Source organism: Sphingobium sp. DC-2, from assembly GCF_000722555.1.
GTDB classification, from domain to species: domain Bacteria; phylum Pseudomonadota; class Alphaproteobacteria; order Sphingomonadales; family Sphingomonadaceae; genus Sphingobium; species Sphingobium quisquiliarum.
Window position 1 is genome coordinate 1 of the sequence record NZ_JNAC01000075.1, and the last position, 55,728, is coordinate 55,728.

Sequence of the window (55,728 nt, forward strand, 5' to 3'; positions counted from 1 at the left end):
GGCCTGATGATCAACCGCCCGGCCGCACACGGAAATCCTGACAGTCCCCTTATATGGGGACCTCCCGCTGAGTGCGGTCGCGGGGAAGGTCGTTCTGCGGCTGGATGAACAGGGCAGGCATCTGTTCCCGGCGGGCTTCTGACCCGCCTCCGTTCGTTTCGAGCGAAGTCGGGAAACGCTCCTCAAAGCGCATCCCTTGTCTTCCGTCATTCCGACGAGCGGGGAACCCATCCCTCCTGAAACAACCCTATCAAAAGGTCGGGAGATACATTCCAACCTGCGGAATGATGGTAACGGGTGGATAGCAGACGCCACCTGTTCAGTATCCCGTCGTCCCCGCGCAGGCGGGGACCTATCTCTCCGTACGCGACTGGATCGCCGAAGGCCACATGGGTCCCCGCCTGCGTGGTGACGACGAAGATGGGTCGAAAGCAACTAGCGCGCGCTCTCCATCCGCACGACCTTCCCTCCCTTCACCCAATAATCGAACCCGCCCCACCTGATCCGCTTCGACCCTACCGCCGCCAACTGCATCCCCCAATGCGCCCAGCACACCGCGAAGGGCGCCAGCACATCCCACCAGAGCGACCTCCTCGCCGCCACGCCCTGTCGCGGTTCCACCACTGCCGCAATGATCCGCCGCCGCGCCAGCGCTCGCGCCATGGCTGCCGCGTAACCTACGGCCACGGCGCTCCAGCCGCCCCACGCCAATGCCCAGGCCCAGCCCAGAGCCTGCAACCCCACCACGAGCGCAGCAACCGCCCACATGCCCACGCTGTTGGTCACGATATGCCGATATTGCCGCACCCCGAACGCAAAGGCCCCTCGCCCCTCCAGCGGCGTTGCGACGAGCAGATCCCGCACGGGCCGCAACCGCAGCTTCGCCCGCCATCCGGCGAGGCCGATCGCCATGTCATCCGACAAGCGTCCGGCCATGGCCGCATCCAGATCGAGCCGCTCCGCCACCTCTCGCGTCAGCGCCATCGCGCCGCCCCAGGGCATGGTCGCGCTGGCAGCGCGCGGCAGCGTCGCCAACTGCATCTCCACCGCGCCGACCAGCGCCGCACCGGCCTGCGCTTCCGGCAGCAACAGCCGGTATCCGGTAACGATGTCAGCCTTCCCCCGCACCAGCGGAAAGAGCAGCCGCCCGGCCAGCCGCACAGGCGGCAGGATATCCGCATCCACAAACACCAGATAGCGATCCGCGTCCCCCAAGGATCGCAAGGCCGCGCGCAGCTTGTGAACCTTCTGCCCCTCATCGCTCGCCACGCCCGCGCGAACGACCTGCACCCAGTCCCCCTCACGCGCCGCCAGAGCCTCCGCCGCCGGGCAAGCCCCCGATGTCGCAATCACCAGCCGGAACCGCGCCGTCTGCGCCTTCAACCGCGCGATCAGTTCCGCGCCGCCATCCCAGTCATCCCGCACCGACAGCAGCACCACGACGCCCTCCGGCGCTTCTTCCTGCCGGTCCAAGGGCAGATGCCGCCAATAATTCAGCACCCCCAGCAGGGAGAGCCCCTGCAACATCGCCCAAAGCCCCAAGGCCCAATTCATCGCTTAACCCAAGCCCTTTACCGCCCCGACCGCTGCTGTATGACGGCAGGCGCGATGCTCTCCAACCCCTTTCTCTTCACCCTCCTCCGCATCCTGCCCGCCTCGCTGGCCTCATGGCTGGGCGGCTGGCTGTCGGCAAACATCGCGCGCAGGAACATGAAGCTGCGCGACCAGCGCGCCCGCACCAACCTCGCCATCCTGCGCCCCGGCCTCGACAAGGCGGCCAGCGAAGCCATCCTCACCCGCCGCTGGTTCAATCTCGGCCGCACCATGGCCGAACTCACCAACATCGACCGGCTGATCGAAAATAACCATATCACGGTCGAGGATGCGGAAGGCTATCAACAAGTCCTCGACGGCCCCGGTCCGATGATCGCGCTCGCCGTCCATCTCGGCAATTGGGACCTGCTTGCCGCCCACATCAAGGCGTCTACCGATCGCCCCGGCCTCGGCGTCTACGACCCGCCGCAAGACCCCGGCCAGGCCGCCATGCTGAAACGCGCCCGATCAAGCTATATGGGCGAGGCGATCACCGGAGAGGGCGCGGCGCGCGGCATCCTCAAGCATCTGACCACGAAGGATCGCGCCACCCTTTACATCCTGCTGGACGAGCGCCGCGACCGTCAGGTCTGGTTCCCCCGCTTCGGCCGCGACCTGCCGCCGTCAGGCAACCTTTCCGTAGCGCTGCGCCTCGCGCGGAAAGTGGGCGCGAAATTCCTGCCCTTCTACATGATCCGCACCGAAGGCCCCAACTTCCGCGTCCACTGGCACCCGCCGCTCGATCCCGCGCAGCTTGCCGACGATCAGATCATGGATCAGGTGGATGCCTTCCTCGGCAAGGCCTGCATCGACCATGCCGACCAATGGCTGGCGCTTCACGATATGGATTTGACGCTATCCTGAGCGCCACCGCGCTCCTGCGGAGGCAGGAGCACGGAGCACATGGTTTCAACTCACCGCAACTAAGTCTAAAGCCCTCCAATGTCCCGACTCGCCATAAAAATCTGCGGCCTCTCGACGCCAGACACTGTTGGCGCGGCGATCAAGGCTGGCGCGTCGCATCTCGGCTTCGTCCACTTCCCCAGAAGCCCCCGCCATGTCGAAGCCGGCCAGATCCGCGCCCTCGCCGCGCAGGTGCCTGCGCACATCGATCGGGTAGCCGTCCTGGTCGACCCTGCCGACGACATCCTCACCCAACTCATCGCCACCAACAGCCTCACCGCCCTCCAGCTTCACGGCAGGGAAAGCCCGGAGCGCGCCGCCGCCATCCGCCAGCGCTTCAACCTTCCGGTCTGGAAGGCCATCTCCGTCAAGACCCGCGCCGACATCGACGCCGCCAAGGCCTATAGCGGGGCGGCCGACCTCCTCCTCTTCGACGCGAAAACCCCGGAGGGCGCGGCGCTGCCCGGCGGCATGGGGCTGCGCTTCGACTGGACGCTGCTGCGCGGCGTTCCCATATCGCTGCCCTGGGGCCTTTCCGGCGGCCTTGGCATCGATAACGTCGCCGAAGCGATCCGCATCACCGGCGCGCCGATGATCGACGTTTCTTCCGGCGTGGAAAGCGCGCCGGGCATCAAGAGTGTGGACAAGATCATGGCCTTCTGCAAAGCGGCACAGCCATCATGACCATCAAGAACTCCCTCCGCTCCCAGCCCGACGCGTCCGGCCATTTCGGTTCCTTCGGCGGCCGCTATGTCGCCGAAACGCTGATGCCGCTCATCCTGGAGCTGGAGAAGGTCTATAAGGCCGCCAGGCAGGACCCGGAATTCGACGCCGAATTCACCGAACTGCTCCGCACCTATGTCGGCCGCCCCAACCCGCTTTACTATGCGCAGCGGCTGACCGAAGCCCTCCGCGCCGGAGCGCCGGAAGGCCCGAATGGTCAAAAGAGGGGCGCGAAAATCTACCTGAAGCGCGAGGAACTGAACCACACCGGCGCTCACAAGATCAACAACTGCATCGGCCAGGCCCTGCTCGCCCGCCGCATGGGCAAGAAGAAGGTCATTGCCGAAACCGGCGCTGGCCAGCACGGCGTCGCCACCGCCACCGTCGCCGCCCTGTTCGGCATGGAATGCAAGATCTTCATGGGCGCGAAGGATGTCGAGCGGCAGAAGCCCAACGTCTTCCGCATGAAGCTGCTCGGTGCGGAGGTCGTCCCGGTCGTGTCCGGCTCGCAGACGCTCAAGGACGCGATGAACGACGCGCTGCGCCATTGGGTTTCCAACGTCCACGACACTTTCTACATCATCGGCACGGCGGCAGGCCCGCACCCCTATCCCGAACTGGTCCGCGACTTCCAGTCGATCATCGGCCGCGAAGCGCGCGAGCAGATCCTGGAGATCGAAGGCCGCCTGCCCGACATGCTGATCGCCCCGGTCGGCGGCGGCTCCAACGCCATCGGCCTGTTCCATCCCTTCCTTGACGACGCAGAGGTCAAGATGATCGGCGTGGAAGCAGCGGGCGAAGGCCTGCAAGGCAAACATGCCGCCTCTCTGGCGGGCGGCGCATCGGGCATACTGCACGGCAACCGCACCTATCTGCTCCAGGACGAGGACGGCCAGATCACCGAGGCGCACAGCATCTCCGCTGGTCTCGACTATCCCGGCATCGGCCCTGAACATAGCTGGCTGCACGAAATCGGCCGGGTCGAATATATGCCCATCACCGACGATGAAGCGCTGGCCAGCTTCCAGAAGCTCGCCGCGCTCGAAGGCATCATCCCCGCGCTGGAGTCGGCCCACGCCATCGCCAGCGCGGAGAAGGTCGCGCCCGCGATGGACGCGGACCAGATCATCATCGTCAATCTCTCCGGCCGCGGTGACAAGGACATCTTCACCGTCGCCGACGCGCTGGGAGTGGAGATGTGACGCCCTCCGCCCCGCTCCGTGCTGCTGCGAAGGCACTCAAGCGAGGCAAGTGGCTCGCGAAAGCCCAGTCCCGCCGTCCGATCCCGGTTCCTGCCTGCGCAGGAACACGCCGCGCAGGAATGACCAATGACTGACCGCCTCGCCGCCCGCTTCGAAGCCTGCAAGTCAAAGGGCCGCGCCGCGCTCGTCACCTTCGTGACCGCAGGCGACCCGACCGTCGCCGCGACGCCCGCCATCCTCGACGCGCTCGTCGCGGGCGGCGCGGACATCATCGAACTGGGCATGCCCTTCACCGATCCGATGGCGGACGGCCCCGCGATCGAGCTGGCGAACCTGCGCAGCCTTGGTTCGGGCACGAAGACCAGGGACATTTTCCACCTCGCCACCACCTTCCGCGCCCGCCATCCGCACACGCCGCTGGTCCTCATGGGCTATGCCAACCCCATGCTGGTGCGCGGCTCCGAATGGTTCGCCGGTCAATGCCGCCAGGCAGGGGTGGACGGCGTGATCTGCGTCGATGTCCCGCCGGAGGAAGATGCCGAAATCGGCCCTGCCCTCCGCGCGGCGGGCATCCACCTCATCCGCCTCGCGACGCCCACGACCGATGCGGCCCGCCTTCCCGCCGTGCTCGATGGCGCCAGCGGCTTCCTCTACCATGTCGCGGTGGCTGGCATCACCGGCAAGCAGCAGGCCGCGCAAGCCGCCGTCGAGCAAGCCGTGGCAAGGCTGAAAGCCGCCACTGACCTGCCCATAGCGGTCGGCTTCGGCGTCCGCTCCGCCGAACAGGCCGCCGCGATCGGCCGCGTCGCCGACGGCGTGGTGGTCGGCTCCGCCATCGTCGACATCATCGGCTCGCATGGCGATGCCGCTGCCCCCTTTGTCCAGGAGTTCGTCGCCAGCCTGCGCGGCGCGCTCAACGCCAACAGCCCCCATTATCGGGAGACCACCGCATGAGCTGGATCAACCGCGTCCGCAACGCCCTGCCCTTCATGGCGAAGAAGGAAAGCACGGCCGAAACGCTGTGGCACAAATGCCCTTCCTGCGCGGAGATGATCTTCATCAAGGAATGGGAAGACAATCTGTCCGTCTGCCCGCGCTGCGACCATCATGGCCGCATCGGCCCGTCCGAGCGTTTCGAGCAGATCCTCGACCCCGGCTTCATCCTCCTGCCCACGCCGCCGGTGCAGGAAGACCCGCTCAAATTCCGCGACACCAAACGCTATCCTGACCGCATCAAGGCCGCCCGCGCATCAACCGGCGATCAGGACGCGCTGATCAACGCGCGCGGCGCGATCGACGATTTGCCGCTGGTCATGGGCGTTCAGAATTTCGCCTTCATGGGCGGCTCCATGGGCATGGGGGTCGGCGCGGCCTTCATTCAGGGCGTGAACGAGGCGATCGGCCATAAATGCCCCTATGTCATCTTCACCGCGGCCGGTGGCGCGCGCATGCAGGAGGGCATATTGTCCCTCATGCAGATGCCCCGTTCGACCGTCGCGATCCAGAAGCTGCACGCCGCTGGCCTGCCCTATATCGTCGTCCTCACCGATCCGACCACCGGCGGCGTCACGGCGAGCTACGCCATGCTGGGCGACGTTCAGATCGCCGAACCCAATGCCCTGATCGGCTTTGCGGGCCAGCGCGTCATTGAAAGCACCATTCGCGAAAAGCTGCCGGACGGGTTCCAGCGCGCGGAATATCTGCTGGAACATGGGATGCTCGACATGGTTGTTCACCGTAGCGAATTGCGCGACACGCTGGCGCGGGTGATCGGCTATCTGACCCCTCGCGCCGCCGCCTGACGCCTTCGCGCGAAGGACGAAGGGCCATGCCCGACCACGCCATTTCCGATGATCCGGCGGTTCAGGCCCAGCTGGACCGCCTCGCGACCCTGTCGGCCGGCGCCGATATATTGGGTCTCGAAAGAATCACCAGCCTGCTCGGCCGGCTCGGCAACCCCCACCGCGCGCTGCCGCCCGCCTTCCATGTCGCTGGCACCAATGGCAAGGGGTCGACCTGCGCCTTCCTTCGCGCCGCGCTGGAGGCGGATGGGCGGAGCGTCCATGTCTTCACCTCGCCCCATCTCGTCCGTTTCAACGAACGCGTCCGCCTCAACGGCCAGCTCATCTCCGACGAAGCGCTCGCTCATTATCTCTCCCGCGTGCTGGACGTGGCGGAGGGCGTCGGCGCCAGCTTCTTCGAAGTCACGACCGCAGCCGCCTTCCTCGCCTTTGCCGAACATCCGGCCGACGCCTGCATTATCGAGGTGGGCCTTGGCGGGCGGCTGGACGCCACCAACGTCATCGAACGGCCCGCCATTTGCGGCATCGCCCAGCTCGGCATCGATCATCAGGCGTTCCTGGGCAACAGCCTGACCGCCATCGCTGCTGAAAAGGCGGGCATCGCCAAGCGCGGCGTCCCGCTCGTGACCCACCGCTATCCCGACCGCCTGACCCCGGTCATGCGCGGGGCCGCCGATCGCGCGGGCGCGCCGTGGCTGCCGATGGGCGGAAGCTGGGACGCGGCGGCCTATCGCGATCGGCTGCATTACCGCGACCAGCATGGCCGGATCGACGCGCCACTGCCCCGCCTTCCGGGCGCGCATCAGGTGCATAATGCCGCCCTCGCCTTCGCCATGCTGCGCCACCAGAGCGCCCTTCCCGTCAGCGAAGCCGCGCTCAAGGCCGCGCCGCTCTGGGCGCATTGGCCCGCGCGGCTCCAGCATCTGGATCATGGCCCGCTGCTCGCTCCCCTTCCGGCCGCCACCGAAGCCTGGCTCGACGGCGGTCACAATGCCGGGGCGGGTGAGGCGATCAGCGCCTTTTTCACCAGCGAAAGGCTGGGCGGGCGGCAACTTCACCTCGTCATCGGCATGCTCGCGAACAAGGATGTGGACGCTTACCTCGCGCCCTTCGCCGGCCGCATCGCCCATATCTACGCGCTGCCGGTTCCGGGGCATGACCATCACCCGGCCGAACGCTTCGCCGCCGTCGCCGCGCAATGGAACATCGGCTGCACCGCCCATGATTCGCCGCAGCAGGCGATCGCGGCCATCGCCGGACGCGGCGGACCTGTCGCGCCCCGGCTGCTGATCGCCGGGTCGCTCTATCTGGCCGGAGAGATTTTGCGGCTGAACGGACAAAATCCCGACTGATTATTCTTGCGATTCATTCTCAATAGCGTAAACCGGAGTCCGCCACATAACGGATGAAGGTTCACGATCATGGCTCATGGAGAGACTTCGCACCTCGACCTGCCCCGCCCCATTCCCGGCGGCTACGGCAATCGCCTCTTCCTCTATATCCTGCGCCGCATGGCGACGGCGGGGGTGAATGACGCCCATGCCGTGAATGCGATGATCGGCGCGTTCGGGCGCAGCTATCGCCGCCCGCTGGTGCTGATGCGCGCCATGATGCTGGAACTGGCCCGGTCGGCGACTCGCAAGATATTGGTCGCGCCCTGCTGCTGCGCGCGCATGACGGCCGACGAAGGCGTGTTGATGCAGGCGGTCGGCACGGCGGTGCAGGACCCGCGTCTCGCCTATGATCATGTCACGGCGCTGCTCGGCAATGACGATGCGCTGGGCGCGCTCACCTGTCTTCAGGCGGTCGCGCAGGCCCATAATGACCTTGGCCGCCCGCTAGATCTTTACGCGGCGGGCTGACGGCCTTCATCGGTGGCTGCGCTGCCGACGCTGCTGTCCACCAGCCCGGCGCGCATCATCAGCCAGAACAGGATGATGCCCGGCAGCGCCAGCGCCGTCGTCAGCAGGTAGAAATCGACATAGCCGAACCGCTCGATCAGCGCGCCAGCCGATGTCCCGGTCAGGAACCGTCCGACCACGCTGGCCGCCGCCGAAATCATCGCATATTGGGCGGCAGTGAAGCGAAGGTCGCATAGCGCGGAAAAATAGGCGACGACCGCGACGCCGCCGATCCCGCTGGCGAAATTCTCAAAGCCGATGGCGCCTGCCATGCCAAGGTTGCTCTTGCCCGCCGCCGCCAGCGCCGCGAAGCTGAAATTGGATACCGCCATCAGCACCAGGCTGATCAGCACCGACCGCTTCAACCCCAGCCGCGCGTAGAGCACGCCGCCTACGAAAATGCCCGCGAGCAGCGCCCAGAAACCTACGCCCACGTCATAAAGCGCAATCTCGTCATTGCTGTAGCCAAGGTCGTTGAACAGCAGGCGAAAGGTGAGGTTCGCCAGCGTATCGCCGATCTTGTGGACGATGATGAACAGCAGCACGAGCCACGCGCCCTGCCGCTTGAAAAAGTCGATGAAAGGGCCGGTGATCGCCTGAAACAGCTCGCCGCCGCTCTTGCGCGACGCGATCTCGCGATGCCGTTCGGGCTCTCCGACGATCAGTGCGGCCAGCATGGCGGGCAGGGCGAACAGGGAACAGACGAGATAGGCCGCGGTCCAGCTCCAATGCTGCGCCACGATCAAGCCCAGCGCGCCCGCCGCCGCCGCGCCGATGCGCCAGCCATATTGCGACATGCCCGCGCCGATCCCCAGCTGATCGGGCCGCAATATCTCGATGCGGTAGCCGTCGATGATGATGTCGAACGTCGCGCCCGCGATGCCCAGCAGGATCGCCGCCCGTACCGTCGCCATGATGTCGGACGCGGGATCGACCACCGCCAGGTTGACCACCGCCGCCATGACCAGCAGCCCCGCCAGCAGCATCCATGACACGCGCTGTCCCATATGGTGCAGCAGGGGCAGCTTCACCCCCTCGACCACCCAGGCCCACAGCCATTTCAGGTTATAGGCCAGCAGCACGAGGCTGAACGCCGTCACGCTTTTCTTGTCGATGCCGTCCTGCGCCAGCCGCGACGCCAGATTGGCGCCGATCATCGCAAAGGGAAAGCCGGACGATATGCCCAGGAACAGCGCGGCCAGCGGCGCTTTTTCGACATAGGGCCTGACCGCATCGACCCAGCTTTTCGTGCCCATGGCGATGTCGGTCATGAAGTTGCGCGCCCCCGGTAATGCATGTCGCGCCACCATATGGACAAATGCCGCCGAAACAAGCCGGTGGCGGTGCTATTCCTCCCGTGAACGGCTGCGCGCCTTGCGTCAGCACCCGGCGTCAGCCTCGCCCGCATGGCCGAACAGGCTGAGCCCGGCTGGCAGGCGCGCCGGTTCGACGCCCTGCAACTTCGCCTCGATCACGTCGATCGCCGCCAGCAGGTCGCGCGGCAGATAGGGCTTAGACAGGCATCCCACCGCCATGTCCGCCGCATCGACAGGGCATGCGCCGGTTACGAACAGCACCGGCAATCCCTTTTCATGCGCGTGGCGGGCGACGTCGATGCCTGTCTTGTCTCCATGCAGGGCGATGTCGGCGATCACCAGATCGACCTCGTCATCCTCGATAACCCGGACGGCATGGTCATAATCCTCGACCGTGGCGGCGACATGATAGCCCGCCTGTTCCAGCACATGCTCATTGTCGAAAGCGACCAGGGGCTCATCCTCGACGATCAGCACGCTGCGGATCGCCTTCCGCCGCGCCTGCCCTGCCTCTCCCTTTACCAGCCCGAAAAACATTTGCCGATCCGCCCCGTTTACGCCATTCAGCCGACCAACGCACGGCGGCTCGCGCCGGTTTCGCGACGGTCAGCCGCCACCCATCGCACTGGCGATGGGGCAGCACCATTCGTCATGTTCATGGCGTTTCCCGATATGGGAATGCCCATCTGCCGGTAAAAGGAAGTCAGCCGTGGAACCGCCGAAAAAATCTGGACCGCCCCGCCGGGCTGGACCCGGCGGCCCCAAGCGCCCCTCCGGCGGCAAAGCGGGGCTAGGCTCCCGCCCGGCGCGCCCTCCGTCCCGCAAGCCGCGCGGCCCGGCGGCGGCGTCGGCTCCCGCGAATCCCCACCCCGCGCGCGCGGCCGCCGCCGCCAGCGGCAAGGGCGAGCCCCAGCGCATCGCCAAGCTGCTCGCCCGCGCCGGTGTCGCGTCCCGCCGCGAGATCGAACGCATGATAGAGGACGGCCGGGTCACCCTGAATGGGGAGATAGTGACGACGCCAGCGACCCTGCTCGCCTCGCTGCACGGCGTCGCCGTCGACGGCAACCCCGTCGCGCAGCCCGCCCCAGCCCGCCTCTTCCTGTTCCACAAGCCATCGGGCTATCTGACGACGGAGCGCGACCCGCGCGGCCGCCCGACCATCTACGACCGCCTGCCCGCCGATCTGCCCCGCCTGATGCCGATCGGCCGCCTCGACATGACCACGGAAGGGCTGCTGCTGCTCACCACCGATGGCGAATTCAAGCGGCAGATGGAACTGCCCGCCACTGGCGTGCCCCGCACCTACCGCGCCCGCGCGTTCGGCGATATCAGCCAGGCGCAGCTTGAGGACCTGTTCGACGGAATAGAGATAGACGGCGTGCGCTACGGCCGGATCGAAGCCAATCTGGAACGACGCACCGGCCGCAACCAGTGGATCGAAATGACCCTGACAGAGGGCAAGAATCGCGAAGTGCGCCGCGTGCTCGAACATCTGGGGCTGCAAGTCAGCCGCCTCATCCGCACCAGTTACGGTCCCTTTCACCTGGGCGAACTGGCGTCCGGCGCGGTCGAGGAAGTGCGGCAGCACGACCTCATCCTCTTCCGCAAAAGCCTGAAACACGCCAGGGCTGACGTCTGACCCCATGTCTCCGCTGGCGCAGAAATAGCGAGCCCGATCATGAGAATCATCGCAGGCCAATGGCGCGGCCGCCCGCTTGTAGCGCCAAAGGGCGACGCCACCCGTCCGACAGCCGACCGCACCCGCGAAACGCTGTTTTCCATGCTGCTGAGCCGCATCGGCGCATTCGACGGGCTGGCGGCCGGCGATTTCTTCGCGGGTTCAGGCGCGCTCGGCTTCGAAGCCCTTTCGCGCGGCGCCGCCACCTGCCTCTTCGTCGAGCAGGACCGCGCGGCGCTGGACGCGATCCGCGCCAATGGCGACCGCCTTGGCGTCCGCCCGGACATTCGCCAGGGCAGCGTCATGTCGCTGGGTCCGGCACCCCGGCCGCTCGACCTCATCTTCATGGACCCGCCCTATCATAGCGGCGCGGGCGCGGTGGCGCTCGACAAGCTCAGCCGCCTCGGATGGACAGGCCCCGCGACCTGGGTCAGCATCGAAACCGATCGCCGCGAAGATGTCGAGGTGAAGGGCTTTACCGCCGATGCCGTGCGCGATGTCGGCAAGGCCAGGCTGACCCTGCTGCGCGCCTCCGGTTAGAGGCACATGCCCCGGCTCCAGGCAAAGCCCGCGCGGGACCGGACAGCTTTCACCCGCTCACGCGCGGCGCTGGCCGGTCCCGCTGCGAAGATCAGCGGCGCTTGCGCGTCTTGCGGGCCTCACTGGGATTGATGCAGCTGTCCTGAACGGTCCTGCTGCACACCGGATAATCCTTTCCTCCCGCAGGCGGCGGGGTCATGTTGCCGCCCACAGTCACCGGATTGGCGGAGCTTCCTACCGGAGCGGACGGGTCCTGCGGCACGCCTGCCGGAGCGGGCGCCATGCCGCTGCTCGGCGGCACCGCGCCAGTGGGCTGCGAAGCGTTGGGGTCCGCCCCTGTCGAAGGAGTCGCGGGCGTGGCCGGGCTGACGCCAGGGTCGGCCGGATCCGCAGGAGTTGCAGGCTCCGCCGGAGTCGCGCCAGCCTCTGGCGGCTGGGACATGGTTCCACTCGTATCCTGGGCAATGGCAACCGCGCCGGTCGTGAACGCCAGCATCGCCGCGCCTGCAAGCATGATCGATCTCATCGGGCTTCCTTTCCTTATTCTTCACCCTTACCCCGGTCGGGCTGGTGGAAAACCGGATGCCCAAGCCGCGCGTTCCTGACACGGCGACGAACCGTGGCGAACGCGCCGCCAGATGAATGTTCCTGCTGCTCAACCTTCAGGGTAGCGGTCGAACTTGGGCAGGCCGTGCGCCTGCGCCATCCACGGCGCGGCCTCGGCCCACTGGACATGGACCGAAGGTGGAAAGGCCGAAGGATCGTCCAGCGTCGCCGTCTGTATGTCTACCATGCCCGGAAAGGTCACCGCGTTGGAATAGAACAGGCCCGAACCGCAGGTCCCGCAAAAATGCCGGGTGACATTTTCTGACGAGGCATAGGTCGCGGGCGTGCCGTTCACGCGCAGCTTGTCCTCAGGGAACAGCGCCCAGCCCACCATCGGCGCTCCGGCGCTGCGGCGGCAATCTGCGCAATGGCACAGCGCGCTGTAAACCGGATCCCCTTCCACGTCATAGCTGATGCTGCCGCACTGGCATCGTCCTGCCGCCATGAGCTTTCTCCTTGCATGATTCGCCTTTTGTTCTCATAGATCGGGCATCGCCGCAAGGCTGCCTGGCCTTGCTCCCGTCCTTTGCGCTACCTAGTTGTCGTTCATGACCTTGCCCGCCCCCTCGCCTGACGACCCTCCCTATCTCCAGGGGCTGAACGCCCCTCAGCGGGAGGCCGTCCTGACGACCGAAGGCCCCGTGCTGGTCCTCGCGGGCGCGGGCACGGGAAAGACGGCGGCGCTGACGGCCCGGCTTGCCCACCTCGTCGCCACGCGGCGCGCCTATCCGTCCGAAATCCTGGCCGTGACCTTCACCAACAAGGCCGCGCGGGAAATGCGGGAGCGTGTCGGCCGCATGATCGGCCCGGCGGTGGAAGGCATGCCGTGGCTTGGCACCTTCCACGCGATCGCCGCCAGGATGCTGCGCCGCCATGCCGAACTGGTGGGGCTGCAATCCAACTTCACCATCCTCGACACCGATGATCAGCTACGGCTGATGAAGCAGCTTATCCAGGCGGAGGGGATTGACGAGAAGCGCTGGCCCGCGCGCCAGCTTGGCGGCCTGATCGACCAGTGGAAGAACAAGGGCCTCACGCCTGACGAGATCGGCGCGGCCGACAGCGAAGCCTATGCCAATGGGCGCGGGCAAAAGCTTTATGCCGCCTATCAGGCGCGGCTGCGCGACGTGAACGCCTGCGATTTCGGCGACCTGCTGCTGCATGTGCTGACCATCCTGAAACGTCATCGCGACGTGTTGGAAAGCTATCAGCAGCGCTTCCGCTACATCATGGTTGACGAATATCAGGACACGAACAGCAGCCAGTATCTCTGGCTCCGCCTGCTCGCGCAGCAGCGCAAGAATATCTGCTGCGTGGGCGACGACGACCAGTCCATCTATAGCTGGCGTGGAGCGGAGGTCGCCAACATCCTGCGCTTCGAAAAGGATTTCCCCGGCGCGAAGATCGTCCGCCTGGAACAGAATTACCGGTCCACCCCGCACATATTGGGCGCGGCGTCCGGCGTCATCGCAGAAAACGGCAATCGCCTTGGCAAGACGCTGTGGACCGACATCGACGCCGGGGAAAAGGTCCGCGTCATCGGCGTGTGGGACGGGCCGGAAGAAGCACGCCGCGTCGGCGACGAGATCGAATCGATCGAACGCGCGGGCCAGTCGCTGGACGAAGTCGCCATCCTCGTCCGCGCCCAGCACCAGACCCGCGAGTTCGAAGACCGCTTCATCCAGATCGGCCTGCCCTACCGCATCGTCGGCGGTTTCCGCTTCTACGAACGCGCTGAAATCCGCGACGCGCTTGCCTATCTCCGTCTTGTCAACCAGCCCGCCGACGATCTGGCCTTCGAACGCATCGTCAACGTGCCAAAGCGCGGGCTGGGCGACAAGGCCGTGGAAAAGCTGCACCGCCTCGCGCGGGCGGAGGGGGTGCCGCTGACCCTGGCGGCCGCGCGCATCCTCGACACGGACGAGTTGACCCCGCAGGCCCGCCGTTCGCTGGGCGCTTTCATCGGTGATCTCGCCCGCTGGCGCGATCGCGCGGCGCAGCTTCCCCATGCGGAACTGGCCCGTCAGATACTGGACGAAAGCGGCTATACCGCCATGCTCCAGGCCGAACGCACGGCGGAAAGCGCTGGCAGGCTGGAAAATCTGAGCGAACTTGCCCGCGCCATGGAAGAATATGAAACGCTGGGCGCGTTCCTTGAGCATGTTTCGCTGGTCATGGACAATGAAGCGCAGGCGGACGAGCGCAAGGTCACGATCATGACCATCCACGCCGCCAAGGGGCTGGAGTTCGACACCGTATTCCTCGCCGGATGGGAAGAAGGGCTCTTTCCGTCCCAGCGCGCGCTCGACGAAGGCGGCCTCAACAGCCTGGAGGAAGAACGCCGCCTCGCCTATGTGGCGCTCACCCGTGCCCGGCGGCGCTGCATCGTCCTGCATGCCGCAAACCGGCGGATTTACGGCCAGTGGACCAGTTCCATCCCCTCGCGTTTCGTCGGCGAATTGCCGCCTGAGCATGTGGAGGAAGAAAGCAGCATGGCGGGCGGCGCGTCCCTGTGGCGCGCCAACTGGTCCGAACGCGCCGACCCCTTCGCCAATGTTCAGCGCGGAAGCGGCCGTGGCCCCGGCTGGCAGCGCGCCCAGCAAAGCGGCCAGTTCGTCAGGGAGCCCGTCCGCATCGTGGAAGCCCGCGCGTCGGCCGTGTCCCTCGGCAACAAGGGCCGCGGCGACATGAGCGTCGGCCTGCGCGTCTTCCACCAGAAATTCGGCTATGGCACCGTCGCGGAAATCGAAGGCAACAAGCTGGAGATCGATTTCGAAACGGCGGGCCGCAAGCGCGTGATGGACAGTTTCGTCCAGCCTGCCTGAGGCGCTTCGATCCGCCTACGGCACCACGCGCACGACGCCCAGATAATCCCGCTTGCCGATCGCAACCCCGCTCATCCGCAGGATGTTGTAGGCGGTAGTGGCGTGGAAATAGAAGTTGGGCTGGGAAAAGCTCGTCAGGAAATCCTTGCCGGTAAATTCCATGCGGAGCTTGTCTCCTATGGTGAAGATAATCTGCTTGCCGCTCAGGGGCTCGATCTCATCGGCGTTCAACGCCCTGAGTGCATCCAGCGCTGCGGTGATCTTCGCGGTCAACCCCTCGAAACTGCTGGGCGGTTGCGTCATGTCGGGGGAGAAATGCCCGTTGCGCACGCCCTCGATCGCTCCGGCCGAATGCACCGCGCAACTCTTCACCTGATAGGCGAAACCGAACATATCGGGCGCAAGCCTCGCATCGATCAGCTTTTCGTGCGGGATCGACTGCTCATCGCAATGCGCCTTCGCCTTTTCGATCAGCCCCAGAACCGATCCCAAAATCTGGACACATCCCGGTACGAACGCGTCATACAGCGTCATCATGCTTCCTGCTCCTTTGTCGCGGTGGCGCGAAACATATTGCCGCAACATGGTGGCCCATCCAAAGCCCGCCCACAATCGCACAAAAAACCTCACCATCAAACAAGGGGAGGGCGACCGGCCAAAGGCGGGTGGAGGGGAAAAGCGCAGGTCCCGCCATACTAGCAGCCACGTCGGCGCTCTCACCCCCTATCAACGCGAAAAGGCGTCCCGAATTTTCCGCTGTCCTACAGCCCCATTATCAGGTTAGGCTCCACGCCGCTCTTTGAACCTTTAACATAATCTGTTGGAACCACCCGGCCAAAACCCAGCATTTCCGCGCCTGTGTCGTGTCACCTATGTCACCCAAATCCTACAGGCGGCAAACCGGCCGGGAACAGCAAAAGCCTCGATCCGGCAAGGACCAAGGCTCTCCGTTCAACGGCAGGCGTCAACCCAAGGCAAAGCCGGAACGGCCTCAGGCGCTGACACCGAAAATCATCTTTATCGGAAGATTTGGTGGAGCCTAGCGGGATCGAACCGCTGACCTCCTGCATGCCATGCAGGCGCTCTCCCAGCTGAGCTAAGGCCCCATCATAATGCGAACAATGCCGCACCTTAATGGATCAGGCCATGTCCGGCATAACGCCGTCGGCCGAATATCTGGACGCCCCTGGCTTGGCGGTCAGGACATGAAGCAAAGCCGTTTTCAGGCTCTCCACGCCCCTCGTCCGGGCCAGGACGTTTTCCGGGAAAATGCCCTCTGGACATTCTCAATCCGAAAAACTGGTGGAGCCTAGCGGGATCGAACCGCTGACCTCCTGCATGCCATGCAGGCGCTCTCCCAGCTGAGCTAAGGCCCCGTTTCCAGTCTCGGCGCCGTTTGGGTCCGGCGCTTTGGAGGCGCTGCCATTATGCCGCAGCACCCCCCATTGCAAGTGCTAAATTCGCTTAATTGTCGATGTCGTCGCCGTCATTGCCGCCAGCGTCGACGCCCAGATCGTCGTCGCCGCCCAGATCGACGTCATTGTCCGGCGAATCGCCATCGTCATCCACGTCCAGATCCAGGTCCAGATCGTCGTCAGCCGTCTCAAGCTCGCCATCGGCCGTCTCGATGACCTTCTTGGGCGCTTCCTCATAAGGCAGCGGCTGCTTGGACTTGAGGACGGGCTCTGGCTCCCATGCGGTGTTGCAATTGATGCAGCTCACCGGGTCGTCCTTGCCCAGGTCGTAGAAGCGCGTGGCGCATTTCGGGCAGGTACGCTTCGTACCCCATTCAGCCTTGACCATGTCCGGCCTTGTCCTTCTCGCGAGTGCTCAAACAGAAATCACGCGGCACGACAACGTCGTCCGCGAAGCGTGGCGCGCCTTGCCATAGCGGAACCGCGCTGTCAAAAGCCGGGCGCAATTTTTCAGCTTTCGCAACGGATTCCCGCGTGACCGCCTCTTCAGACCAGCCCGCCCCGATGACCTTCACCCCAGCGCCGCCCCTGTCGGGAAGCGTCACCGTGCCGGGCGACAAGAGCATTTCCCACCGATCGCTCATGCTGTCGGCCCTCGCGGTGGGCGAAAGCCGGGTGGAAGGCCTGCTGGAAGGGGAAGATGTGCTGGCGACCGCAGCCGCCATGCGGGCCATGGGCGCGGACATCAGGCGCGACGAGGATGGCATCTGGCACATCAACGGGGTGGGCGTGGGCGGCCTTCTTCAGCCGCAGACCGCGCTCGACATGGGGAATAGCGGAACCTCCACCCGCCTGCTCATGGGCCTGATCGCCAGCCACGGCATCACCGCGACCTTCACTGGCGACGCCTCTCTCAGCAAGCGCCCGATGGCGCGAGTCACCGAACCGCTTTCCCGCATGGGCGCCACCTTCATGACCAGCCCCGGGGGCCGGCTGCCGCTCACCATGCGGGGCGCCTGCCCGGCCGTGCCGCTCGATTACCGCCTTCCCGTCGCGTCGGCACAGGTCAAGTCGGCGATATTGCTCGCCGGCCTGAACGCGCCGGGAATCACCCGCGTAGTGGAACCCATCCCCACCCGCGACCATAGCGAACGGATGCTCAGGGGCTTTGGCGCGACGCTGGATGTGGAGGTCCAATCCGACGGCACGCGGATCATCAGCCTGACGGGAGAGGCTGAACTTCGTCCGCAGGCGATCACCGTGCCAGGCGACCCCTCCTCCGCCGCCTTCCCGATCGTCGCCGCGCTCATCACTCCCGGTTCGGAGGTCACCGTCACCAATGTCGGCATGAACCCGACAAGGGCGGGCCTGTTCGGCATTCTCCAGGCGATGGGCGCGGATCTCAGCCTGTCCAATCACCGCGAGGTGGGAGGAGAGCCCGTCGCCGACATCACCGCCCGGCACAGCCAGCTAACCGGCATCGACGTGCCGCCGGATGTTGCGCCCAGCATGATCGACGAATTCCCGATCTTCTTCGTCGCCGCGTCCTTCGCCCAAGGCACCACCCGAACCAGCGGCCTCGATGAGTTGAGGGTCAAGGAATCGGACCGGCTGGCGCTGATGGCGCGCGGTCTCGCCCAGATCGGCGCGCGGATCGAGGAAGTGGAAGACGGCCTGATCATCGAAGGGACCGGCGGCGCTCCCCTGCCCGGCGGCAAGTCTCCGCCAGTGATAGCGGCCTCGCTCGATCATCGCATAGCAATGAGCTTCGCCGTCGCTGGCCTCGCCACCACCGGCGGGCTGACCGTGGATGACATGCGTCCCGTCGCGACCAGCTTCCCCGGTTTCACCGCCCTGCTCCGGTCACTCGGAGCGATCGAGTGACATTCGACCTTGCCAATATCATCGGCCTGACCGGCAGCGGGTTGATGGTCGCGGCTTATGCTTACAGCAATATGGCGCGCACGCTGAATTTCGTGCTGTTCAACCTCTTGAACCTGGTGGGTGCATTGCTGCTGATCGGGTCGCTCACCGTCCACTTCAACATTGCGTCCATGGCGCTTGAGATCGTCTGGGCGCTGATCGCGCTGGTCAGCCTCGGCAAGGCGCTCATGAAAGGCAAAGCACAATGATCATCGCCGTCGACGGTCCGGCAGCGTCAGGCAAGGGCACGATCGCGCGCGCTCTGGCCGATCATTACGGCCTGCCCTGTCTGGATACCGGCCTTTTGTATCGCGCCGTGGGCCTTTCCGTGCTCAAGGCCAGCGGCGATCCCGATCGGGAAGCGGATGCGCTGGCGGCTTGCAACTTCGATGAGGCGATCCTTTCCGATCCTGCCCTGCGCACCGAAGCGGTAGGGTCGCTCGCATCGCGCGTCTCCGTCCACCCGAGCGTCCGCCAGGCCCTGGTTCAGCGGCAGCGGGATTTCGCCGCGCAGCCCGGCGGCGCGATCCTGGATGGGCGCGACATCGCGACGGTCATCGTCCCGGACGCCGACGCCAAGATCTTCGTCACGGCCAGCGTCCATGTGCGGGCGCAGCGCCGCTATGATGACGGCGTTGCCCATGGCGGGCATCCCGACATGGACAGCCTCATCGCCGATATCCAGGCACGCGACACGCGCGATATGAGCCGGGATCATGCGCCGTTGCGAATGGCCGATGGAGCGGACTTGCTCGACACCAGCAATTTGACTATAGACGCTGCCGTCCAGCAGGCCATTGCACTGGTGGACGCCCAGTTGGAACGTCGGCGAAACGCCTGACGCGATGACGGCGCTTGGGATTCCCAGGCGCCCTTTTCGCTTATCCGCGGGGCGTCGCTCGTCATAGCCGAACGGATGTTCGCGCGGTATCCGGCCGCGCGGGCGGTTTGGCCTGAAAGACCACCGGAGACAACCGGTAGGCCAGCAATGACGAGTGAAGGAAACTTACATGGCCTCTACGGCATTCCCCTCGCGCGACGATTTCGCCGCGCTTCTCAATGAATCTCTCGGTGGCGAGGATGGCGGCTTCGAAGGCCGCGTCGTCAAGGGCACCGTAACCGGCATCGAAAACGACATGGCGCTGATCGACGTCGGTCTGAAGTCGGAAGGCCGCGTGCCCCTGCGCGAATTCGCCGCTCCCGGTCAGAAGGCTGACCTCAAGGTCGGCGACGAAGTCGAAGTCTATGTCGACCGCGTCGAAAACGCCCATGGCGAAGCCATGCTGTCGCGCGACCGCGCGCGCCGCGAAGCCGCCTGGGACAAGCTGGAATCCGAATTTACCGAAAATGCCCGCGTCGAAGGCGTCATCTTCGGCCGCGTCAAGGGCGGCTTCACCGTCGATCTCGACGGTGCCGTGGCGTTCTTGCCCGGTTCGCAGGTTGATATTCGCCCAGTGCGCGACGTCACCCCGCTGATGGACATTCCGCAGCCCTTCCAGATTCTCAAGATGGATCGCCGCCGCGGCAACATCGTCGTGTCGCGCCGCGCCATCCTGGAAGAAACCCGCGCCGAACAGCGCTCGGGCCTCATCCAGACGCTGGCCGAAGGCCAGATCATCGAAGGCGTCGTCAAGAACATCACCGATTACGGTGCGTTCGTTGATCTGGGCGGCATCGACGGCCTGCTGCACGTCACCGACCTCAGCTACAAGCGCATCAACCACCCGAACGAGATGATCAACATCGGCGACACTGTCCGTGTCCAGATCATCCGCATCAACCGCGACACCCAGCGCATCAGCCTTGGCATGAAGCAGCTGGAAAGCGATCCGTGGGAAGGCGCCGCCGCCAAGTATCCGGTCGGCGCGAAGCTGTCGGGCCGCGTCACGAACATCACCGAATATGGTGCGTTCGTCGAGCTGGAGCCGGGCATCGAAGGCCTGGTCCACGTTTCGGAAATGTCCTGGACCAAGAAGAACGTCCACCCCGGCAAGATCGTTTCGACCAGCCAGGAAGTCGACGTCATCGTCCTGGAAGTCGATCCCGAAAAGCGTCGCATCTCGCTCGGCCTCAAGCAGGCCCAGAACAACCCCTGGGACAGCTTTGCCGAACGTCACCCGATCGGCTCGACCGTCGAGGGCGAAGTCAAGAATGCGACCGAGTTCGGCCTGTTCATCGGCCTGGACGGCGATGTGGACGGCATGGTCCATATGTCGGACATCGCCTGGGGCATTTCGGGCGAAGACGCGCTGGCTCTGCACCGCAAGGGCGAGACGGTTCAGGCCGTTGTTCTCGACATCGACGTCGAGAAGGAGCGCATCAGCCTTGGCATGAAGCAGCTTGAGCGTGGCGGCCCGGCCGCTGGCGGCACCGCTGCTGCGGCCGCTGGCCTGACCAAGAACTCGATCGTCACCGTGACGGTTCTGGAAGTGCGCGACGGCGGCCTGGAAGTCCAGGCTGGCGAAGACGGCGCTGCGGGCTTCATCAAGCGCAGCGACCTTGGCCGCGACCGCGACGAGCAGCGCCCGGAACGCTTCCAGGTTGGCCAGAAGTTCGATGCCATGGTCACCGGTTTCGACCGCGCCAAGAAGCCGACCTTCTCGGTCAAGGCGATGCAGATCGCCGAAGAGAAGCAGGCCGTGGCTCAGTACGGCTCGTCGGACAGCGGCGCGTCGCTGGGCGACATCCTTGGCGAAGCGCTGAAGGCCAAGAGCGAAGGTTAAAAGCCTCTCTCTATAACAAAAGTAATAGGCTCACCGGAACTCGGTTCCGGCGGGCCTTTTTTCTATCCCAAAATAAGAAATGACTACCGATAATGGCCAATTGTCATGGGTTTGCGTATTCTCTATGAGTCAAGTGGGAACCAGAAGGGGGAGCTGGAGGACCAATGATACGTTCAGAATTGATACAGACGCTGGCGGAAGAAAATCCAGATCTTGGCTTGCCTGAGGTCGAGAGGATCGTTGATCTTTTTTTCAAGGAAATCGTTGACCGGCTGTCGAGTGGCGGCCGGGTGGAATTGCGCGGTTTCGGAGCCTTTACCACGCGCGCGCGGGATGCGCGGACGGGGCGCAATCCGCGCACGGGGGAACAGGTGCCGGTTTCAGCCAAGCGCGTGCCCTATTTCAAGCCCGGCAAGGAAATGCGCGAGCGGCTGAATGGCAAGGCAGGTTCATCTTCGCCGCGTCCTTGACGTTCAGGCGCGCAGGCGTCAGGGGATAGGCCGACGCGGACGTGGCGAAATCGGTAGACGCAGCGGACTTAAAATCCGCCTCCCCCTGGGAATGCGGGTTCAAGTCCCGCCGTCCGCACCAGGGTTAAAGGCGGCATCAGCAGCGCCCGCCCTTCCATAAAGCTGGATATTCCGCTGCCTTCCCGCAATTATGCGGCATGGCCGGTGCAATCAATCCTCAAAGCTTCAGCGATTCCCTGGTCATCCTGGGCGCCGCTGGGCTGGTCATTCCCGGCTTTGCCCGATTTCGCATCAGCCCGGTCATCGGCTTCATCCTCGTCGGGCTGGCGGTGGGACCAGCGGGCCTTGGATCGCTCGTCAGCGAATATCCCTGGCTCTACCATGTCACGATCTCGAACCGGGCGGCGATAGAACCCTTTGCCGAACTTGGCGTCATATTGCTGCTGTTCTCCATCGGGCTGGAGCTGAGTTTCCGGCGCCTATGGACGATGCGGGCCCAGGTGTTCGGCGTTGGCGCGGCCGAGTTGATCGGCGGCGCCATGCTGATCGCGAGCGGCCTTTATCTGCTGGGGCAGCCGCCAGCGGGGGCATTTGGCCTGGGCCTCGCGCTGGCCTTGTCTTCGACCGCCGTGGTGCTTCCCATGGTGGGCACGCAGAGCGCGGTCGGGCGAGCGGCCTTTTCCATGCTGCTATTCGAAGATCTGGCGCTGGTTCCCATCATCTTCATGCTGGGCGCGCTTGCTCCTTCGGTCGCGGCAAGTCCCGATGGCGCATGGTCGCAGCTTGCGGGCACTTTGCTCAAGGGCGGCCTGACGATCGGCGTCATGCTCGTTCTTGGCCGCCTGTTCCTGCCGCACATCTTTCGTCAGGCGGCGCGGACCAAAAGCCCCGAAGTCTTCCTGGCGGCGAGTCTGCTGGTCGTCATCGTGTCCAGCCTGGCGACATCGCTTGCGGGCCTGTCGCCGATCGTCGGTGCTCTGCTGGCGGGCCTGTTGATCGCCGAGACCGATTATCATGGCGAGGTCGAGGTCATGACCGCGCCATTCAAGGGCCTCGCGCTGGGGGTCTTCCTGATCACCGTGGGGATGAGCCTGGACGTTCGCGTGATCCTGGCCAACTGGCCTGCGCTTGTCCTAGCCGTGCTGGGGGTCGTGCTTGCCAAGACGCTGGTGACGGCCGCATTGCTGTATCTTTCCGGGGCGCGCAGGGGCGTCGCGCTGGAAGTCGGCGTGCTGATGTCCAGCCCGTCCGAAACCACCCTGATCGTCCTGTCCGCGGCGGCTGCGGCGAAGCTGATCCTGCCATCGACGGCGGCTTTCTGGCAGATCGTGACCGCGATCGGCCTTACCATCACGCCCTTGCTCGCGCGGATCGGCCATGACATCGCCCGCCGCCTGGAGATGGCCTTGGGCGAAGAAAGGCCCGACTATGAAGAGGAAAGCACGGAGGCGGCGGCAGTCGTGATCGGCTTTGGCCGCGTCGGGCATATGGTGTGCGACCTGTTGCGCCTCCACAATCAGCGCTTCATCGTCGTGGAGTCGGACCCCGACGTGGTCGCGGAAGCGCGCCGCAACGGCTATCCCATCCTGTTCGGCGACGTTTCCCGGACGGAGATGCTGGACAGGCTGCGCCTGGGCCATGCGCGGGCGCTGATCCTGACCATGGACGACCCGGTGCTGTCGGTTCGCGTCACCAAGCGTGTTCGCGGCTGGGTGCCTGACCTGCCGATCATCGCGCGAGCCCGCGATACGGGGCATGCCGCTCAACTTTATCAGGCGGGGGCCAGCGACGCGGTGCCCGAAACGCTGGAAAGCTCCCTGCAACTGGCCGAGACCGCGCTGGTCGACCTGGGCGTCGCGATGGGGCCGGTGATCGCGTCGATCCACCAGACGCGGGAGGATCTGCGCATGGGCATCAAGGATGCGGCACAGATGGAAATAGCGCCCAAGCTGCGGCGGCTGCGGTCGGATGAAGTGCCCTGACTCCCCTTCCACCGATAGGATTTGGGTGACATAGGTTACACGACAGACGCGCGGAAAACCGCCATTTCCTTCCGATTTTCCTACAGGTCAAAGAGCGGGGTGTGGCTTAGCGTAAGGCGGTGCCTGTAGGACAGGGAAATTTTTTGGGAGGTTGCGTCTTTTCCCCTCCACCATCGGCTGTGCCGATGGTCCCCCTCCCCATCGTTGATGGGGAGGATTGGGGATAGGCGGGGCGCTGGATATCAAGGGAATTGGAGGATAGTTTGAAAATCGACCGGAGAGATGTGATCAAGGCCGTTATCGCGGCGGGCGCCTGTTCGGGGGCGATCGCTTCACCGGGCGGTGCTGAGACGGCCGCTGCTTCATTGGCAAAACCGTTCAGCCCTGCTGCGGGCCCACGATCGCGTCTGCTGTTCGTCAATGACCTTGCCGGTGATCTTGACGGACTTTACGCGCTGGTCCACGCCATCCTTACCCCCACATCCGAGTTGCGCGGGATTGTCGCCACCGGGACGGGCAACCCCAGCGAAAGCGCGGCAAAGGCCGTGGATATGGCGGAAGAAGTTCTGGAACTCATGAATCTGGCCGGGAAGGTCAAGGTCCATGCCGGAGCGGCCAGGAAGATGGCTGAGCCCACTGTGCCGGTTCGCTCGCCGGGCACGCAGGCGATCATTGATGAGGCCAAGCGCACCGACACGGACCTACCATTGTTCGTCGCCGTGGGCGGCGGATTGACGGAGGTCGCGAGCGCGCTGCTTCTTGAGCCGTCCATCGCCGACCGCTTCACGCTGGTATGGATTGGCGGCGATTCCTATCCCGAAGGCGGCACCGGCGAGTATAATTTCAACATCGATAAGCTTGCAGCGCAATATGTGTTCAATCAATCGGCCGTGCCTATCTGGCAGGTTCCGCGATCAGCCTATGCGACCTGCCTCGTGTCCGCCAGCGAGTTGCAGGCGTTCGTCGCCCCGCATGGCCGGATCGGAGCTTGGCTCTACCAGAAGGTCGTCGACGCACCTGCGCAGTATCGCAACATCCTCAACATGGGAGAGACCTGGACGATGGGGGACAATCCCCTGGTCCTGCTGACATCGCTGGCGGACTGGCCGCCGAGCGCCCAGGCGCGGCCCTTCCGTTATGAGCGGCATGGATCAAGCGCGTCGGAAGAGGTGATCGCGCCCGCGCTGAACAGCGACGGGACATTCACCGTCCGCAAGGAAGGACGGAAAATCCGCATCTTCAAGTCGATTGATAACCGCATGATGCTCAACGATCTTTTCGCCAAGCTGCGGATTCACTATCCGGCGGCGGGATAGGCATCATCCGGCTGGCGATGCCCTCCCCCAGCCCCTCCCGCGAGCGGGAGGGGAGGTTTCCAAATATCAGGCCGGGACGCTGGCGAGGGCGGCCTTGACCGCTTCGATCGCGGCGCCGGCCTTGCCGCCTTCGGGGCCGCCGCCCTGGGCCATGTCGGGACGGCCGCCGCCGCCCTTTCCACCCAGCGCTTCCACGCCCGCGCGGACGAGGTCGACAGCGCTGATCGCGCCAACCAGATCATCGGTCACGCCCACGGCGATGCTGGCGCGGCCATCCATGACAGCGAGCACGGCGGAAACGCCGCTGCCAAGCGCCGCCTTGTTCTGATCGACCAGGCCGCGCAGTTCCTTGGGGTCGAGCCCTTCGATCACCTGACCGATAAAATCGATATTGCCGACCTTTTCGGGACCGGCCGCCTGAGCGCCGCCCCCGCCGCCCAGCGCCAGCGCCTTTTTGGCTTCGGCCAGTTCGCGTTCGAGCTTGCGGCTCTGCTCCACCAGCGCGGCGATGCGCGCGGGGACTTCCTCCGGCGTCGTCTTGAGCGCGGCGGCGGACTGGCGCAGCCGGTCTTCGCGATCGGTGAGCCACAGGCGCGCGGCTTCGCCGGTCAGCGCCTCGATCCGGCGGACGCCGGACGAGACGGCGCTTTCGGAAATGATCTTGAAGATCGCGATGTCGCCGGTCGCGCGAACATGCGTGCCGCCGCACAGTTCGACCGAATAGCTGTTGGCGTCGCCCTTGCCCATGGACAGCACGCGCACTTCGTCGCCATATTTCTCGCCGAACAAGGCCATGGCCCCGGCGGCGATCGCGTCATCCGGGGTCATCAGCCGGGTCGTCACCTCTTCATTATGGCGGACCTGTTCATTGACCTGGCTTTCGATCGCGGCGATCTGGCTGTGGGTCAGCGCTTCGGGATGGGAGAAGTCGAAGCGCAGGCGATCCGGCGCGACCAGGCTGCCCTTTTGCGTGACATGCGCGCCCAGCGTGTTGCGCAGCGCCGCATGCAGCAGGTGGGTGGCGCTGTGGTTGGCGCGGATGCGGTCGCGGCGGTCGGTATCGACCGACAGATGCACGGTGTCGCCGACCTTGATGCTGCCCGTGCCGATCCGGGCCCGGTGGGCGTGGAGACGGCCGAGCGGCTTTGACGTATCCTCTACATCAGCGACCAGGCCGGATTGCGAGGTGATGGTGCCCGCATCCCCCATCTGCCCGCCGCTTTCGCCGTAGAAGGGCGTCTGGTTGGTGATGATGATGACTTCATCGCCCGCGCCCGCCGCATCGACGCGCGCGCCATTCCTGACGAGCGCGAGCACTTCGCCTTCGCCTTCGGTCCCGCTGTAGCCGATGAATTCCGTGCTGCCGGTGGTTTCGGCGATGTCGAACCAGATTTCGTCCGACGCCTTTTCGCCCGAACCCTTCCACGCGGCGCGCGCGGCGGCCTTCTGCTCCGCCATCGCCTGATCGAAGCCTTCGCGATCGACGCCAAGGCCGCGCGAGCGCAGCGCATCTTCGGTCAGGTCATAGGGGAAGCCATAAGTGTCGTAGAGCTTGAACGCCGTCTCGCCGGGCAGCGTGCCGCCTTCGGGAAGGTCCACCGTGGCTTCATCGAGCAGCTTCAAGCCCTTTTCCAGCGTCTGGCGGAAACGGGTTTCCTCGCGCAGCAGCGTTTCCTCGATCAGCGGCTGGGCGCGGACCAGTTCCTGATAGGCGCCGCCCATTTCGGAAACGAGGCTGCCGACCAGCCGGTGCATCAACGGCTCCTTCGCGCCGATGATGTGCGCGTGGCGCATGGCGCGGCGCATGATGCGGCGCAGGACATAGCCACGGCCTTCATTCGCGGGCAGAACGCCGTCCGCGATCAGGAAGCTGGTGGAGCGCAGGTGATCGGCGATGACGCGGTGGCTGGCCTTGAACTCGCCATCGGTGGCGGTTTTGGTCAGGGCGCCCGATTCCTCGATCAGCGCCTTGAAGGTGTCCGTATCATAATTGTCATGGACGCCTTGCAGCACGGCGGCGATGCGTTCCAGCCCCATGCCGGTGTCGATGCTGGGCTTGGGCAGTTCGCCGACGATCTCATTGGCTTCCTGCTCATATTGCATGAAGACGAGGTTCCAGATCTCGACGAAACGGTCGCCATCTTCTTCCGGGCTTCCCGGCGGGCCGCCCCAGATGTGATCGCCATGGTCGTAGAAGATTTCAGAGCAGGGACCGCAAGGGCCGCTGTCGCCCATCGCCCAGAAATTATCCTTCGTCGGAATGCGGATGATGCGTTGTTCGGGCAGGCCCGCGATCTTCTTCCACAGGTCGAACGCTTCATCGTCGGTGTGGTAGACCGTCGCCGTCAGCTTTTCAGGCGGCAGGCCCCATTCCTTCGTCAGCAGGGTCCAGGCATGGGTGATCGCCTGTTCCTTGAAATAGTCGCCGAAGCTGAAATTTCCCAGCATTTCGAAGAAGGTATGGTGGCGCGCGGTGTAGCCGACATTGTCGAGGTCGTTATGCTTGCCGCCCGCGCGGACCGACTTCTGGCTGCTGGTCGCGCGGCTGTAGGGGCGCTTTTCAAGGCCGGTGAAGACATTCTTGAACGGCACCATGCCCGCATTGACGAACATCAGCGTCGGGTCGTTATGCGGCACCAGCGGCGCTGAAGGAACGATGGTGTGGCCGTTCGCCCCGAAATAGTCGAGGAAGGAGCGGCGAATGTCGTTTGTCGATGTCATGGGGGCGATTTAGTTGGAAGCGCCCCGGCGCACAAGCGGGGCTTTTCATCGCAGGCGTCAGGCGGGTTCGCAATCGGGACAGGCGGGCGCGGCCTTTGATGATGCTTGCCATTGCCCCGGCGGTGAATGGGTTCTAATCCCCGGCCATGGATGAGAATACACGCCGCGCCGCCCTGGATTATCACCGCCTGCCTCAACCGGGCAAGCTGCGTATCGAGCCGACCAAGCGCATGGTCAACCAGCGCGACCTGGCGCTGGCCTATTCTCCGGGCGTGGCGGCGCCCTGCCTGGAAATCGCGCAAGACCCCGACAAGGCGATGGACTATACCGCGCGCGGCAATCTGGTCGCGGTGATTTCCAACGGCACGGCGGTGCTGGGGCTGGGTTCCATCGGGGCGCTGGCGTCCAAGCCGGTGATGGAGGGCAAGGCCGTCCTCTTCAAGAAATTCGCCGATATCGACGTTTTCGATATCGAGGTCGACACGACCGACCCGGAAAAATTCATCGAAGCGGTTTCGCTGCTGGAGCCGAGCTTTGGCGGCATCAACCTGGAGGATATCAAGGCGCCCGAATGCTTCGCCATAGAGGCGGAGTTGAAGAAGCGGATGAACATCCCCGTCTTCCACGACGACCAGCATGGCACCGCCATCGTCGTCGCGGCGGCGGTGCGCAACGCGCTGGTGCTGCAAGGAAAAAGCCTGGAGGAAGCGCGGCTGGTGACGTCAGGCGCCGGGGCGGCGGCGCTGGCCTGCGTGGACCTGCTGGTGTCGATGGGGCTGCGGGTCGAAAATGTGACGCTGACCGACAAGGACGGGGTGATCCATTCCGGGCGCACCGGCATGCTGCCCAACATGGCGCGCTATGCCCGGACGACCAATGCGCGGACCTTGCCGGACGTGCTGCCGGGCGCGAACATCTTCCTGGGGCTGTCGGCGCCGGGCGTGTTGAAGCCGGAATGGCTGCCGCTGCTGGCGGACAGCCCGCTGATCTTCGCGCTCGCCAACCCGGAGCCGGAAATCCGGCCGGAGGCGGCGCGGGGCGCGCGTCCCGATGCGATCATCGCCACGGGGCGGTCGGACTATCCCAATCAGGTGAACAACGTCCTGTGCTTCCCCTATATCTTCCGGGGCGCGCTGGACGCGCGGGCGACCGAGATCAACGAGGCGATGAAGGCCGCCGCCGCAGAGGCGATCGCTGGCCTGGCCCGCCTGCCCGCGCATGACAGCGTGGCGCAGGCCTATGGCGGGCGCAAGCTGGTGTTCGGGCCGGACTATATCATCCCCACCCCGTTCGACCCGCGCCTGATCGCGGAAATCGCGCCCGCCGTGGCGAAGGCGGCGATGGACAGCGGGGTCGCCAAGCGCACGCTGGATATCGAGGCATACCGGCGCTCGCTGGCGCAGCAGAATACGCGGTCGGCCCAGCTTATGCTGCCCGTGTTCGAAGCGGCGCGCGGCACCTGCCGCCGGATCGCCTATGGCGAGGGCGAGGATGAGCGCGTGCTGCGCGCGATCCAGGACGGGCTGGACGAAGGCATTGTGCGCCCGGTCATCGTGGCGCGGCGGCGCATCCTGAACGAAAAGCTGCCTGCGCTGGGCCTCAGGCTTGAGCTGGACCGCGATGTCGAGGTGATCGATCCCGAAACCGACCACCTCGTCATGGGCGAGCTGGTGGAGGCCTATCGCGCCATCGCGGCGCGCAAGGGGGTGCCCGCCGCCGAAGTCGTCCGCCACGTCTATCGCCGCCCGACCGTGACGGCGGCGATGCTGCTGCGGACCGGACGGGTCGATGCGGCGATCGTGGGCGGTAACAGCGAATATTGGGGCCAGGTGGAGCATGTGCTGCGCATCGTGGAGCGCAGGCCGGGGCTGAGCCGCGTCTATGCGCTGTCGGGCCTGATCCTCGATCCCGGCGCGCTGTTCATCACCGACACGCATATGGTGCCCGACCCGACGCCGGAGCAGATCGCGGAAATGGCGATATTGGGCGCGACGGAACTCAAGCATTTCGGCCTGACGCCGCGCGTCGCCCTGCTGTCGCATTCCAATTTCGGCGCGTCGCACAGCCCCAGCGCGCGCAAGATGCGATCCGCCTTGCAGATGGTGCGGGCGGCCGCGCCTGACCTCAGGGTCGATGGCGAAATGCATGCCGACGCGGCGCTGAGCCAGCCCTTGCGCGAGCGGCTGATCCCCGATTCCCGCTTCGAAGGGCCAGCGAACCTGCTGGTCATGCCCAATCTCGATTCGGCGAATATCACGCTGACGGCGCTGTCGGCATCGTCCAGTTCGCCCACGGTGGGGCCGATGCTGATGGGCCTGGCGCAACCCATCCATGTGCTGACGCCCGGCGTCACCGCCAGAGGCATATTGAACCTGACGGCGATCGCCGCGGCGGAGGTCGACCGGGAAGGCTGACCTTAACCTTTTTCCGGCAGAGCCTTGTGCCGGAAGACAGGTAACGGGACGAGCATAGTGCGATTGATCACGGCCCTGATGCGGCTTGCGGGCCCGAAGCTGGCTGTTGGACTGGCGGCGAGCGCGGTTTTGCTGCTCGTGACCACCTATATGGAGCGCGGCCGCGATCTGGAGCCGCGCCCGAAGGTGGAGCAGGCGAGCGCCGCGCCTTCAAAGCCCGCCGCAGCAGGGGCCGCTCCGGTCGAGCGTTCGCGCGCGCAGCCGCTGGCGGTCGACCCGCACGCCCTTGCGGTCAAGAGCATCTTGCCGATCGAGGGGCCGTTCCGCCACGGCGATTATGTCTGGGACGAAAGCCGCGCCCCTGCGGCCGGGCGGGTGATCATCACCGTCGACCTCAAGGCGCAGACCCTTTCGGTATTCCGTGCGGGGCATGAAATCGGCGCCGCCGTCATCCTTTACGGCGCGGACGACAAGCCCAGTCCGCTGGGCGCCTTCCCCATTACGGAGAAGGATGCGGACCATGTGTCCAACCTCTATGACGCGCCCATGCCCTATATGCTGCGGCTCACCAATGATGGCGTGGCGATTCATGGCAGCGACGTGCGCTGGGGCAGCGCCACCCATGGATGCATCGGCGTGCCGACGCCCTTTGCCCGCAAGCTGTTCAATGTCGCGAAGCTGGGCGATCTGGTCGTCATCACCAATGGCAAGATGCTGAACGTCAGCGGCGCTGCGGGCGCGCGCTGATTGCGGGCTGCGGCCCGGCAACTGCAATAATGTCATCCTCCCCCGCCCCTTGACCCGAGGGACGCGCGATAGCATCTGCACGCCTTCGATTTTGCGATGCAGCATGGAGTGAGTGATGGCAGAGGCGAGACCCGTTCACCCGGCGCTTGTCATCTTCGCGCTGGCGGTGGGAGCCTTTGCGATCGGCACGACCGAATTCGCGGCGATGAGCCTGCTGCCCTTCTTCTCGTCCGACCTGGGGATCAGCGCGCCAGCCGCTGGCCATGCGATCAGTGCCTATGCGCTGGGCGTGGTGACGGGCGCGCCGGTCATCGCCGTGCTGGGCGCGCGCCTGCCCCGGCGGACGCTGCTGATCGGGCTGATGGCCACTTTCGCGGTCGGCAATGGACTTAGCGCCCTTTCCTCCACCTACCCGCTGATGCTGCTGTTCCGTTTCTTGAGCGGCCTGCCCCATGGCGCCTATTTCGGAGTCGCGGCGCTGGTCGCGGCGGGGCTGGTCCCGCCCGGCCGCCGCGCTCAGGCCGTGGCGCAGGTGATGTCGGGGCTGACGATCGCCACGGTCATCGGCGTGCCTGCCGCCAACTGGATGGGGCAGGCGCTGGGATGGCGATGGGGATTTGGCGTGGTGGCGGTGCTGGCGCTGCTGACGGCGGTGCTGGTCGCCGCCTATGCGCCGCGCGACAAGGGGAACAGCAAGGCCAGTCCGATGCGGGAGCTCGGCGCTCTGCGTGACCGGCAGGTGCTGCTGACGCTGCTGACCGGAGCGATCGGATTTGGCGGGTTGTTCGCCGTCTATACCTATGTCGCGTCGACCATGTTGACGGTGACCCATGTGTCCGAACGCTGGGTGCCTGTGGTGCTGGCCATTTTCGGCATCGGCATGACCATCGGCAACCTTGTCGCCGCCTGGGCCGCCGACCGCGCGCAGAGCCGCACGGCCATTATCGTGTTGCTGTGGAGCGCGGGGACGCTGGCCCTGTTTCCATTTGCGGCTGGCAATATCTGGACGCTTGGCATCGTCATGTTCCTGATCGGCAGCAGCGGCGGCCTGGGCACGGTGTTGCAGACGCGGCTGATGGACGTTGCCGGGGATGCGCAGACATTGGCGGCGGCGGCGCATCACAGCGCCTTCAACATCGCCAATGCGCTCGGTCCGTGGCTGGGCGGGCTGGCGATCGCGCATGGCTATGGGCTGACGTCAACCGGATGGATCGGCAGCCTGCTCGCGCTGGGCGGGTTGGCGGTGTTCCTTGCCGCGCTGTCCTTGCAGCAGCGCGACCGGAGGCTGGCTGCTGCCTGAGCCTGGTCTGGCAGAAGGAGGCTCAGCCCGGACGGCCGGGGCAGTGGACCGTTTATGCGTACCTTATCGTACCGGGGTGAGGCCGTCCGCGCTCACGCGGCGGAAGAAGCAGGACCGGGCGCCCGTGTGGCAGGTGGGGCCAGCGGGCACGGCCTTCACCCAGACCGCGTCCTGATCGCAATCGATGCGGATGTCGCGCACCTGGAGCATGTGACCAGAGGTCTCGCCCTTTTTCCATAGCGACTGGCGGCTCCGGGACCAGAAATGCGCAAGGCCGGTTTCGACCGTCAGCGCGAGCGCCCGCGCATTCATGTGCGCGACCATCAGCACGTCGCCCCCGTCCGCATCGGTGACAACGGCGGTGATCAGGCCGTCGCGGTCATATTTGGGATTAAGGGTCAGCCCCTTGTCGCGTGCTTCGTCCATCGGGGCTCTATAGGAGCGAATGGCGGACAAGCGAAGCGGGGAAATGCGAATGGCCGGACGCCGCGCGCCAGAAGGCGGCCAGCACCGCTTCTATCCTGCAAATGGGGAAAATGGGGCGACCGATGGGATCCGAACCCACGACCTCTGGTACCACAAACCAGCGCTCTAACCGACTGAGCTACGATCGCCACAGGGCCATAAGGCCCGAGAGAGAAGCGGCACATATGCGGCCATTCCGGCCTCGTCAAGCGCGCAAATGCCTCTCTTCGTGGAAAAAGAAAAGGGGGATGAGCCGCCCGGCCCTTCCCCCTGATCCTTGCCTTCGCATATGGCGGGCGATGGATATCCCACCTGCCGCGCCCGCTCTCCTAAACAACTTCCCAGCCGGGACCGGCACTGCCGGGCGGATGATGGACGATCCGGCAAGCCGGACCGCCGGATATCAGTTCACCGAATCCTTCAGACCCTTGCCCGCCTTGAACTTGGGCTGGGCCGAAGCCTTGATGGTCATGGTTTCACCGGTGCGCGGATTGCGTCCGGTCGATGCCTTGCGCTGCGAAACGGAGAAGGTGCCGAAGCCGACGAGGCGAACTTCATCCCCCTTCTTCAGGGCAGCGGAAATGGATTCAAAAACGCCTTCGACAGCCTTGGTCGCATCACTTTTGCTAAGGCCGCTGGTTTCAGCGACAGCGCTGATCAAATCCTGCTTGTTCATGCCTTGGAACCCCCTTCTAGCTCTATGGATAAACGCGGAATCGCGGCGTAGGCGGCGCAATAAGGCCCAGCTTTCAAGGCCTGTCAAAGGGAAAGCGACAAGCGAAGTCCCCTGGACGAGATTTTCCCTTGTCCCTTGATCCCATTGATCAGGGATAACCGCCGCTTAACATTGTTTAATGGCGCAGCGATGCATCCCCGTCCCTGCCCTGCGCGGGGCTGGGCTGCGCGGCAAGGTCATCCTCCTCGGTCCAGGCGATCGCTTCGGGCGTGGAGACCAGCGCGCGGGCGAGCACTTCGTCCACATGGCTGACCGGAACGATTTCCAGCCCTTCGCGGATGTTGGCCGGGATTTCGGCAAGGTCCTTCTCATTTTCCGCAGGGATCAGGACCGTCTTGATCCCGCCCCGCAGCGCCGCCAGCAGCTTTTCCTTGAGGCCGCCAATGGGCAGAACCCGCCCGCGCAACGTCACCTCGCCCGTCATCGCCACATCCTTGTGGACGGGAATGCCGGTCAGCGTCGACACGATGGTCGTCACCATGCCGATGCCGGCCGAAGGGCCATCCTTGGGCACCGCGCCTTCGGGAAGGTGGATGTGGATGTCCTTGCGGGTGAAGATGCTGGGCTTGATGCCATAGCCGGGCGAGCGCGCCTTCACATAGGAGAAGGCGGCCTGCACGGATTCGTTCATCACTTCGCCAAGCTTGCCGGTGGTCCTGATCTGCCCCTTGCCGGGCACGGTGACCGCTTCGATGGTCAGCAGTTCGCCGCCCACCTCTGTCCAGGCGAGGCCGGTGACGGCGCCGATCTGATTTTCCTCCTCGCCAACGCCGTGGCGGAATTTCCGCACCCCGGCATAGTCGGCCAGATTTTCCGGCGTGATCGTCACCTTGTCGAACGCGCCTTCCAATATCTTGCGCAGCGCCTTGCGGGCGAGCCGGGCGATTTCCCGCTCCAGCGTGCGGACGCCCGCCTCGCGCGTATAATGGCGGATGAGGTCGCGGACGGCCGCCTCGGTGACTTCCAGTTCGCCTTCCTTGAGGCCGTGAGCGTCGATCTGCTTGGGCAGCAGGTGACGCTGGGCGATCTCGACCTTTTCGTCTTCCGTATAGCCTTCGAGCCGGATGATCTCCATGCGGTCGAGCAGCGGCTGCGGCAGGTTCAGCGAGTTGGCCGTCGTGACGAACATCACGTCCGAAAGATCGACATCGATCTCCAGATAATGGTCCTGGAACTTGCTGTTCTGTTCGGGGTCGAGCACTTCGAGCAGCGCCGAAGCCGGGTCGCCGCGGAAGTCCTGGCCGAGCTTGTCGATCTCATCCAGCAGGAAAAGCGGGTTCATCGTCCCCGCCTTCTTGAGATTGGTCACGATCTTGCCCGGCAGCGACCCGATATAGGTGCGGCGGTGGCCACGGATTTCCGCTTCGTCGCGCACGCCGCCCAGCGACTGGCGCACGAATTCGCGGCCCGTCGCCTTGGCGATGGAGCGGCCGAGCGAGGTCTTGCCGACGCCCGGAGGGCCGACGAGGCACAGGATCGGCCCTTTCAACTTGTTGGTGCGGGCCTGCACGGCGAGATATTCGATGATCCGGTCCTTGACCTTCTCCAGCGCGAAATGATCCTCGTCCAGGATCGCCTGCGCGCGCTTGAGGTCGGTCTTGACCTTGCCGCGCTTGCCCCAGGGAAGGCCCAGCAGCACGTCGAGATAGTTGCGAACGACGGTCGCTTCGGCGGACATGGGCTGCATGCCCTTGAGCTTCTTGAATTCGGCGTTCGCCTTGGCGCGCGCTTCCTTGCTGAGCTTGGTCTTGGCGATCTTGTCGGCCAGTTCGGCGAGTTCGTCGCCTTCCTCGCCCTCGCCATTGCCAAGCTCGCGCTGGATCGCCTTCAACTGTTCGTTGAGATAATATTCGCGCTGGGTCTTTTCCATCTGGCGCTTCACGCGGCCGCGGATCTTCTTTTCGACCTGGAGGACGCCAAGTTCGCCCTCCATGAAGGCGAAGACCATTTCCAGGCGCTTGACGGGGTCAGCCTCGACCAGCAGCGACTGCTTGTCGGCGACCTTGACGTTGATATTCGCCGCCACCGCATCGGCCAGGCGTCCGGCGTCCTCGATCTCCCGCAACTGCACCGGGGTTTCGGCGGGCAGCTTCTTGTTGAGCTTGGCGTAATTTTCGAACTGTTCCGCGACGGAGCGCATCAGGGCGGCCGCCTCCGGCCCTTCCGCCTCAATCTCATCCACGGGGCTGACGGCAGCGACCAGATGGCTGCCGCTGGAATCGAGGGAGAGAAGCTGGGCGCGGCTCTTGCCCTCCACCAGCACGCGGACGGTGCCGTCCGGCAGCTTGAGCAGTTGCAGCACGACGGCGATCACGCCCGTGTCGTAGAGCGAGTCGCGGCTGGGATCATCCTCCGCCGGGTCGAGCTGCGACACGAGGAAGATTTCCTTATTTCCTTCCATCGCCGACTCAAGGGCGGCGACGCTCTTGTCGCGGCCGACGAACAGCGGCACGATCATCTGCGGGAAAACGACGATGTCGCGCAGCGGAAGAAGGGGGTATTGCGTAGTCATTCAATCTCCGGTGCAGCAGGACCCTGGCCCGCCATGCAGTTCATCGCTTTATGGGGACAATCACCCCGCCATTCAATCGCGCCTGCTTATTAAAGGATCCATGAACGGCCGCTGATCGCCTGCCGCTTTTGTTCAGAAAGGCAGCTTGAAGCCCGGAGGCAGAGGCAGGCCGCTCGTCATCTTCGACATTTCGGCGGAGCTTGCCTCATCCGCTTTCTTGCGCGCATCGTTGAAGGCGGCGGCGACAAGGTCCTCCAGCATCTGCTTTTCGGACGGGGCGAGCAGGCTGTCGTCGATCGACACGCCGACGATGCGCCCCTTGGCGGAGGCGCGCACCTTGACCAGGCCGCCGCCCGCAGCGCCCTCCACCTCGATCTTGTCCAGATTTTCCTGCGCGCGCTGCAATTCCTCCTGCACGCGGCTGGCCATGCCCAATATCTCGTTCAGATCCTTCATCGCTCTGCGCTCCATTGTTCAAGCTCATCGCTGAGCTCGGCGTGGGGGAAGGCCGCCATCGCCGCCTTCACCACGGGTGTTTCCAATATCTCCGCCCGCTCATCAGCGCGCCGCCGCTCATCCTGTTCCAACAGGGTCGGCGCTGCGGGGCCGTCGCTGATCCTGACCTGCCAGCGGGCCCTGGTGACCTGATGCAGGGCGGATTCCAGCGTCTTGGCGAACTCCCTGCCCAGCGGCGGGACGAGCTGCATCTCGATCGATTGCGGCGCGTAGCTGACGAGGCGGACGCAATCCCTGATCTGCCCCGCGATCATGTGCCGCCCGCCATCCTCCAGCGCGGCGATCATCTGCTCGAACGTCGCGGGGAGCGAGGCTGACGGCTGCTCGCTTGCGGGAGCGGAAGGCGTGCCGGACGCAGGCATTTGCGCGCCGGAAGCCGGTCCATCGCGCAGCAGCCGGGCGATTTCGCCGGGATCGGGCATGGTGGCGGCATGCATCACGCGCAGCAGCGCCATCTCGCAGGTTTCGATCGGGAATGCGGCGCTCGCGATTTCGTCATGACCCTTGAGCAGAAGCTGCCACAGGCGATGGAGCGGCGCGAAGCCGATCTGCGCGGCCCAGTTGCGGAGCGCCTCCTGCTCCTCGGCGGACTGGCCGGGACTGGAAATGTCGCGCCCGGCCTTCTGCAAGGTCACGGCATGGACGAGTTCCAGCAGGCCGCGCATCAGCGCCAGCGGTTCGACGCCCAGCGCATATTGATCGCGCACCGCGCCCAGCAGCGCGCCCGTATCCCCTTCCAGCAGCAGGCCAAGCAGGCGGCGGACGGCGCCCCGGTCCGACAGGCCCAGCATCTCGCGCACCTGGGCGGCGGTGACCACGGGAGCGCCCTCGCCCATTTCGGCATGGGCGATCGCCTGGTCCAGGATGGAAAGGCCGTCGCGGGCAGACCCTTCGGCCGCCTGGGCGATCAGCGCGAGCGCGTCCGCTTCGGCGGCGACGCCCTCGGCATCGACCACATGGGTGAAATGCGCCGCCAGCATCTCGGCCGGGATGCGGCGCAGGTCGAAGCGCTGGCAACGGGACAGGACGGTCACGGGGACCTTGTTCACCTCTGTCGTGGCGAACAGGAATTTTACATGGGCGGGCGGTTCCTCCAGCGTCTTCAAAAGCGCGTTGAACGCATTTTTCGACAGCATGTGGACTTCGTCGATGATGTAGATCTTGTAGCGGGCCGACACGGCGGCGTAGCGCACCGCTTCGATGATCTCGCGCACATCGTCGACGCCGGTATGGCTGGCGGCGTCCATTTCCACCACGTCGATGTGCCGCCCCTCCGCAATGGCCTTGCACGGTTCGCACTGGCCGCAGGGATCGATGGTGGGGCCGCCCTGCCCGTCAGGACCGACGCAGTTCAGCGCCTTGGCGATCAGCCGCGCGGTCGACGTCTTGCCGACGCCGCGCACGCCCGTCATCAGGAAGGCATGGGCCAGCCGCCCGCGCCTGATGGCGTTGCCGAGCGTCTGCACCATCGCATCCTGCCCGATCAGCTCGCTGAAATTGCGCGGCCGGTATTTGCGCGCAAGCACGCGATAAGGCTGGGGTGAATCGGACATGAGGATCAATCTAGCGGCTTGGCGAGCGGCTGTCGAAGCCGGAAAGCCGGATGAAGGTGGGAGCCGGAACGACCCGCGGCGAAATCGTTGTGGCTGCTTCCGTCAGGACCTGACCAGGTTGGCGACGACCACGTCCGCCCGACTCCCGCGGCGCATATGGCGAAAGGCTGCGGCGATGGCAAGGCCCGCTTATTGCAGGCCGGTGCGTTGCGCCTTGCTGATCAGGCTCAGGGCGGCGCGCGCGGCGTCGGCGATGGCGCTTTCGGCCGCCTTGCCCTCAACCGTTGGGCGATCGAGATAGATGGCGAGGATATATTCCTCGCCGGACGGGGCCTTGATCAGGGCAACGTCATTATAGGCGGTGCCGCAGCTTCCCGTCTTGCTGCCGGAGGTCCAGCCTTCCGGCAGTCCCGCCTTGATCCGCCGGTCGCCGGTGCTGCTGCCGTTCAGCCATTCGCGCAGCCTGGCGGCGCTTTCGGGCTGCATGTCCTGGAAGAGGAGCCGCGCCATAAGGCCCGCCATGGCCGCCGGGCTGGTCGTGTCACGCTCATCCCCCTGCGCATTTTCGTTGAGGCCGGGCTCGTTGCGGTCAAGCCTGCTGACCGCGTCGCCATGCGAGCGCATGAAGGCGGTGAGCCCCTCCGGCCCGCCGACGAAGGGCAGCAACAGGTTCGCCGCGCTGTTGTCGCTCAATTCCACGGCGGCTTCGGCGAGTTCAGCCATCGACATGCGCCCGCGCTTGATGTTCGCCTTCACCGCCGGGGCATGGTTCTGAAGGTCGCTTTTCGAAAAGGCGACCTGGCCGTCCAGCCCGAACTTGCCCGCCTCAGCGCCCATCAGCACGGCGGCGGCCAAGGGCGCCTTGAAGGTCGAGCACATGGCGAAGCGTTCGTCGCGGTTGAAGCCGAGCAGCAGGGCGCCCTTGCTGTCGATCAGCGCGACGCCGAGCCGCCCGCCGCTTTCCTTCTCGATCTCGCGCGGGTTGCGCGCCTCGTTTACCGCCGACTGGCTGACCATGTAGCGGGGCGCGGGCGGCAGCAGGGATTCGCGCTCCTGCGCTGCGGAAGGCCCCAGTGTCAGGAATGGCGCGGCGGCGAGCAATGCGGTCAGAAGCGGAAAGCGCACCGGCTTACATGCCCTGCATATTGTAGAACTGGCCGGGAATTCGGACGGTGAGGCCATCCAGCCCGTCATCAAGAACGATCTGGCAGGACAGGCGGCTGGTCCGCGTGGCGGCGGCGGCAAGGTCCAGCATGTCCTCCTCCGCTTCGCTCGCGCCGGTCAGCTTGTCGAAATCGTCGCGGTCCACGATCACATGGCAGGTGGAGCAGGCCATCTGGCCTTCGCACGTCCCCTCCAGCGGCTGGCCCGCCGCCTGGGCGACTTCCAGCAGGACCGATCCGGCGGCGGCCTCAACCTCCTGCCGGTGCTCGCCATCCGCACTGATGAAGGTGACCCTGACCATTGATAACGACTTCCCCTGGCTTACGGCGCCGCTTGGACGGCTGCCGCTTCATTCATGATTACCGCAGCATCCTCCAGTTCGGCCAGCGTCGTGTACCGGCCAAAGCCGATCCGCACCGATCCACGCGCCTGCCGGTCCGACAGCCCCAGGGCGCGCAGCACATGGCTAGGCCGCCCGGACCCGCTAGCGCAAGCACTGCCGAGCGAAAAAGCGACATTCCGGCAATCGGACAACAGCCGCGCGCCGTCCACGCCATCGCGGCGCAGGTTCATATTGCCATGATAGCGGCTGTCCGCGCTGCCATTCAGCGTCCAGCCGCTGAACAGCGTTTGCGCCTTGTCCCACAGCATTTCCACATGGGCGCGGTCGGCCCCCGCCCTTTCCCGCATGAGCCGGGCGGCAACGCCGAACCCGGCGCAAAGCGCGGGCGACAGCGTGCCCGATCGCAGCCCCTGTTCCTGACCGCCGCCATGGATGGACGGTTCAAGCTGAACGCCGTCACGCAGCCAGAGCGCGCCCACGCCCTTGGGACCGTGGATCTTGTGCGCGCTGATCGCGATCATATCCGCATCGGCGGGAATATCGGTGCGGCCATATCCCTGCACGGCGTCGCACAGGAACAGCGCGCCCGCCGCATGGGCAAGTTCCGCCAGCCGGGCGGCCGGCTGGATCACGCCGATTTCGTTGTTCACCAGCATGGCGGCGACCAGCGCAACGCCGGGCCGGATCGCTTTTTCAGCCGCGTCCATGTCCACAAGGCCGTCCGGCCCCACGGGCAGGATGGTGACTTCGCGGCCCTTGCTGCGCTGGGCGAGCGCCGTGTCGAGCACCGCCGCATGTTCGGTGGCGATGGTGACGATGCCGCCGGGCGGAGCGCCCTGAATGGCGATGTTGAGCGCCTCCGTCGCGCCGGAGGTGAAAAGAAGCCGTCCGCCGCCGGGCAAGAGTTGCGCAACCTCCGTCCGGGCGAGTTCGACCTGCGCGGCAGCGGCGCGCCCCGGCCGGTGCGGGCTGTGCGGGTTGGCGAACTGGTCGCGGAGCAATGGCGTCATGACGTCGAATGCTTCGGGCGCGAGCGGGGTGGTCGCCTGATAATCGAGATAGATGCTCATCGGCCGCGCTCCGCGAGACGGGTCCAGTGGCGCAGGAAACGGTCGACATCCGCTTCGGTAGTGGCGGGGGCGGAGCAGCCCATGGCGTTGAGGACATGGCTGGTCTTGAGCGAGCCCGACGAACAGGCGCTGCCCGCGGAAACCGATATGCCAGCGAGGTCGAACTGGATCAGTTGGGCGCGGGCGGAAACGCCGGGCATGCGGTAGCTGGCGATCGTGGCGATGCGGGGCGCGTTGCTGGCGATCACCTCGCCGCCCGCCTGCTCGATGCCGCTGTCCAGCCGGGCGCGCAGCCTTTCCGCGCGCGGCAGCCAGTCATCACGCTGTTCCAGGGCGGCGGCCATCGCCAGCGCTGCGGGCAGGTTTTCCGTGCCGGCGCGATAGCCCTGCTCCTGCCCGCCGCTGGGGCGCAACAGCGCCAGATCCTTGACCAGCAGCGCGCCTATGCCCGGCGGGCCGCCGAATTTATGCGCGCTGATTGCGATCATGTCGGCGTCGGGCAGCGGCAGCTTTCCAGCGCTCTGCGCGCAGTCGGCGAACAGCAGCGCGCCGGAGCGGTCGAGGCTCCCTAGCGGCTGGATGACGCCAGTTTCGTTATTGACGTGCTGGACGGCGATCATGCGGAAAGGGCGCGGGGTCCTTTCCACCCGCCCTTGCGCATCGACCGGAAGCCGCTCCGCCGCAGGGGTGACGCGCAGCACCGAATCATGTTCGACCGGCGAGGTCGCGAGACCGGCGGCTGGCACATGGGACAGAGCAAGGGCGATCGCCTCGCTCGCGCCGGAGGTGAAGATGACATGCCCGCGCCAGCCCAGCGCGTCCGCGATCCGCCCCCGCGCATCCTCCAGCGCGGCGCGCGCGGCGCGGCCGTCGGCATGGGGGCTGGACGGGTTGGCCCAGCGGTCCATCGCGTCGATCATCGCGGCTTTCGCCGCCGCCGCCATCGGCGTCGTTGCGGCGTGGTCCAGGTAAAGACGGTCGGCGGCCACGAGGCGGCTATACTCATTGATTGCGGAAACGGCGGCGACTTCTATATAGGCGGTCTGCCGCGCAACGCCAGCACAGGCTTGCGCCCACCGCATCCATCAGCCGCTCGCGGCCAGAACCATAATAAGGTGCCATGCCCGACGTTATCTTTCCCGGACCCGAAGGCCGCCTGGAAGGCCGCTTCAGCCCCCCGCCCCGCCCCCGCGCGCCTGTCGCCATGATCCTTCATCCCCATCCGCAAGGCGGGGGCACGATGAACGACCGGATCACCCAGGCGCTGTACAAGACCTTCGTGAGGCGGGGTTTCGCCACCTTGCGCTTCAACTTCCGCGGGGTCGGGCGCAGCCAGGGGACGTTCGACAATGGCGTGGGCGAACTCAGCGACGCGGCCGCCGCGCTCGATTGGGTGCAGAGCTTCCATCCCGAAGCGCAGACCACCTGGATCGCGGGCTTCTCCTTCGGCGCGTGGATCGGCATGCAGCTGTTGATGCGCCGTCCCGAAATCCGGGGCTTCATCTCGGTCGCGCCGCCCGCTAATATGTACGATTTCTCCTTCCTCGCGCCCTGCCCTTCTTCGGGCATCATCGTGCAGGGGACGGCGGACGAGGTCGTGACCGCCAGCGCCGTGCAGAAGCTGGTCGACAAGCTGCGCACGCAAAAGGGCATCACCATCCATCATGACGAAATCCGTGGCGCGAACCACTTTTTCGAACATGAGCTGGATCAGCTGATGAAGTCGGTCGACAATTATCTCGATATGCGGCTTGCGCCCGATTCACCCATTCGCTGATTGTCCAGAGATCGAGAAAAGGGCCGTGGACCGGCCCTTTTTTGTGTCCGCCGGTTCCGCATGGCCTGGCCTGATCATGGACCCAAGAAAATATGTCTTGGCCTGCCATCCACCCGCGACTAGCGGCGGCGGGCCATGCAGAATGAGAAGAATGACGAAAGCCGCCTGATATGGAGCCGCTATTACAGCGCCTTCATCCCCGCGCCGCCGGGGCCGGGCTTCTTCGACCGACGTCGATGCGGCCGACTTGCAGGTCGTGCTGCATGATGCGGAGGTGCGCGCGGCCGAGCGGAGCCATGCGGCGCTGACCTGCGGCGAGATCATGTCGCGCGACATCATCTCCGTCCGGGAAAGCCAGCCGGTGATGGAGGCGGCGGGACTGCTGCATGCCCGCCGCCTGCTGTCGCTGCCGGTGCTGGACGATGCAGGGCGGGTGCAGGGGCTGGTCAGCCCGCTGGACCTTGCCCGCGCGGGAGAGACTGTCCGCGACATCGCGTCGGCGCCGCTGCTCGTGTCAGACCAGACGCCGGTGTCGGAACTGCTGCGGCCGCTGACCAGCGGAGCGCGGCGGGAGGCGATCGTCGTGGATGGAGACGGCAAGCTGCGCGGGCTGGTGACGCAGACGGACCTGCTGGCGGCGATGGCCCTGCGCGCCTGATCAGTCGGCGCGGCTTTCCAGCATCGGCACGTCCGGGCCGGGAATGGCGGAGATGGCGACATTGGCGAACATCACCAGCCCCGCTATGATCATCAGCACGCCGCGCTTGCGGTCGCCCTTTTTCGCGATCGCGTAGATGCCGCCGCCCGTCAGGAACAATCCCGCGAGCATCAGAATGGATAATATCGTCCCTGCCATGGGGCAGGCCATAAGCGGCTAGCTGGACTGTGGCAATTGGCCGCCTGTGCCCCTAAGAGGCGCGGGAAACGAATCACCTTTTGCGTGACAGGATCATTACACCGTGAAAATCGCCATCGCTTCCGATCATGCCGCCGTTGATCTGAAGGCGGAACTTGCCGGTTGGCTGCGCGCCGAAGGGCATGAGGTCGACGATCTTGGCCCCGCCACGGCCGATCGCGTGGACTATCCCGATTTCGGTTACAAGCTGGCGGCGGCCGTCGCGTCGGGCGCTGCGGAACGGGGCATCGCGCTGTGCGGGTCCGGCATCGGCATTTCCATCGCCGTGAACCGCAATCCGGCCTGCCGCTGCGCCCTGGTGTCCGAACCGCTGTCGGCCGCACTGGCGCGCGAACATAATGACGCCAATGTGCTTGCCCTGGGCGCGCGCCTGACCGGCGCCGACATGGCAAGGGCCTGCGTCACCGCTTTCCTTTCCACCCAATTTGGCGGAGGCCGTCACAGCGGCCGCGTCGAAAAACTCTCCCAGCCCGCGCTTTAAGGAGTACGCCCGATGAGCACCGCCACCCTCAGCCAGCCCGACCTGTCCGACATCCGCGCGGAAGGTTATTTCACGCGCAGCCTGGCCGATGCCGACCCGGCCGTCTTCGCTGGCGTCACCAAGGAATTGAAGCGCGAGCAGACGCAGATCGAACTGATCGCATCGGAAAATATCGTGTCGAAGGCTGTGCTGGAAGCGCAGGGCAGCGTATTCACCAACAAATATGCCGAAGGCTATCCGGGCAAGCGCTATTATCAGGGCTGCGCGCCGTCGGATGAGGTCGAGCAGCTCGCCATCGACCGCGCCAAGGAAATCTTCAACTGCGGCTTCGTCAATGTGCAGCCCCATTCGGGCGCGCAGGCGAACGGCGCGGTGATGCTGGCGTTGACCAAGCCGGGCGACACGATCATGGGCCTGTCGCTCGACGCGGGCGGCCACCTGACGCACGGCGCCAAGCCCGCCTTGTCGGGCAAGTGGTACAATGCCGTGCAATATGGCGTGCGCGAAGACACGCACCTCATCGATTATGACGCGTTGGAAGCGCAGGCGATCGAGGCCAAGCCGACCCTGATCATCGCGGGCGGGTCGGCCTATCCGCGCCATCTGGACTTCGCGCGCTTCCGCGCCATCGCTGACAAGGTGGGCGCGTTGTTCATGGTGGACATGGCGCATTTCGCCGGGCTGGTCGCCGGGGGCGCGCATCCCACGCCCTTCGGTTTCGCCGATGTCGTGACCACCACCACGCACAAGACCCTGCGCGGCCCGCGCGGCGGCATGATCCTGACCGATGACGAAGCCATCGCGAAGAAGATCAATTCGGCAGTCTTCCCCGGCCTTCAGGGCGGGCCGCTGATGCACGTCATCGCCGCCAAGGCCGTGGCGTTCGGCGAAGCGCTGCGCCCTGAGTTCAAGACCTATGCGCAGGCGATCGTCACCAATGCCAAGGCGCTCGCCGCCAGGCTGGAGCAGCGCGGCCTGGCCGTGATTTCGGGCGGCACCGACACGCATCTCGCGCTGATCGACCTGCGCCCCTTCGGCATTTCGGGCAAAGATGCGGATGAGGCGCTGGAGCGCAGCTTCATTACCTGCAACAAGAATGGCGTGCCCGGCGACCCCCTGCCCCCGACGAAGACCAGCGGCATCCGTGTGGGTTCGCCCGCGGGGACCACGCGCGGCTTCGGCGTGGCCGAGTTCGAGGCGATCGGCGACATGATCGCGGACGTGCTGGAAGGGCTGCGCGACAAGGGCGAGCATGGCGACGCAGCGGTGGAGGCCAATGTGCGCGAACGCGTGTCGGCCCTCTGCACCCGCTTCCCGATCTACGAGGGTTAAAGCGAACTTCTACCGTTCGTCCTGCATGGCCGTTGAGCGGGATCGAGGACGGCCGAAAGGCAAAAGGCGTATCGAAGGGCTGGAGCTTTGCTCAATCCTTCGATACGTGCCTTGGACAAGCCCGGTTCCTGCTCAGGACGAATGGAGATATCTGCTGAATGCGCTGCCCCTTCTGCGCCCATGACGACAGCCAGGTAAAAGACAGCCGTCCCACCGAGGACGGCGCCGCCATCCGCCGCCGCCGTCAGTGCGAAGCCTGCGGGGCGCGCTTCACCACGTTCGAACGCATCCAGTTGCGCGACATCTGGGTGGTGAAAAGCGAGGGGCGCAAGGAAGCGTTCGACCGCGACAAGCTGGCCCGATCCATCGACATCGCCTGCCGCAAGCGGCAGATCGACCCCAGCCGCCTGGAAAAGCTGATCTCCGGCATCCAGCGGCAGCTGGAGACCAGCGGCGAAGGCGAAGTGCCCGCGCGGGCGATCGGCGAAATGGTGATGGAGGGGCTGAAACGGCTGGACAGCGTCGCCTATATCCGCTTCGCCAGCGTGTATAAGGACTTCACCGATGCGCGGGACTTCGAGGATTTCGCCGGTTCGGTGAAGGAGGTGGGGAGTGAGTGAGGGGGCCGGTCCCTCCCCTTCGCAACCCCGTTCGTCCTGAGTAGCCATTGAGCCTGTCGAAATGGCGTATCGAAGGACAATGCCATGACGTTCCACGCCTATATGCTGCGATGCTCGGACGGCAGCTACTATCTTGGGCATACGGATAATCTTGAGAAGCGTATCGCCCAGCATCAGACAGGCGAGATTGCCGGTTACACGCAAAACCGCCGCCCCCTTCAACTGGTCTGGCAACAGGATTTCGGTACGCGGGAAGAAGCCCTTGCCGCCGAGCAGCAGATCAAGGGCTGGTCGCGGAAAAAGAAGGAAGCGCTGATCGCTGGCGACTGGGACATGGTCAGCCGGTTGGCGCGCAAATCCTTCGATACGGGGCTTCGACAAGCTCAGCCCCTACTCAGGACGAACGGCATCATGGAAGAAAATAGCGCTCCTCCCCCTATCATCGTCCTTGTCCGCCCGCAGCTTGGCGAGAATATCGGCAAGGCGGCGCGGGCTATGCTGAATTTCGGGCTTACCGAGATGCGGCTGGTCAGTCCCCGCGACGGCTGGCCCAATCCCGATGCGGGGCCCTCGGCGGCGGGGGCGGATGTCGTGCTGGACAAGGCGGAGCTGTTCGAGACGCTGGCCGATGCGGTCGCCGATTGCGCGCATGTCTATGCCACCACGGTGCGCAAGCGCGGCGTCACCAAGCCGGTGGTGACCCCGGAAGAAGCCGCGCGCGAGGTGCATCGGGCGAGCGGCCGCTGCGCCTATGTCTTCGGGCCTGAACGGTCGGGGCTGGAGACGGAGGATGTCGCGCTGGCCCGCAAGATATTGACGGTGCCGATCAACCCGGAATTCGGATCGCTCAACCTTGCCCAGGCGGTGATCCTGTGCGCCTATGAATGGTCGAAGCAGGCCGGGCTGGAGCAGCCGACCGTCACCGACCTGGGCGAACCCGCGCCGCAGGCCGAGCTGGAAGGCATGATCGGCCAGTTCGAAACCTTGCTGGAGGGCGCGGGCTATTTCTTCCCGCCCGACCGCGCGCCCGCGACCAAGCGGACCTTGCGCAACCTGCTCACCAAGCCGGGTTGGAATCACCTGGAGGTGCGGACGCTGCGCGGCGTGCTGTCGGCGCTCGCCAACCCGCGCGCGCGTTAGAATATCGCGGGCAGTGTTTCAGGCTTTCAGCCGGTCGAACTCGGTCATTTCATAGGCGATCGATGCTTCGACCAGCTGGTCCCACAAGGCCGCAAGAATGTCTTCCGGCGCGCCCTGCCGGGCGGCCTCTTCGCGGACATTCTGGATGACTTCGGCCTTGCGCGCCTCGTCCCGCACGGCGCTCCGCTCCTCCTTGATGCGGGCGGCGGCGCGCATATGGGCGAAGCGCTGAGCGAGCAGAGCGACGATCTGGCGGTCGAGATTGTCGACGCCCGCGCGCACCTGCTCCATGGTCGAATAGCTTTCCGGGTTCATGGGCCTACCGATTAGGCTGGCATCCACCCCCTGTCGAGGGCTTGACATGATCCCCGCCCAAGGCCATAGGCGCGCCTTCGCGATTGGCCCTGCACTCCGGTGAAGCGGCGGCCCTGCCCCTTTCAGGCAAGCAGGCGAGTACCGGAACCAACGTTGTTAGCATATCGAAGGAAATATCATGTCGAAGCGTTCCAGCGCCAAGCATAAGCTCGACCGCCGCATGGGCGAGAATATCTGGGGCCGCCCCAAGAGCCCGGTCAACAAGCGTGAATATGGCCCCGGCCAGCACGGCCAGCGCCGCAAGGGCAAGATGTCCGACTATGGCATTCAGCTTCGCGCCAAGCAGAAGCTGAAGGGCTATTATGGCGACATCACCGAAAAGCAGTTCAAGAAGAACTATATCGAAGCCGCGCGGATGAAGGGCGACACCGGCCAGAATCTGGTCGGCCTGCTGGAACGCCGCCTAGATGCGGTGGTCTATCGCGCCAAGTTCGCGCCGACCATCTTTTCGGCACGCCAGATCGTTTCGCACGGTCACATCTATGTGAACGGCGTCAAGTGCAATATCGCGTCGCGTCTGGTGAAGCCGGGCGACGAAATCACCCTGGGCAAGAAGGCGCAGGAAATGGCGCTGGTGCTTGAAGCGCAGAGCCTGCCCGAACGCGACATCCCCGACTATGTGTCCCCCGATGGCGCGGCCAAGGTGACTTATGTCCGCGTGCCCACGCTGGACGAAGTGCCCTATCCGGTGAAGATGGAGCCCAATCTGGTCGTCGAATTCTATTCGCGCTGATCGATCAGGCATTTCGGATTTTGGGAGAAGGCGGTCCTGCGCGGGCCGCCTTTTTCTTTTGCGCTCATCGGCTTGCCTGCATGCGGCCGCGCTGGCATCACCGGGACCATCGCTGGTCCAAACAAGGCTGTCGTCATGCGCATCGCCCTCCTGCCCCTCCTGTCCCTGATCGCCGCCGCGGCGGGCGTTCCGGCGCTGGCTGCGCCGCGCGACGCCGCGCCTTCGATCGACACGATGAAGGAGGTTGTGAAGGAGCTTTCCTCCGACGCCTATGAAGGGCGCGCGCCGGGCACGGCGGGCGAGGAAAAGACGCTGGCCTATCTGGTGCAGCGGTTCGAGGCTCTGGGGCTGAAACCCGGCAACAAGGGCAGCTGGTTCCAGGATGTGCCGCTGGTGGAGATCACCGCCAGGGATGTGACGCCGCTGCGCTTCACGGGCGGGAAGACGGCGGTTTCGGCGGAATATGGGCCGGAAATGGTGATCGCCACCTACCGCACCGCGCAGCCGCATGTGGAGGTGAAGGACAGCCCGGTCGTCTTCGTCGGCTATGGCATCAACGCGCCGGAAAAGAAGTGGAACGACTATGCCGGTGTGGATGTGCGCGGAAAGACCGTCATCATCCTGGTGAATGACCCCGATTATCAGGCGGCGGCGCTCACCGGCCCCTTCAACGGGCGGGCGATGACCTATTATGGCCGCTGGACCTACAAGTTCGAGGAAGCCGCGCGGCAGGGCGCGGCCGCGGCGATCATCGTCCATGACACGGAACCCGCCGCCTATGGCTGGAACGTCGTGCAGTCCAGCTGGACCGGCGCCCAGCATGTAGCCGACAGCGCTGATGGCGATGCGCGCCAGTCCGCCGCGATCGGATGGATGGGGAAGGACAAGGCGGCGGCGCTGATGGCCAGTGCCGGGCTCAACCTGGACACCCTCTCGGCCGCCGCCAAAAAGCGCGGGTTCAAGGCGGTGCCGCTCAAGGGCGTGAAAGCCAGCGTCAGTTTCGACAATGTGGTGCGCAAGCATCGGTCCAGGAATGTCGTGGCCCTGCTGCCCGGCAGCACGCGGCCGGACGAATATGTGCTCTACGCTGCCCATTGGGATCATCTGGGCCGGTGCAAGGCCGCGCCCGATGGCGACGATATCTGCAATGGCGCGATCGACAATGCCACCGGCACGGCGGCCCTGGTCGCGCTGGCGGAGGCGAATGTGAAGGCTGGTCCGGCTGACCGCAGCCAGTTGTTCCTTGCCGTCACGGCGGAGGAGTCCGGGCTGCTCGGCTCGGCTTATTACGCCGATCATCCCGCCGTGCCGCTGCGCCAGACGGTGGGCGGCGTCAATATGGACGCGCTCAGCATGGCCGGGCTCGCCCGCAATGTGGTGGTCATCGGCAAGGGCAAGTCGCAGCTCGACGCCTATCTGGATCGCGCCCTTGCCGCGCAGAAGCGGATCGCGAGCATGGAGCCCACGCCGGAAAAGGGCTTCTACTATCGCTCCGACCATTTCAGCTTCGCCAAGAAGGGCGTGCCGATGCTCTATTTCGAAGGCGGGCAGGATCTGGTGAAGGGCGGCACGGCGGCCGGAGCGGCGGCGGCCAGGGACTATGAGGAGCATCGCTACCACGGGCCGAAGGATGAATATGATCCCAACTGGGACTGGAGCGGGGTGAAGGCCGACCTTAAACTTTATTATGATGTCGGCCGCGCTCTGGCGGACAGCACGGACTGGCCCAACTGGACGCCGGGCGACGAATTCCGCGCCATTCGCGACAGAAGCCGCGCTGGCCGGTGAAGCCAGCCCCATTTGCCGCTTCCATGGGACCCGTGATCCTGTAGAGGCGGACAGGACCCGCCCCCCATCAGGAGAAAGCCCATGACCTTCCGTATGCCAGCCGAATGGGCGCCGCACGAATGGACCTGGATCGGCTTTCCGGCCAAGCCTGAAGAATGGCCCGGCGCTTTCGACGAGGCCCGGCGGCAGATCGCTGATTTCGCGAACGCCCTGCATGCGGACGGCAAGGGGGAAGAGGTCCGGCTGGTCGTGGCCGATGAAGCAGATGCGCAGGCGGCGCGCGCCCTGACCGCGCCGGGCGTCAGCATCGTCGTTCAGAAGCTGGGCGACGTATGGCTGCGCGACACAGCGCCCATTGCGGTGATGCGCGGCCGGGAGCGGGCGCTGGTCGATTTCGGCTTCAACGGCTGGGGCGGCAAATATCAGATGGCGGGGGATGAGGATATCGGCGCGCGGCTGGCGGCGATGACCGGCCTTCCCACATCCACCCAGCAATGGGTGTTCGAAGGCGGAGCGGTGGACACGGACGGCACCGGCCTGTTCGTCACGACCGAACAATGCCTGCTGAACCCCAACCGGAACCCGGACCTGGACCGCGGCAAGATCGAAACGCTGCTGGCGGGATCGCTTGGCCTGTCGGACATGCTGTGGCTGGGCGAGGGGCTGATGAACGATCATACCGACGGCCATGTCGACAATCTGGCGCGCTTCGTGGCGCCGGGCGTGCTGGCGCTGCCCGAATCGGCGGGCGATGACGATCCCAACGCGGCCATCTATGCCGACGCGCGCGCGCGCGCGCAGGCGTTCGGCGTCGAGGTCGCGCCCATCCCCTCCCCCGGCCGCGTCGTCGTGGATGGAGAGGCCGTTCCGGCGAGCTACATGAATTTCTACATCGGCAATGCCGCCGTCATCGTGCCCCTCTATGGCTGCGCCAATGATCAGGCGGCACTGGATGCGCTACGGCCCTTCTTCCCCGGCCGCGACATTGTCGGCCTGCCCAGCAACGCCATCTTGTCGGGCGGGGGCAGCTTTCACTGCACCAGCCAGCAGATGCCATCCGCCTGAGCGGAGTTTCGTCGCGCGCCGCGCCGGTCACCGGTTGCGCCTGCGCGATCCTGCCCTATGTCCTCAGCGTCTTTCGCCGCCGTCTCCAGGGACCATGAACCAATGACCAAAGTCACCGTCGCCGCGCTCCAACTCGCCTTTTCGGACGACATGGCGGACAATATCGAAATGGTCGCGGGTCATGTCGTGAAGGCGGCGGCGCGCGGCGCGAAGATCATCCTTCCCCCCGAACTGTTCGAAGGCCCCTATTTCTGCAAGGTGGAGGATGAGGCGCTGTTCGCCAACGCCCTGCCGGTAGGCGAACATCCCGCCGTCCAGGAAATGCGCAAGCTCGCCAAGGCGCACGGCGTCTATATTCCCGCCAGCTTCTTCGAGCGGGACGGGCAGCATCATTACAACTCCCTCGCCATGATCGATGACGAGGGGGAGATTATGGGCGTCTATCGCAAGAGCCACATCCCTGACGGTCCGGGCTATGAGGAAAAATATTATTTCCGCCCCGGCAATTCAGGCTTCAAGGTATGGAATACCCGATATGGGACGATCGGCGTCGGCATCTGCTGGGACCAATGGTATCCCGAAACCGCGCGCGTGATGGCGCTGATGGGTGCGGAGATGCTCTTTTATCCCACGGCGATCGGTTCCGAACCCTATGATGCGGATCTCGACACCAGCCGCATGTGGCGGCGCGCGATGATCGGCCATGCGGTGAGCAACTGCATGCCGGTGATCGCCGCCAATCGCATCGGCGAGGAAGACGGGCAGAGATTCTACGGCCACAGCTTCATCACCGACGAATGGGGCGATTTCGCGGCGGAGGCGGACGGCAGGGATTCAGGCGCGCTGGTGGCGACGCTCGACCTTGCGCAGGCGCGCAAGCACCGCGCGGGCATGGGCTTTTTCCGCGACCGGCGGCCCGAACTTTACGGCCGCATCGCGCAGGACATCTGATCCCCCCGCGCCACAGAGGCTTTGCAGCGCAGGGTTGAGACGCTAGGCGCGGGTCATGTCCGCCGCCCCCGCCTTCCACCTCTATGCCCTGGCGCTTGGATCCAACCGCGCCCTGTCGGCCAGGCGCACCCCCGCCCGGCTGCTGTATGAAGCGGCGGCGCGCATCGGCGAATTGGGGCAGGTCCGGGCGATGGCGCCGGTCATGCCCACCCGCCCCCTGGGCCCTTCGGCACGGCAGTTCGCCAACAGCGCCCTGATCGTCGAAAGCAGGCTGACGCCCGGCGAGATGCTGCTGGCGCTGCAACGGATCGAAACGCAGCTCGGCCGCCGCCGCCATCGCCGCTGGGGCGCGCGCAGCATGGATATCGACATCATCCTGTGGTCGGGCGGCCAGTGGAAAAGCCGGTCGCTCCTCATCCCCCATCCCGCCTTCCGCCAGCGCGCCTTCGTGCTGGGCCCCCTCAGCCAGATCGCGCCAGCATGGCGGGACCCGCTCTCCGGCCGCTCCGTCCGCCATATCGAAGCACGGCTGGGAAAAGCGTCACCGATAGAGCGTCCTAGAGGTTGACCAGCCGCATCACGGCCTTTAGGGCGTGCACACCTTCCAGCGAGAGGGCCCTTAGCTCAGTCGGTAGAGCAACTGACTTTTAATCAGTAGGTCGCTGGTTCGAATCCAGCAGGGCTCACCACCTTTCCCTCATATATCATTCGGAAATACCGCCCCGCCGCCATAACCGGGCGTGGACCTTCGATCGAGGCATGGCGTTGATATCGCCATGACGATCGGAATGAGCAGGGTCGGCACGGCCGGATGGGCGATCGCATCTCGCTACAGTGCGCAATTTCCTGGGGAGGGCGCGCATCTTGAGCGCTATGCCCGTCATTTCAACGCCGCGGAAATCAACAGCAGCTTCTACCGGCCACATCGCCGCTCCACCTATCAACGCTGGGCCGCGAGCGTGCCGCCGGATTTCCGGTTTTCGGTAAAGGCTCCCAAGGCCATCACTCACGAACTGCGGCTGGTGGATTGCGATGATGTGGTCAGCCGCTTCATGGATGAGGTGCAGGGACTGGAAGGCAAATTGGGCGTGGTCCTTGTCCAACTGCCGCCCAGCCTGACCTTTGCTGACGAATTACTTTCAGTGATGGAGCGGCTACGCGATCAGCTTGGCGCGTCCGTTCAATGCGAGCCCCGGCATGCCAGCTGGTTCGCGCCGCATGTCGGCAAGGCGTTCGCCGAAACAGGAATCGGACGCGCCGCTGCCGACCCGTCGCTGCTATCCGATGCCGCCCGGCCCGGTGGAGGCGGGGAACTCGCCTATTTCAGGCTGCATGGCGCGCCGCGCATCTACTGGTCGCGTTATGAGCAGGCGGACCTCAAAGCCTGGTCCGCCGCTGCCTTGAACGAAATGTCGGATGGCCGCGAGACCTGGATCATCCTCGACAACACGGCCGCTGGCTTTGCGCTTGAGAACGCACTCGAAATGCAAGCCCTTCTCGCTCCGGCGCTGATCCCGTGACAGCCGCGCGTCATAGCTGTCCTCCTAGCGTTACGATCGTGCGGCCGGGCACGTCGATGGATTGCCCGCTCGCCTGAAACCGGCAGCCTTCAACCTCTCCGTTGACGCAGAGGGCAAGGCCCGTTCCGCGATATCGCATGATCAGGCGGCGGCGCGCGGGGTTTTCCCAATCTTCGGAGGTTAGCGGCGCGCCATGTTCGTCCAGCCATTCCACATCGCTATCGGTCAGCAGCCTCGTGCCGGACAGGTTGGCGCTTCCGGCGCGCTGGGCGGCAAGGGCGAAGGCATGCGCCTCGATCTCCCGGTCGCGCCCGGTCCAATCCAGCCAACTGATCGCATTATCCTGCGCATAGCTGTTGTTGTTGCCGCGCTGGGTGCGGCCGAACTCGTCTCCGGCGGTCAGCATGATCGTGCCGCGCGAGCAGAAGAGGGTGGAAAGCAGCGCCTTCACGTCGCGCTGCCGCGCCGCCTCTATGGCGGGGTCATCGCTGGGACCTTCGACGCCGTTGTTCCAGCTGAAATTCTCGCCATGACCGTCCCGGTTATCCTCGCCATTGGCTTCATTATGGCGGTGCGCGTAGCTGGCAAGGTCGCGCAGGGTGAAGCCGTCATGCGCCGCAATGAAGTTGACCGTGCGCGTATGCTCCCCTGCTCCGAACAGGTCCGACGATCCGGCCAGCCTCGTCGCCAGCGCGCCCAGCATGGCGGGATCACCTCGCCAGAACCGGCGGACATCGTCGCGATAACGGTCATTCCATTCCAGCCAGGGCGCGCCAAAGCGTCCGAGTTGATAGCCGCCCGGCCCGATGTCCCACGGCTCGGCAATCATGATGCGGTCAACGAGCAATGGGTCCTGCCGCATCGCCGTCAGCAGCGGCGCGCCGGGATGGAACCCGTCCGGCATCCTGCCCAGCGCGGGGGCCAGATCGAAGCGGAAGCCATCCACGCCGGTCTGGGTGACGAAGTGACGCAGCGACGCCAGGATGAGCGACTGCATGGCGGGGTGGTTGCAATCGATGCTGTTGCCGGTGCCCGTGTCGTTGATCAGATTGCCGTCAGAATCGCGGCGGAAAGCGCTGCGGGCATCCAGACCGCGCAGCGACAGCGTAGGCCCAAGCATGTCGCTTTCACCATTATGGTTATAGACCATGTCCAGGATCACGCCGATCCCCGCCGCATGCAGCGCGGCCACCGTATCGCGCAGTTCGGAAAGGCCGCCCGGCGCGATACGAGGATCGAGAGCGAAATAGCTGACGGGATTATAGCCCCACGCATTGCGCAGGCCCAGGGGCGGGAGGTGCCGCTCATCGATACAGGCGTTGACCGGCATCAACTCGACCGCGCCGACATGCATGCGGCGCAGATGATCGATGATCGCCGGATGAGCGAGCGCGCTGATCGTCCCGCGCTGCCCTGCCGGGATATCGGGATGCTGCATGGTGAAGCTGCGCGCCTGAAGCTCGTAGATCAGCCCGCCGGGGCTGAACATGGGCGGCTGGATCGCGACGGGATGCAGAGGGGCGATGACCACGCCCTTGGGCATGAGCGGAGCCGTGTCGCCGCCCTCCCCCCTTGGAGCGGCGAGCGCGGGGTCATAGGCGAACGGCCGGTCGATCGCCTGCGCATAGGGATCGAGCAGCAGCTTATCGGGGTCGAACCACAGGGCCTGGCCGGGATCATAGGGGCCGTCGGCCCGGATGCCGTAGCGGGTTCCCGGCCCCGCTCCGGCTATGTCGACGGTCCAGAGGCCCTCGCCATCCCGGCTCATCGGCAGGCGCGTCTCGCGATCGCCCGCGTCGAACAGGCAGAGCCAGAGCTGGGTCGCGTCCGGCGACGCCACGCGGAAGCGAACGCCCTCGCCGCTTGTCTCCGGCCCCGGCAAAGGGCTGCTCATGCGGCGGGTTGCACCAGCGCCCGGAACAGCCGGGCATATTGGCGCGCGCTATGCGCCCAGGAAAAGTCCGCGCGCATGCCTGCCCGCTGCATCGCCTGCCACGCCGCCTTGTCGCCATGCAGACGAACCGTTCTGGTGATCGCTCCGGCAAGGGCGGAGGGGTCGGACGGGGCGAAGACGATGCCCGTCGCCGCTCCCGCAGCCACGGCCGCTTCATTGGCGTCGATCACCGTGTCGGCAAGTCCCCCTGCGCGCGCCACCACCGGAATGCAGCCGTAGCGCAGGCCGTAAAGCTGGGTAAGGCCGCAGGGTTCGAAGCGCGAAGGGATGAGGATGGCGTCGCCGCCCGCCTGCATCAGGTGGGACAGCGGCTCGTCATAGCCGATCTGCGTGCCCACGCGCCCGCGATGCCGCTCCGCCGCTGCCAGGAACGCGCCCTCCAGCGCATGGTCGCCCGACCCAAGGATCGCCAGCTTCGCGCCCAAGGCGACGAGATGGCCGATCGCGTCGGCGACCATGTCCATGCCCTTTTGCCAGGTCAGGCGGCTGATGATGACGAAGAGGGGCGCATCGTCGCGATCCAGCCCGAAATGCCTGGTCAGCGCCTTGCGGTTGGCGGTGCGCGCCGCCAGCGCCCGCGCCGTATATCGCCGCGCGATCAGGGGATCGGTCGCCGG

54 protein-coding genes, 5 tRNA genes, 1 other RNA gene and 1 pseudogene (1 of these 61 only partly in view) are annotated in these 55,728 nt (G+C 65.4%); 35 read left to right on the forward strand and 26 right to left on the reverse strand.

The window, feature by feature from the left end:
• Window positions 1-49 precede the first annotated feature (49 nt).
• Window positions 50-142, forward strand: a pseudogene (locus tag ET21_RS28810) (DUF952 domain-containing protein); the annotation flags it as partial.
• A gap of 293 nt (window positions 143-435) precedes the next feature.
• Here the strand turns inward: ET21_RS28810 and ET21_RS0115825 are convergent.
• Window positions 436-1,554 (reverse strand): glycosyltransferase, encoded by a 1,119-nt coding sequence (locus ET21_RS0115825; RefSeq protein WP_030540449.1) that lies wholly within the window; start codon window positions 1,552-1,554, stop codon window positions 436-438.
• Window positions 1,555-1,608: 54 nt separating this feature from the next.
• Here ET21_RS0115825 and ET21_RS0115830 point away from each other — a divergent pair, with 54 nt between their 5' ends.
• From ET21_RS0115830 to ET21_RS0115860, 7 genes are all read left to right on the forward strand, one after another.
• On the forward strand, window positions 1,609-2,457 hold the full coding sequence (locus ET21_RS0115830; protein WP_030540450.1) for a lysophospholipid acyltransferase family protein: 849 nt from the start codon (window positions 1,609-1,611) through the stop codon (window positions 2,455-2,457).
• A gap of 78 nt (window positions 2,458-2,535) precedes the next feature.
• Window positions 2,536-3,180 (forward strand): phosphoribosylanthranilate isomerase, encoded by a 645-nt coding sequence (locus ET21_RS0115835; protein ID WP_030540451.1) that lies wholly within the window; start codon window positions 2,536-2,538, stop codon window positions 3,178-3,180.
• Entirely contained in the window at window positions 3,177-4,421 is a 1,245-nt protein-coding gene (gene trpB / locus ET21_RS0115840; protein WP_030540452.1) for a tryptophan synthase subunit beta, read from the forward strand. Before ET21_RS0115835 ends, trpB begins: the two co-directional genes overlap by 4 nt.
• 126 nt (window positions 4,422-4,547) lie before the next feature.
• On the forward strand, window positions 4,548-5,375 hold the full coding sequence (gene trpA / locus ET21_RS0115845; RefSeq protein ID WP_030540453.1) for a tryptophan synthase subunit alpha: 828 nt from the start codon (window positions 4,548-4,550) through the stop codon (window positions 5,373-5,375).
• Window positions 5,372-6,223: an acetyl-CoA carboxylase, carboxyltransferase subunit beta gene (gene accD, locus ET21_RS0115850; RefSeq protein WP_030540454.1), complete on the forward strand. Its 852-nt coding sequence runs from the start codon at window positions 5,372-5,374 to the stop codon at window positions 6,221-6,223. The genes trpA and accD overlap by 4 nt, the downstream gene beginning before the upstream one ends.
• A 26-nt stretch (window positions 6,224-6,249) precedes the next feature.
• On the forward strand, window positions 6,250-7,575 hold the full coding sequence (locus ET21_RS0115855; protein WP_030540455.1) for a folylpolyglutamate synthase/dihydrofolate synthase family protein: 1,326 nt from the start codon (window positions 6,250-6,252) through the stop codon (window positions 7,573-7,575).
• 69 nt (window positions 7,576-7,644) lie between these two features.
• Window positions 7,645-8,085, forward strand: coding sequence for a DUF6628 family protein (locus ET21_RS0115860; RefSeq protein ID WP_021238342.1), 441 nt, complete (start codon window positions 7,645-7,647; stop codon window positions 8,083-8,085).
• Here ET21_RS0115860 and ET21_RS0115865 read toward each other — a convergent pair.
• Entirely contained in the window at window positions 8,070-9,395 is a 1,326-nt protein-coding gene (locus tag ET21_RS0115865; RefSeq protein WP_030540456.1) for an MFS transporter, read from the reverse strand. The two genes, ET21_RS0115860 and ET21_RS0115865, sit on opposite strands and share 16 nt — an antisense overlap.
• A gap of 108 nt (window positions 9,396-9,503) precedes the next feature.
• A complete protein-coding gene (locus ET21_RS0115870; protein WP_030540457.1) occupies window positions 9,504-9,977 on the reverse strand; it encodes a response regulator in 474 nt (157 codons plus the stop codon).
• A 172-nt stretch (window positions 9,978-10,149) separates the two neighbouring features.
• Between ET21_RS0115870 and ET21_RS0115875 the strand changes: the two genes are divergently transcribed.
• Both ET21_RS0115875 and rsmD read left to right on the forward strand, forming a co-directional pair.
• Entirely contained in the window at window positions 10,150-11,079 is a 930-nt protein-coding gene (locus tag ET21_RS0115875; RefSeq protein ID WP_030540458.1) for a pseudouridine synthase, read from the forward strand.
• A 39-nt stretch (window positions 11,080-11,118) separates the two neighbouring features.
• Entirely contained in the window at window positions 11,119-11,658 is a 540-nt protein-coding gene (rsmD, locus tag ET21_RS0115880; RefSeq protein ID WP_030540459.1) for a 16S rRNA (guanine(966)-N(2))-methyltransferase RsmD, read from the forward strand.
• 91 nt (window positions 11,659-11,749) lie between these two features.
• Here the strand turns inward: rsmD and ET21_RS0115885 are convergent, their stop codons facing one another.
• Entirely contained in the window at window positions 11,750-12,184 is a 435-nt protein-coding gene (locus ET21_RS0115885) for a hypothetical protein (protein ID WP_030540460.1), read from the reverse strand.
• 129 nt (window positions 12,185-12,313) lie between these two features.
• Window positions 12,314-12,709 (reverse strand): GFA family protein, encoded by a 396-nt coding sequence (locus ET21_RS0115890; RefSeq protein ID WP_030540461.1) that lies wholly within the window; start codon window positions 12,707-12,709, stop codon window positions 12,314-12,316.
• 103 nt (window positions 12,710-12,812) lie between these two features.
• On the opposite strand from ET21_RS0115890, the gene ET21_RS0115895 reads away from it, so the two are divergent.
• The gene (locus ET21_RS0115895) at window positions 12,813-15,089 is read left to right on the forward strand and encodes an ATP-dependent helicase (RefSeq protein ID WP_030540462.1); all 2,277 of its coding nucleotides are present in this window, start codon (window positions 12,813-12,815) and stop codon (window positions 15,087-15,089) included.
• A gap of 15 nt (window positions 15,090-15,104) precedes the next feature.
• Here ET21_RS0115895 and ET21_RS0115900 read toward each other — a convergent pair whose 3' ends face one another.
• The 4 genes from ET21_RS0115900 to ET21_RS0115915 all read right to left on the reverse strand — a co-directional run bounded on the left by ET21_RS0115900 (window position 15,105) and on the right by ET21_RS0115915 (window position 16,892).
• Window positions 15,105-15,626, reverse strand: a complete 522-nt coding sequence (locus tag ET21_RS0115900) for a DUF1993 family protein (RefSeq protein WP_030540463.1) — start codon at window positions 15,624-15,626, stop codon at window positions 15,105-15,107.
• A gap of 493 nt (window positions 15,627-16,119) precedes the next feature.
• A tRNA-Ala gene (locus tag ET21_RS0115905) sits at window positions 16,120-16,195 on the reverse strand.
• A gap of 194 nt (window positions 16,196-16,389) precedes the next feature.
• Window positions 16,390-16,465 (reverse strand) — tRNA-Ala (locus tag ET21_RS0115910).
• A gap of 88 nt (window positions 16,466-16,553) precedes the next feature.
• Window positions 16,554-16,892 (reverse strand): TIGR02300 family protein, encoded by a 339-nt coding sequence (locus ET21_RS0115915; RefSeq protein ID WP_030540464.1) that lies wholly within the window; start codon window positions 16,890-16,892, stop codon window positions 16,554-16,556.
• Between the two features lie 146 nt (window positions 16,893-17,038).
• On the opposite strand from ET21_RS0115915, the gene aroA reads away from it, so the two are divergent.
• From aroA to ET21_RS0115955, 8 genes are all read left to right on the forward strand, one after another.
• Window positions 17,039-18,388 carry a 3-phosphoshikimate 1-carboxyvinyltransferase gene (gene aroA / locus ET21_RS0115920; protein ID WP_037471192.1) on the forward strand — a complete coding sequence of 450 codons (1,350 nt, stop codon included), beginning with the start codon at window positions 17,039-17,041 and terminating at the stop codon, window positions 18,386-18,388.
• Window positions 18,385-18,636 carry a hypothetical protein gene (locus ET21_RS0115925; RefSeq protein ID WP_030540466.1) on the forward strand — a complete coding sequence of 84 codons (252 nt, stop codon included), beginning with the start codon at window positions 18,385-18,387 and terminating at the stop codon, window positions 18,634-18,636. The genes aroA and ET21_RS0115925 overlap by 4 nt, the downstream gene beginning before the upstream one ends.
• Window positions 18,633-19,268 (forward strand): (d)CMP kinase, encoded by a 636-nt coding sequence (cmk, locus tag ET21_RS0115930; RefSeq protein WP_030540467.1) that lies wholly within the window; start codon window positions 18,633-18,635, stop codon window positions 19,266-19,268. Before ET21_RS0115925 ends, cmk begins: the two co-directional genes overlap by 4 nt.
• A gap of 169 nt (window positions 19,269-19,437) precedes the next feature.
• Entirely contained in the window at window positions 19,438-21,150 is a 1,713-nt protein-coding gene (gene rpsA, locus ET21_RS0115935) for a 30S ribosomal protein S1 (RefSeq protein ID WP_030540468.1), read from the forward strand.
• 164 nt (window positions 21,151-21,314) lie between these two features.
• Window positions 21,315-21,620 (forward strand): integration host factor subunit beta, encoded by a 306-nt coding sequence (locus tag ET21_RS0115940; protein ID WP_021239084.1) that lies wholly within the window; start codon window positions 21,315-21,317, stop codon window positions 21,618-21,620.
• A gap of 35 nt (window positions 21,621-21,655) precedes the next feature.
• Window positions 21,656-21,741 (forward strand) — tRNA-Leu (locus ET21_RS0115945).
• Window positions 21,742-21,817: 76 nt separating this feature from the next.
• The gene (locus tag ET21_RS0115950) at window positions 21,818-23,602 is read left to right on the forward strand and encodes a cation:proton antiporter (protein WP_030540469.1); all 1,785 of its coding nucleotides are present in this window, start codon (window positions 21,818-21,820) and stop codon (window positions 23,600-23,602) included.
• A 284-nt stretch (window positions 23,603-23,886) separates the two neighbouring features.
• The gene (locus ET21_RS0115955) at window positions 23,887-24,918 is read left to right on the forward strand and encodes a nucleoside hydrolase (protein WP_051768197.1); all 1,032 of its coding nucleotides are present in this window, start codon (window positions 23,887-23,889) and stop codon (window positions 24,916-24,918) included.
• A 66-nt stretch (window positions 24,919-24,984) separates the two neighbouring features.
• Here ET21_RS0115955 and alaS read toward each other — a convergent pair whose 3' ends face one another.
• Entirely contained in the window at window positions 24,985-27,639 is a 2,655-nt protein-coding gene (alaS, locus tag ET21_RS0115960; protein WP_030540471.1) for an alanine--tRNA ligase, read from the reverse strand.
• A 146-nt stretch (window positions 27,640-27,785) separates the two neighbouring features.
• Here alaS and ET21_RS0115965 point away from each other — a divergent pair, with 146 nt between their 5' ends.
• From ET21_RS0115965 to ET21_RS0115975, 3 genes are all read left to right on the forward strand, one after another.
• Window positions 27,786-30,053, forward strand: coding sequence for an NADP-dependent malic enzyme (locus tag ET21_RS0115965; RefSeq protein WP_030540472.1), 2,268 nt, complete (start codon window positions 27,786-27,788; stop codon window positions 30,051-30,053).
• 54 nt (window positions 30,054-30,107) lie between these two features.
• The gene (locus ET21_RS0115970) at window positions 30,108-30,800 is read left to right on the forward strand and encodes a L,D-transpeptidase family protein (protein WP_150113352.1); all 693 of its coding nucleotides are present in this window, start codon (window positions 30,108-30,110) and stop codon (window positions 30,798-30,800) included.
• A 115-nt stretch (window positions 30,801-30,915) separates the two neighbouring features.
• Window positions 30,916-32,100, forward strand: a complete 1,185-nt coding sequence (locus ET21_RS0115975; protein ID WP_030540474.1) for an MFS transporter — start codon at window positions 30,916-30,918, stop codon at window positions 32,098-32,100.
• A gap of 63 nt (window positions 32,101-32,163) precedes the next feature.
• On the opposite strand, the gene hisI is transcribed toward ET21_RS0115975, so the two are convergent.
• The 11 genes from hisI to ET21_RS0116025 form a co-directional block, all read right to left on the reverse strand.
• Window positions 32,164-32,526, reverse strand: coding sequence for a phosphoribosyl-AMP cyclohydrolase (hisI, locus tag ET21_RS0115980; protein ID WP_030540475.1), 363 nt, complete (start codon window positions 32,524-32,526; stop codon window positions 32,164-32,166).
• Between the two features lie 111 nt (window positions 32,527-32,637).
• Window positions 32,638-32,714, reverse strand: a tRNA-His gene (locus ET21_RS0115985).
• A 254-nt stretch (window positions 32,715-32,968) separates the two neighbouring features.
• Window positions 32,969-33,241: an HU family DNA-binding protein gene (locus ET21_RS0115990; protein WP_021239092.1), complete on the reverse strand. Its 273-nt coding sequence runs from the start codon at window positions 33,239-33,241 to the stop codon at window positions 32,969-32,971.
• A 175-nt stretch (window positions 33,242-33,416) separates the two neighbouring features.
• The gene (lon, locus tag ET21_RS0115995) at window positions 33,417-35,813 is read right to left on the reverse strand and encodes an endopeptidase La (protein WP_021239093.1); all 2,397 of its coding nucleotides are present in this window, start codon (window positions 35,811-35,813) and stop codon (window positions 33,417-33,419) included.
• 132 nt (window positions 35,814-35,945) lie between these two features.
• Window positions 35,946-36,269, reverse strand: a complete 324-nt coding sequence (locus ET21_RS0116000) for a YbaB/EbfC family nucleoid-associated protein (protein WP_021239094.1) — start codon at window positions 36,267-36,269, stop codon at window positions 35,946-35,948.
• A complete protein-coding gene (locus ET21_RS0116005; RefSeq protein WP_021239095.1) occupies window positions 36,266-37,882 on the reverse strand; it encodes a DNA polymerase III subunit gamma/tau in 1,617 nt (538 codons plus the stop codon). The genes ET21_RS0116000 and ET21_RS0116005 overlap by 4 nt, the downstream gene beginning before the upstream one ends.
• Window positions 37,883-37,934: 52 nt before the next feature.
• Window positions 37,935-38,032: signal recognition particle sRNA small type (gene ffs / locus ET21_RS27150), an RNA gene on the reverse strand.
• Window positions 38,033-38,071: 39 nt separating this feature from the next.
• The gene (gene blaSGM / locus ET21_RS0116010; RefSeq protein ID WP_030540476.1) at window positions 38,072-38,983 is read right to left on the reverse strand and encodes an SGM family class A beta-lactamase; all 912 of its coding nucleotides are present in this window, start codon (window positions 38,981-38,983) and stop codon (window positions 38,072-38,074) included.
• Between the two features lie 28 nt (window positions 38,984-39,011).
• On the reverse strand, window positions 39,012-39,347 hold the full coding sequence (locus ET21_RS0116015) for a 2Fe-2S iron-sulfur cluster-binding protein (RefSeq protein ID WP_021239097.1): 336 nt from the start codon (window positions 39,345-39,347) through the stop codon (window positions 39,012-39,014).
• A 20-nt stretch (window positions 39,348-39,367) separates the two neighbouring features.
• Complete coding sequence (locus tag ET21_RS0116020) at window positions 39,368-40,459, reverse strand: cysteine desulfurase family protein (RefSeq protein ID WP_030540477.1); 1,092 nt, start codon at window positions 40,457-40,459, stop codon at window positions 39,368-39,370.
• Window positions 40,456-41,448 carry a cysteine desulfurase family protein gene (locus ET21_RS0116025; protein ID WP_030540478.1) on the reverse strand — a complete coding sequence of 331 codons (993 nt, stop codon included), beginning with the start codon at window positions 41,446-41,448 and terminating at the stop codon, window positions 40,456-40,458. Before ET21_RS0116025 ends, ET21_RS0116020 begins: the two co-directional genes overlap by 4 nt.
• 131 nt (window positions 41,449-41,579) lie before the next feature.
• On the opposite strand from ET21_RS0116025, the gene ET21_RS0116030 reads away from it, so the two are divergent.
• Both ET21_RS0116030 and ET21_RS0116035 read left to right on the forward strand, forming a co-directional pair.
• Complete coding sequence (locus tag ET21_RS0116030) at window positions 41,580-42,236, forward strand: alpha/beta hydrolase (RefSeq protein ID WP_021239697.1); 657 nt, start codon at window positions 41,580-41,582, stop codon at window positions 42,234-42,236.
• Between the two features lie 256 nt (window positions 42,237-42,492).
• Window positions 42,493-42,894 carry an HPP family protein gene (locus ET21_RS0116035; RefSeq protein ID WP_237751584.1) on the forward strand — a complete coding sequence of 134 codons (402 nt, stop codon included), beginning with the start codon at window positions 42,493-42,495 and terminating at the stop codon, window positions 42,892-42,894.
• Here ET21_RS0116035 and ET21_RS0116040 read toward each other — a convergent pair whose 3' ends face one another.
• Window positions 42,895-43,092, reverse strand: a complete 198-nt coding sequence (locus ET21_RS0116040; protein WP_030540480.1) for a hypothetical protein — start codon at window positions 43,090-43,092, stop codon at window positions 42,895-42,897.
• A gap of 103 nt (window positions 43,093-43,195) precedes the next feature.
• On the opposite strand from ET21_RS0116040, the gene rpiB reads away from it, so the two are divergent.
• From rpiB to ET21_RS0116060, 4 genes are all read left to right on the forward strand, one after another.
• Window positions 43,196-43,633, forward strand: a complete 438-nt coding sequence (gene rpiB, locus ET21_RS0116045) for a ribose 5-phosphate isomerase B (protein WP_021239700.1) — start codon at window positions 43,196-43,198, stop codon at window positions 43,631-43,633.
• Window positions 43,634-43,645: 12 nt separating this feature from the next.
• Window positions 43,646-44,965, forward strand: coding sequence for a serine hydroxymethyltransferase (gene glyA / locus ET21_RS0116050; protein ID WP_021239701.1), 1,320 nt, complete (start codon window positions 43,646-43,648; stop codon window positions 44,963-44,965).
• A gap of 158 nt (window positions 44,966-45,123) precedes the next feature.
• Window positions 45,124-45,585 (forward strand): transcriptional regulator NrdR, encoded by a 462-nt coding sequence (gene nrdR, locus ET21_RS0116055; protein ID WP_021239702.1) that lies wholly within the window; start codon window positions 45,124-45,126, stop codon window positions 45,583-45,585.
• Window positions 45,586-45,669: 84 nt separating this feature from the next.
• The gene (locus ET21_RS0116060) at window positions 45,670-46,725 is read left to right on the forward strand and encodes a TrmH family RNA methyltransferase (RefSeq protein ID WP_021239703.1); all 1,056 of its coding nucleotides are present in this window, start codon (window positions 45,670-45,672) and stop codon (window positions 46,723-46,725) included.
• 18 nt (window positions 46,726-46,743) lie between these two features.
• Here ET21_RS0116060 and ET21_RS0116065 read toward each other — a convergent pair whose 3' ends face one another.
• Window positions 46,744-47,040 carry a chorismate mutase gene (locus ET21_RS0116065; RefSeq protein WP_021239704.1) on the reverse strand — a complete coding sequence of 99 codons (297 nt, stop codon included), beginning with the start codon at window positions 47,038-47,040 and terminating at the stop codon, window positions 46,744-46,746.
• Window positions 47,041-47,218: 178 nt separating this feature from the next.
• On the opposite strand from ET21_RS0116065, the gene rpsD reads away from it, so the two are divergent.
• Window positions 47,219-47,833 (forward strand): 30S ribosomal protein S4, encoded by a 615-nt coding sequence (gene rpsD, locus ET21_RS0116070; protein WP_021239705.1) that lies wholly within the window; start codon window positions 47,219-47,221, stop codon window positions 47,831-47,833.
• Here the strand turns inward: rpsD and ET21_RS27770 are convergent.
• Window positions 47,821-47,976 (reverse strand): hypothetical protein, encoded by a 156-nt coding sequence (locus ET21_RS27770; RefSeq protein WP_156029230.1) that lies wholly within the window; start codon window positions 47,974-47,976, stop codon window positions 47,821-47,823. The two genes, rpsD and ET21_RS27770, sit on opposite strands and share 13 nt — an antisense overlap.
• On the opposite strand from ET21_RS27770, the gene ET21_RS0116080 reads away from it, so the two are divergent.
• The 6 genes from ET21_RS0116080 to ET21_RS0116105 all read left to right on the forward strand — a co-directional run bounded on the left by ET21_RS0116080 (window position 47,969) and on the right by ET21_RS0116105 (window position 53,157).
• Window positions 47,969-49,621 carry a M28 family metallopeptidase gene (locus ET21_RS0116080; RefSeq protein ID WP_030540482.1) on the forward strand — a complete coding sequence of 551 codons (1,653 nt, stop codon included), beginning with the start codon at window positions 47,969-47,971 and terminating at the stop codon, window positions 49,619-49,621. The genes ET21_RS27770 and ET21_RS0116080 overlap by 8 nt on opposite strands.
• Window positions 49,622-49,702: 81 nt before the next feature.
• Window positions 49,703-50,686, forward strand: a complete 984-nt coding sequence (locus ET21_RS0116085) for an agmatine deiminase family protein (protein ID WP_030540483.1) — start codon at window positions 49,703-49,705, stop codon at window positions 50,684-50,686.
• Window positions 50,687-50,788: 102 nt separating this feature from the next.
• Window positions 50,789-51,637, forward strand: a complete 849-nt coding sequence (aguB, locus tag ET21_RS0116090) for an N-carbamoylputrescine amidase (protein ID WP_021239709.1) — start codon at window positions 50,789-50,791, stop codon at window positions 51,635-51,637.
• 55 nt (window positions 51,638-51,692) lie between these two features.
• Window positions 51,693-52,205, forward strand: a complete 513-nt coding sequence (folK, locus tag ET21_RS0116095; protein ID WP_030540484.1) for a 2-amino-4-hydroxy-6-hydroxymethyldihydropteridine diphosphokinase — start codon at window positions 51,693-51,695, stop codon at window positions 52,203-52,205.
• 45 nt (window positions 52,206-52,250) lie between these two features.
• A tRNA-Lys gene (locus ET21_RS0116100) sits at window positions 52,251-52,326 on the forward strand.
• Between the two features lie 87 nt (window positions 52,327-52,413).
• Complete coding sequence (locus ET21_RS0116105) at window positions 52,414-53,157, forward strand: DUF72 domain-containing protein (RefSeq protein ID WP_030540485.1); 744 nt, start codon at window positions 52,414-52,416, stop codon at window positions 53,155-53,157.
• Between the two features lie 10 nt (window positions 53,158-53,167).
• Here ET21_RS0116105 and glgX read toward each other — a convergent pair whose 3' ends face one another.
• Together glgX and glgA are read right to left on the reverse strand one after the other, a co-directional pair.
• A complete protein-coding gene (gene glgX / locus ET21_RS0116110) occupies window positions 53,168-55,051 on the reverse strand; it encodes a glycogen debranching protein GlgX (protein ID WP_030540486.1) in 1,884 nt (627 codons plus the stop codon).
• Window positions 55,048-55,728, reverse strand: the final stretch of a protein-coding gene (glgA, locus tag ET21_RS0116115) for a glycogen synthase GlgA (protein ID WP_030540487.1). 768 nt of this gene lie beyond the right edge of the window; only the last 681 of its 1,449 coding nucleotides appear in the window; its start codon lies beyond the right edge, outside the window — the gene reads right to left on this strand; it ends in the stop codon at window positions 55,048-55,050. The genes glgX and glgA overlap by 4 nt, the downstream gene beginning before the upstream one ends.

Bases quoted from the DNA above. Each gene is read 5' to 3' on its own strand.
- glgX (WP_030540486.1), bottom strand. From the start codon at position 55,051: ATGAGCAGCCCTTTGCCGGGGCCGGAGACAAGCGGCGAGGGCGTTCGC.
- ET21_RS0115830 (WP_030540450.1), top strand. From the start codon at position 1,609: ATGCTCTCCAACCCCTTTCTCTTCACCCTCCTCCGCATCCTGCCCGCC.
- rpsA (WP_030540468.1), top strand. From the start codon at position 19,438: ATGGCCTCTACGGCATTCCCCTCGCGCGACGATTTCGCCGCGCTTCTC.
- ET21_RS0115990 (WP_021239092.1), bottom strand. From the start codon at position 33,241: ATGAACAAGCAGGATTTGATCAGCGCTGTCGCTGAAACCAGCGGCCTT.
- ET21_RS0115975 (WP_030540474.1), top strand. From the start codon at position 30,916: ATGGCAGAGGCGAGACCCGTTCACCCGGCGCTTGTCATCTTCGCGCTG.
- lon (WP_021239093.1), bottom strand. From the start codon at position 35,813: ATGACTACGCAATACCCCCTTCTTCCGCTGCGCGACATCGTCGTTTTC.
- ET21_RS0116000 (WP_021239094.1), bottom strand. From the start codon at position 36,269: ATGAAGGATCTGAACGAGATATTGGGCATGGCCAGCCGCGTGCAGGAG.
- ET21_RS0115855 (WP_030540455.1), top strand. From the start codon at position 6,250: ATGCCCGACCACGCCATTTCCGATGATCCGGCGGTTCAGGCCCAGCTG.
- ET21_RS0116040 (WP_030540480.1), bottom strand. From the start codon at position 43,092: ATGGCAGGGACGATATTATCCATTCTGATGCTCGCGGGATTGTTCCTG.
- ET21_RS0115950 (WP_030540469.1), top strand. From the start codon at position 21,818: ATGGCCGGTGCAATCAATCCTCAAAGCTTCAGCGATTCCCTGGTCATC.
- ET21_RS0115865 (WP_030540456.1), bottom strand. From the start codon at position 9,395: ATGACCGACATCGCCATGGGCACGAAAAGCTGGGTCGATGCGGTCAGG.
- ET21_RS0116030 (WP_021239697.1), top strand. From the start codon at position 41,580: ATGCCCGACGTTATCTTTCCCGGACCCGAAGGCCGCCTGGAAGGCCGC.
- ET21_RS0115870 (WP_030540457.1), bottom strand. From the start codon at position 9,977: ATGTTTTTCGGGCTGGTAAAGGGAGAGGCAGGGCAGGCGCGGCGGAAG.
- glyA (WP_021239701.1), top strand. From the start codon at position 43,646: ATGAGCACCGCCACCCTCAGCCAGCCCGACCTGTCCGACATCCGCGCG.
- ET21_RS0115825 (WP_030540449.1), bottom strand. From the start codon at position 1,554: ATGAATTGGGCCTTGGGGCTTTGGGCGATGTTGCAGGGGCTCTCCCTG.
- rpsD (WP_021239705.1), top strand. From the start codon at position 47,219: ATGTCGAAGCGTTCCAGCGCCAAGCATAAGCTCGACCGCCGCATGGGC.
- ET21_RS0115895 (WP_030540462.1), top strand. From the start codon at position 12,813: ATGACCTTGCCCGCCCCCTCGCCTGACGACCCTCCCTATCTCCAGGGG.
- trpB (WP_030540452.1), top strand. From the start codon at position 3,177: ATGACCATCAAGAACTCCCTCCGCTCCCAGCCCGACGCGTCCGGCCAT.
- ET21_RS0116105 (WP_030540485.1), top strand. From the start codon at position 52,414: ATGACGATCGGAATGAGCAGGGTCGGCACGGCCGGATGGGCGATCGCA.
- accD (WP_030540454.1), top strand. From the start codon at position 5,372: ATGAGCTGGATCAACCGCGTCCGCAACGCCCTGCCCTTCATGGCGAAG.
- ET21_RS0116005 (WP_021239095.1), bottom strand. From the start codon at position 37,882: ATGTCCGATTCACCCCAGCCTTATCGCGTGCTTGCGCGCAAATACCGG.
- ET21_RS0116015 (WP_021239097.1), bottom strand. From the start codon at position 39,347: ATGGTCAGGGTCACCTTCATCAGTGCGGATGGCGAGCACCGGCAGGAG.
- ET21_RS0116085 (WP_030540483.1), top strand. From the start codon at position 49,703: ATGACCTTCCGTATGCCAGCCGAATGGGCGCCGCACGAATGGACCTGG.
- cmk (WP_030540467.1), top strand. From the start codon at position 18,633: ATGATCATCGCCGTCGACGGTCCGGCAGCGTCAGGCAAGGGCACGATC.
- ET21_RS0116065 (WP_021239704.1), bottom strand. From the start codon at position 47,040: ATGAACCCGGAAAGCTATTCGACCATGGAGCAGGTGCGCGCGGGCGTC.
- trpA (WP_030540453.1), top strand. From the start codon at position 4,548: ATGACTGACCGCCTCGCCGCCCGCTTCGAAGCCTGCAAGTCAAAGGGC.
- ET21_RS0116020 (WP_030540477.1), bottom strand. From the start codon at position 40,459: ATGAGCATCTATCTCGATTATCAGGCGACCACCCCGCTCGCGCCCGAA.
- ET21_RS0116080 (WP_030540482.1), top strand. From the start codon at position 47,969: ATGCGCATCGCCCTCCTGCCCCTCCTGTCCCTGATCGCCGCCGCGGCG.
- ET21_RS0116060 (WP_021239703.1), top strand. From the start codon at position 45,670: ATGACGTTCCACGCCTATATGCTGCGATGCTCGGACGGCAGCTACTAT.
- ET21_RS0115835 (WP_030540451.1), top strand. From the start codon at position 2,536: ATGTCCCGACTCGCCATAAAAATCTGCGGCCTCTCGACGCCAGACACT.
- nrdR (WP_021239702.1), top strand. From the start codon at position 45,124: ATGCGCTGCCCCTTCTGCGCCCATGACGACAGCCAGGTAAAAGACAGC.
- ET21_RS0115965 (WP_030540472.1), top strand. From the start codon at position 27,786: ATGGATGAGAATACACGCCGCGCCGCCCTGGATTATCACCGCCTGCCT.
- alaS (WP_030540471.1), bottom strand. From the start codon at position 27,639: ATGACATCGACAAACGACATTCGCCGCTCCTTCCTCGACTATTTCGGG.
- ET21_RS27770 (WP_156029230.1), bottom strand. From the start codon at position 47,976: ATGCGCATGACGACAGCCTTGTTTGGACCAGCGATGGTCCCGGTGATG.
- rsmD (WP_030540459.1), top strand. From the start codon at position 11,119: ATGAGAATCATCGCAGGCCAATGGCGCGGCCGCCCGCTTGTAGCGCCA.
- ET21_RS0115900 (WP_030540463.1), bottom strand. From the start codon at position 15,626: ATGATGACGCTGTATGACGCGTTCGTACCGGGATGTGTCCAGATTTTG.
- aguB (WP_021239709.1), top strand. From the start codon at position 50,789: ATGACCAAAGTCACCGTCGCCGCGCTCCAACTCGCCTTTTCGGACGAC.
- folK (WP_030540484.1), top strand. From the start codon at position 51,693: ATGTCCGCCGCCCCCGCCTTCCACCTCTATGCCCTGGCGCTTGGATCC.
- ET21_RS0115885 (WP_030540460.1), bottom strand. From the start codon at position 12,184: ATGAGATCGATCATGCTTGCAGGCGCGGCGATGCTGGCGTTCACGACC.
- hisI (WP_030540475.1), bottom strand. From the start codon at position 32,526: ATGGACGAAGCACGCGACAAGGGGCTGACCCTTAATCCCAAATATGAC.
- ET21_RS0115940 (WP_021239084.1), top strand. From the start codon at position 21,315: ATGATACGTTCAGAATTGATACAGACGCTGGCGGAAGAAAATCCAGAT.
- ET21_RS0115915 (WP_030540464.1), bottom strand. From the start codon at position 16,892: ATGGTCAAGGCTGAATGGGGTACGAAGCGTACCTGCCCGAAATGCGCC.
- ET21_RS0115860 (WP_021238342.1), top strand. From the start codon at position 7,645: ATGGCTCATGGAGAGACTTCGCACCTCGACCTGCCCCGCCCCATTCCC.
- ET21_RS0115890 (WP_030540461.1), bottom strand. From the start codon at position 12,709: ATGGCGGCAGGACGATGCCAGTGCGGCAGCATCAGCTATGACGTGGAA.